50 protein-coding genes, 3 tRNA genes and 1 pseudogene (1 of these 54 running past the window's edge) are annotated in these 56876 nt (G+C 64.9%); 17 read left to right on the forward strand and 37 right to left on the reverse strand.

The features are described 5' to 3' along the window. Positions 1–219, reverse strand: a pseudogene (locus AC1RTA_RS02140) (cell division protein ZapE); the annotation flags it as partial. A gap of 304 nt (positions 220–523) precedes the next feature. Between AC1RTA_RS02140 and AC1RTA_RS02145 the strand changes: the two are divergent. Continuing rightward, on the forward strand, positions 524–967 hold the full coding sequence (locus tag AC1RTA_RS02145; RefSeq protein ID WP_492783837.1) for a hypothetical protein: 444 nt from the start codon (positions 524–526) through the stop codon (positions 965–967). A 179-nt stretch (positions 968–1146) separates the two neighbouring features. Here the strand turns inward: AC1RTA_RS02145 and lpdA are convergent, their stop codons facing one another. The 10 genes from lpdA to AC1RTA_RS02195 all read right to left on the reverse strand — a co-directional run bounded on the left by lpdA (position 1147) and on the right by AC1RTA_RS02195 (position 12596). Beyond that, on the reverse strand, positions 1147–2571 hold the full coding sequence (lpdA, locus tag AC1RTA_RS02150) for a dihydrolipoyl dehydrogenase (RefSeq protein ID WP_014237276.1): 1425 nt from the start codon (positions 2569–2571) through the stop codon (positions 1147–1149). A 92-nt stretch (positions 2572–2663) separates the two neighbouring features. Then, positions 2664–3872, reverse strand: coding sequence for a 2-oxoglutarate dehydrogenase complex dihydrolipoyllysine-residue succinyltransferase (odhB, locus tag AC1RTA_RS02155; RefSeq protein WP_014237275.1), 1209 nt, complete (start codon positions 3870–3872; stop codon positions 2664–2666). Between the two features lie 27 nt (positions 3873–3899). Then, positions 3900–6722 (reverse strand): 2-oxoglutarate dehydrogenase E1 component, encoded by a 2823-nt coding sequence (locus AC1RTA_RS02160; protein WP_014237274.1) that lies wholly within the window; start codon positions 6720–6722, stop codon positions 3900–3902. 113 nt (positions 6723–6835) lie between these two features. Next, positions 6836–8131 (reverse strand): citrate synthase, encoded by a 1296-nt coding sequence (gene gltA, locus AC1RTA_RS02165; RefSeq protein WP_014237273.1) that lies wholly within the window; start codon positions 8129–8131, stop codon positions 6836–6838. A gap of 80 nt (positions 8132–8211) precedes the next feature. Further along, positions 8212–8454 (reverse strand): FAD assembly factor SdhE, encoded by a 243-nt coding sequence (locus AC1RTA_RS02170; RefSeq protein WP_014237272.1) that lies wholly within the window; start codon positions 8452–8454, stop codon positions 8212–8214. Then, complete coding sequence (locus AC1RTA_RS02175) at positions 8454–9173, reverse strand: succinate dehydrogenase iron-sulfur subunit (protein ID WP_014237271.1); 720 nt, start codon at positions 9171–9173, stop codon at positions 8454–8456. Before AC1RTA_RS02175 ends, AC1RTA_RS02170 begins: the two co-directional genes overlap by 1 nt. A gap of 21 nt (positions 9174–9194) precedes the next feature. Continuing rightward, positions 9195–10988 (reverse strand): succinate dehydrogenase flavoprotein subunit, encoded by a 1794-nt coding sequence (gene sdhA, locus AC1RTA_RS02180; protein WP_014237270.1) that lies wholly within the window; start codon positions 10986–10988, stop codon positions 9195–9197. Between the two features lie 3 nt (positions 10989–10991). Next, positions 10992–11339 carry a succinate dehydrogenase, hydrophobic membrane anchor protein gene (gene sdhD, locus AC1RTA_RS02185; protein ID WP_014237269.1) on the reverse strand — a complete coding sequence of 116 codons (348 nt, stop codon included), beginning with the start codon at positions 11337–11339 and terminating at the stop codon, positions 10992–10994. Then, a complete protein-coding gene (gene sdhC, locus AC1RTA_RS02190) occupies positions 11333–11725 on the reverse strand; it encodes a succinate dehydrogenase, cytochrome b556 subunit (protein WP_014237268.1) in 393 nt (130 codons plus the stop codon). The genes sdhD and sdhC overlap by 7 nt, the downstream gene beginning before the upstream one ends. A gap of 130 nt (positions 11726–11855) precedes the next feature. After that, on the reverse strand, positions 11856–12596 hold the full coding sequence (locus AC1RTA_RS02195; RefSeq protein ID WP_014237267.1) for a GntR family transcriptional regulator: 741 nt from the start codon (positions 12594–12596) through the stop codon (positions 11856–11858). A 188-nt stretch (positions 12597–12784) separates the two neighbouring features. Here AC1RTA_RS02195 and AC1RTA_RS02200 point away from each other — a divergent pair, with 188 nt between their 5' ends. From AC1RTA_RS02200 to AC1RTA_RS02210, 3 genes are all read left to right on the forward strand, one after another. Then, positions 12785–13771, forward strand: coding sequence for a malate dehydrogenase (locus AC1RTA_RS02200; RefSeq protein WP_130458329.1), 987 nt, complete (start codon positions 12785–12787; stop codon positions 13769–13771). 69 nt (positions 13772–13840) lie between these two features. Further along, a complete protein-coding gene (locus AC1RTA_RS02205) occupies positions 13841–14848 on the forward strand; it encodes an HpcH/HpaI aldolase/citrate lyase family protein (RefSeq protein ID WP_492783838.1) in 1008 nt (335 codons plus the stop codon). 101 nt (positions 14849–14949) lie between these two features. Continuing rightward, on the forward strand, positions 14950–16110 hold the full coding sequence (locus tag AC1RTA_RS02210) for an NnrS family protein (RefSeq protein WP_492783839.1): 1161 nt from the start codon (positions 14950–14952) through the stop codon (positions 16108–16110). A gap of 37 nt (positions 16111–16147) precedes the next feature. Here AC1RTA_RS02210 and AC1RTA_RS02215 read toward each other — a convergent pair whose 3' ends face one another. From AC1RTA_RS02215 to AC1RTA_RS02225, 3 genes are all read right to left on the reverse strand, one after another. Then, a complete protein-coding gene (locus tag AC1RTA_RS02215; RefSeq protein ID WP_050804298.1) occupies positions 16148–16633 on the reverse strand; it encodes an RNA methyltransferase in 486 nt (161 codons plus the stop codon). Positions 16634–16871: 238 nt separating this feature from the next. After that, the gene (acnB, locus tag AC1RTA_RS02220) at positions 16872–19469 is read right to left on the reverse strand and encodes a bifunctional aconitate hydratase 2/2-methylisocitrate dehydratase (RefSeq protein ID WP_492783840.1); all 2598 of its coding nucleotides are present in this window, start codon (positions 19467–19469) and stop codon (positions 16872–16874) included. A gap of 190 nt (positions 19470–19659) precedes the next feature. Then, on the reverse strand, positions 19660–21831 hold the full coding sequence (locus tag AC1RTA_RS02225; protein ID WP_492783841.1) for an ABC transporter substrate-binding protein: 2172 nt from the start codon (positions 21829–21831) through the stop codon (positions 19660–19662). A gap of 132 nt (positions 21832–21963) precedes the next feature. Between AC1RTA_RS02225 and fabI the strand changes: the two genes are divergently transcribed. Then, positions 21964–22761 (forward strand): enoyl-ACP reductase FabI, encoded by a 798-nt coding sequence (gene fabI, locus AC1RTA_RS02230; protein ID WP_014237260.1) that lies wholly within the window; start codon positions 21964–21966, stop codon positions 22759–22761. Positions 22762–22854: 93 nt separating this feature from the next. Here the strand turns inward: fabI and AC1RTA_RS02235 are convergent, their stop codons facing one another. The 9 genes from AC1RTA_RS02235 to AC1RTA_RS02275 all read right to left on the reverse strand — a co-directional run bounded on the left by AC1RTA_RS02235 (position 22855) and on the right by AC1RTA_RS02275 (position 31480). Then, positions 22855–24747 carry a SurA N-terminal domain-containing protein gene (locus AC1RTA_RS02235; RefSeq protein ID WP_492783842.1) on the reverse strand — a complete coding sequence of 631 codons (1893 nt, stop codon included), beginning with the start codon at positions 24745–24747 and terminating at the stop codon, positions 22855–22857. Positions 24748–24815: 68 nt separating this feature from the next. Beyond that, a tRNA-Asp gene (locus AC1RTA_RS02240) sits at positions 24816–24892 on the reverse strand. 25 nt (positions 24893–24917) lie between these two features. Continuing rightward, a tRNA-Val gene (locus tag AC1RTA_RS02245) sits at positions 24918–24993 on the reverse strand. 28 nt (positions 24994–25021) lie between these two features. After that, positions 25022–25294: an HU family DNA-binding protein gene (locus AC1RTA_RS02250; protein WP_014237258.1), complete on the reverse strand. Its 273-nt coding sequence runs from the start codon at positions 25292–25294 to the stop codon at positions 25022–25024. 161 nt (positions 25295–25455) lie between these two features. Continuing rightward, positions 25456–27873 carry an endopeptidase La gene (lon, locus tag AC1RTA_RS02255; RefSeq protein ID WP_130458322.1) on the reverse strand — a complete coding sequence of 806 codons (2418 nt, stop codon included), beginning with the start codon at positions 27871–27873 and terminating at the stop codon, positions 25456–25458. Positions 27874–27987: 114 nt separating this feature from the next. After that, positions 27988–29262 (reverse strand): ATP-dependent Clp protease ATP-binding subunit ClpX, encoded by a 1275-nt coding sequence (gene clpX / locus AC1RTA_RS02260; protein ID WP_014237256.1) that lies wholly within the window; start codon positions 29260–29262, stop codon positions 27988–27990. 15 nt (positions 29263–29277) lie between these two features. Further along, the gene (clpP, locus tag AC1RTA_RS02265; protein ID WP_014237255.1) at positions 29278–29919 is read right to left on the reverse strand and encodes an ATP-dependent Clp endopeptidase proteolytic subunit ClpP; all 642 of its coding nucleotides are present in this window, start codon (positions 29917–29919) and stop codon (positions 29278–29280) included. 125 nt (positions 29920–30044) lie between these two features. Further along, the gene (tig, locus tag AC1RTA_RS02270; RefSeq protein WP_014237254.1) at positions 30045–31349 is read right to left on the reverse strand and encodes a trigger factor; all 1305 of its coding nucleotides are present in this window, start codon (positions 31347–31349) and stop codon (positions 30045–30047) included. 46 nt (positions 31350–31395) lie between these two features. Next, positions 31396–31480: transfer RNA gene (locus AC1RTA_RS02275), tRNA-Leu, on the reverse strand. Positions 31481–31611: 131 nt separating this feature from the next. Here AC1RTA_RS02275 and hpnC point away from each other — a divergent pair. Genes hpnC through hpnE form a run of 3 tightly spaced genes read left to right on the forward strand, consistent with a single transcriptional unit; the run spans position 31612 to position 34602 of the window. After that, the gene (hpnC, locus tag AC1RTA_RS02280; protein ID WP_492783843.1) at positions 31612–32436 is read left to right on the forward strand and encodes a squalene synthase HpnC; all 825 of its coding nucleotides are present in this window, start codon (positions 31612–31614) and stop codon (positions 32434–32436) included. A 10-nt stretch (positions 32437–32446) separates the two neighbouring features. Then, positions 32447–33280 (forward strand): presqualene diphosphate synthase HpnD, encoded by an 834-nt coding sequence (gene hpnD / locus AC1RTA_RS02285; RefSeq protein WP_492783844.1) that lies wholly within the window; start codon positions 32447–32449, stop codon positions 33278–33280. Next, positions 33265–34602: a hydroxysqualene dehydroxylase HpnE gene (hpnE, locus tag AC1RTA_RS02290; protein ID WP_492783845.1), complete on the forward strand. Its 1338-nt coding sequence runs from the start codon at positions 33265–33267 to the stop codon at positions 34600–34602. The genes hpnD and hpnE overlap by 16 nt, the downstream gene beginning before the upstream one ends. Before the next feature lie 10 nt (positions 34603–34612). On the opposite strand, the gene AC1RTA_RS02295 is transcribed toward hpnE, so the two are convergent. Beyond that, positions 34613–35167, reverse strand: a complete 555-nt coding sequence (locus AC1RTA_RS02295; protein WP_492783846.1) for a class I SAM-dependent methyltransferase — start codon at positions 35165–35167, stop codon at positions 34613–34615. 316 nt (positions 35168–35483) lie between these two features. Between AC1RTA_RS02295 and AC1RTA_RS02300 the strand changes: the two genes are divergently transcribed. Next, positions 35484–38174, forward strand: coding sequence for a bifunctional acetate--CoA ligase family protein/GNAT family N-acetyltransferase (locus tag AC1RTA_RS02300; protein WP_014237249.1), 2691 nt, complete (start codon positions 35484–35486; stop codon positions 38172–38174). Between the two features lie 145 nt (positions 38175–38319). Here the strand turns inward: AC1RTA_RS02300 and AC1RTA_RS02305 are convergent, their stop codons facing one another. Next, a complete protein-coding gene (locus AC1RTA_RS02305; RefSeq protein WP_014237248.1) occupies positions 38320–38511 on the reverse strand; it encodes a DUF3460 family protein in 192 nt (63 codons plus the stop codon). A gap of 320 nt (positions 38512–38831) precedes the next feature. Between AC1RTA_RS02305 and AC1RTA_RS02310 the strand changes: the two genes are divergently transcribed. Then, a complete protein-coding gene (locus AC1RTA_RS02310; RefSeq protein ID WP_130458317.1) occupies positions 38832–40529 on the forward strand; it encodes an AMP-binding protein in 1698 nt (565 codons plus the stop codon). Positions 40530–40599: 70 nt separating this feature from the next. On the opposite strand, the gene AC1RTA_RS02315 is transcribed toward AC1RTA_RS02310, so the two are convergent. Next, a complete protein-coding gene (locus tag AC1RTA_RS02315) occupies positions 40600–40833 on the reverse strand; it encodes a DUF3567 family protein (RefSeq protein ID WP_014237246.1) in 234 nt (77 codons plus the stop codon). Between the two features lie 185 nt (positions 40834–41018). Between AC1RTA_RS02315 and AC1RTA_RS02320 the strand changes: the two genes are divergently transcribed. From AC1RTA_RS02320 to AC1RTA_RS02330, 3 genes are all read left to right on the forward strand, one after another. After that, positions 41019–41591 (forward strand): DNA-3-methyladenine glycosylase I, encoded by a 573-nt coding sequence (locus AC1RTA_RS02320; protein ID WP_492783847.1) that lies wholly within the window; start codon positions 41019–41021, stop codon positions 41589–41591. A 71-nt stretch (positions 41592–41662) separates the two neighbouring features. Next, positions 41663–42211 carry a hypothetical protein gene (locus AC1RTA_RS02325; RefSeq protein WP_492783848.1) on the forward strand — a complete coding sequence of 183 codons (549 nt, stop codon included), beginning with the start codon at positions 41663–41665 and terminating at the stop codon, positions 42209–42211. Positions 42212–42325: 114 nt separating this feature from the next. Next, positions 42326–43198: a D-hexose-6-phosphate mutarotase gene (locus tag AC1RTA_RS02330; RefSeq protein WP_492783849.1), complete on the forward strand. Its 873-nt coding sequence runs from the start codon at positions 42326–42328 to the stop codon at positions 43196–43198. 188 nt (positions 43199–43386) lie between these two features. Here the strand turns inward: AC1RTA_RS02330 and AC1RTA_RS02335 are convergent, their stop codons facing one another. Continuing rightward, positions 43387–44691 (reverse strand): MFS transporter, encoded by a 1305-nt coding sequence (locus AC1RTA_RS02335; RefSeq protein ID WP_492783850.1) that lies wholly within the window; start codon positions 44689–44691, stop codon positions 43387–43389. A gap of 207 nt (positions 44692–44898) precedes the next feature. On the opposite strand from AC1RTA_RS02335, the gene AC1RTA_RS02340 reads away from it, so the two are divergent. Together AC1RTA_RS02340 and AC1RTA_RS02345 are read left to right on the forward strand one after the other, a co-directional pair. Continuing rightward, a complete protein-coding gene (locus AC1RTA_RS02340) occupies positions 44899–45684 on the forward strand; it encodes an AraC family transcriptional regulator (protein WP_492783851.1) in 786 nt (261 codons plus the stop codon). A gap of 125 nt (positions 45685–45809) precedes the next feature. Continuing rightward, positions 45810–46058, forward strand: a complete 249-nt coding sequence (locus AC1RTA_RS02345; protein ID WP_014237240.1) for a DUF2076 domain-containing protein — start codon at positions 45810–45812, stop codon at positions 46056–46058. Between the two features lie 78 nt (positions 46059–46136). On the opposite strand, the gene AC1RTA_RS02350 is transcribed toward AC1RTA_RS02345, so the two are convergent. The 3 genes from AC1RTA_RS02350 to AC1RTA_RS02360 are packed head-to-tail and all read right to left on the reverse strand — an operon-like array spanning position 46137 to position 48598. Further along, positions 46137–46703 carry a flavin reductase family protein gene (locus AC1RTA_RS02350; RefSeq protein WP_130458310.1) on the reverse strand — a complete coding sequence of 189 codons (567 nt, stop codon included), beginning with the start codon at positions 46701–46703 and terminating at the stop codon, positions 46137–46139. Between the two features lie 34 nt (positions 46704–46737). Beyond that, a complete protein-coding gene (locus tag AC1RTA_RS02355; protein WP_492783852.1) occupies positions 46738–47538 on the reverse strand; it encodes a DUF1684 domain-containing protein in 801 nt (266 codons plus the stop codon). Positions 47539–47557: 19 nt separating this feature from the next. Then, on the reverse strand, positions 47558–48598 hold the full coding sequence (locus AC1RTA_RS02360) for a patatin-like phospholipase family protein (RefSeq protein WP_014237236.1): 1041 nt from the start codon (positions 48596–48598) through the stop codon (positions 47558–47560). A gap of 147 nt (positions 48599–48745) precedes the next feature. Here AC1RTA_RS02360 and gpmI point away from each other — a divergent pair, with 147 nt between their 5' ends. Together gpmI and AC1RTA_RS02370 are read left to right on the forward strand one after the other, a co-directional pair. Continuing rightward, positions 48746–50386, forward strand: coding sequence for a 2,3-bisphosphoglycerate-independent phosphoglycerate mutase (gene gpmI / locus AC1RTA_RS02365; protein WP_492783853.1), 1641 nt, complete (start codon positions 48746–48748; stop codon positions 50384–50386). A gap of 113 nt (positions 50387–50499) precedes the next feature. Beyond that, positions 50500–51354, forward strand: coding sequence for an HDOD domain-containing protein (locus tag AC1RTA_RS02370; protein ID WP_492783854.1), 855 nt, complete (start codon positions 50500–50502; stop codon positions 51352–51354). 200 nt (positions 51355–51554) lie between these two features. On the opposite strand, the gene AC1RTA_RS02375 is transcribed toward AC1RTA_RS02370, so the two are convergent. The 7 genes from AC1RTA_RS02375 to AC1RTA_RS02405 form a co-directional block, all read right to left on the reverse strand. Further along, positions 51555–51980, reverse strand: coding sequence for an organic hydroperoxide resistance protein (locus AC1RTA_RS02375; protein WP_492783855.1), 426 nt, complete (start codon positions 51978–51980; stop codon positions 51555–51557). Positions 51981–52152: 172 nt separating this feature from the next. Continuing rightward, positions 52153–52629: a MarR family winged helix-turn-helix transcriptional regulator gene (locus AC1RTA_RS02380; protein WP_492783856.1), complete on the reverse strand. Its 477-nt coding sequence runs from the start codon at positions 52627–52629 to the stop codon at positions 52153–52155. 36 nt (positions 52630–52665) lie between these two features. Next, complete coding sequence (locus tag AC1RTA_RS02385) at positions 52666–53022, reverse strand: DUF3325 domain-containing protein (RefSeq protein WP_014237231.1); 357 nt, start codon at positions 53020–53022, stop codon at positions 52666–52668. Continuing rightward, the gene (locus AC1RTA_RS02390; RefSeq protein ID WP_492783857.1) at positions 53019–54527 is read right to left on the reverse strand and encodes a PepSY-associated TM helix domain-containing protein; all 1509 of its coding nucleotides are present in this window, start codon (positions 54525–54527) and stop codon (positions 53019–53021) included. Before AC1RTA_RS02390 ends, AC1RTA_RS02385 begins: the two co-directional genes overlap by 4 nt. Then, on the reverse strand, positions 54524–54805 hold the full coding sequence (locus AC1RTA_RS02395) for an iron transporter (protein WP_492783858.1): 282 nt from the start codon (positions 54803–54805) through the stop codon (positions 54524–54526). The genes AC1RTA_RS02390 and AC1RTA_RS02395 overlap by 4 nt, the downstream gene beginning before the upstream one ends. A 71-nt stretch (positions 54806–54876) precedes the next feature. After that, positions 54877–55842: an alpha/beta hydrolase gene (locus AC1RTA_RS02400; protein ID WP_492783859.1), complete on the reverse strand. Its 966-nt coding sequence runs from the start codon at positions 55840–55842 to the stop codon at positions 54877–54879. A 61-nt stretch (positions 55843–55903) separates the two neighbouring features. Next, positions 55904–56876, reverse strand: partial view of a TonB-dependent siderophore receptor gene (locus AC1RTA_RS02405; protein WP_492783860.1) — the 3' portion only. 1448 nt of this gene lie beyond the right edge of the window; the window shows 973 of its 2421 coding nt (coding positions 1449–2421); its start codon lies beyond the right edge, outside the window; the stop codon is at positions 55904–55906.

The raw sequence follows: 56876 nt of genomic DNA on the forward strand, positions 1-56876 counted from the left end.
GAAATAGACGCCCCGGGGCACTTCCAGGCGGGAATTGAACATCTTGTAGAGCTTGTTGCGCCGCGCCGCCTTGAAGGCCACCAGCTCGTAATAGAGCTTCTGCAGCCGCTCGGCCGCCGCCTTCTGGGCCGCATCGGCAGTGAATCCGCGGGAGGCCAGCAGGGCCTCATAGGCATCGAGCATACCGCGCTCGGGAACGTTGAGGGTACGGTGAGGCATGGGGAATCCGTCGGGGGCACCGGGGGTGCGATGTTGTTGTGGCGCCTGGGTATGTGAAAGGCCAAACGCTGGAAGTCCTGTATTTTAAAACATCGGCAGGGGACGGCCCAGCGTTAGAAATAGAAGTCCTACTACTGACTAGGAATACCTATCTACGATACTGATCGATCTATGCTCGCTAGCCAGCGAAATTTGAGACAAATGCCAAGTAAATGGATAATCACATCTACTCCTAATTCGACATGGCAATAAACAACACGGTCCCAGATCAACCTCGTTAAGCTACCCCTTATAGCGTTACACCATGGACATCATTCTCAGCAATATCACCAGCATGCATTGGTGGTTCGATATGGTTTTCCCCGTTGCTATCGCCGCGTTATTACCAAAAATATTTCGCTGGCTATCATCACATGCAAAATCGCTAAGTCGTAGCATTCGGGCGAAGCGCCTTCACCGAATTAAGTCTATTCGCCATGACTCGCTATTGATTTCCTATGAAATGAACAGGTCAAGTGCATTCTTTGTAGTCTTTGTACTTTTAGCTATCGGCACAGTTATTACGCTTTTGTTCACCCCGAATCAACAACCGCGTACAGGAAGTGAAGCATCAGTTTTCTGGCTTGCACCCATTCCCATGTTTTGGGCTGAACTCGCATGGTTGCTCAAAGACAGACTTGTTCGAGAAACCCTCAAGTCACGGGCAAAGTTACGGATGGCATCTCGGCATGGGACTACAGGCCATTAGTCCCAAGTTCCGCATGGCCCATAGGAAAAAGATGTTGGCCGGAAATTTCAACCTCCTTCACATCCACCTCTACAGATTCAATATTGCTAGCCAAGTCTTAATCTGAACGGAAAGAAAAAGGCGAGGAACAATCCTCGCCTTTTTTGTCTGCACCGGGCCGCAGCCCGGATGCTTTACGCTTAGAAGTGCAGCGGGCGCTTGTCGCAGGCCAGGGCGGCTTCGTGCACCGCTTCCGACAGGGTCGGGTGGGCGTGGCAGATGCGGGCCAGGTCTTCGGAGGCGCCGCCGAACTCCATGGTCACCACGGCTTCTGCGATCAGTTCGGAGGCATTGGGGCCGATGATGTGCACACCCAGGATGCGGTCGGTCTTGGCGCAGGCCAGCATCTTGACGAAGCCGGTGGGGTCGCCCATGCCCAGGGCCCGGCCGTTGGCCAGGAAGGGGATCTTGCCGGCCTTGTAGGCCACGCCATCAGCCTTGAGCTGCTGTTCGGTCTTGCCGACCCAGGCGATCTCGGGGCTGGTGTAGATGACCCAGGGGATGGTGTCGAAGTTGCAGTGACCGGCCTGGCCGGCCATCAGTTCGGCAACCATGACGGCCTCTTCCATGGCCTTGTGGGCCAGCATGGGGCCGGACACCACGTCGCCCACAGCCCAGACGCCGGGCAGGTTGGTGCGGCAGTGGCCGTCCACTTCGATCTGGCCGCGCTCGTTGAGCTTGAGGCCGATCTTTTCGGCGTTGAGGCCGTCGGTGTTGGGCACACGGCCGACGGAGACGATCAGGCGCTCCGCATCCAGCTTCTGTTCCTTGCCGTCCTTGTCGGTGTAGGCGATGGAGACGCCCTTCTTGCTGACCTTGGTCTCGCCCAGCTTGACGCCCATCTGGATGTTGAGGCCCTGCTTGGTGAACAGCTTGAGGGCTTCCTTGGCCACGTCCTGGTCGGCGGCGGCGAGGAAGTCGGGAGAGGCTTCCAGGATGGTCACTTCGGAACCCAGACGGCGCCACACGGAGCCCATTTCCAGGCCGATGACGCCGGCGCCGATGATGGCCAGCTTCTTGGGCACGGACTGTTGTTCCAGGGCGCCTTCGTTATCCAGCACGATCTTCTGGTCCACGGCGATGCCGGGCAGATGACGGGCCTTGGAGCCGGTGGCGACGATGACCTGCTTGGCCTCGACGACTTCGTCGCCGACCTTGACCTGCCAACCGGCGCCGCCCTGACCGACGAAGGAACCGTGGCCATTGAGCTGGGTGACCTTGTTCTTCTTGAACAGGCCCTTGATGCCGGAGGTGAGCTGGGTCACCACGGCGGTCTTGCGGCCGATCATGGTGGGCACGTCGATCTTGGGTGCGCTCACCTGGATGCCCTGGGCGGCGAAGGCGTGGCCGGCTTCCTCGAACAGGTGGGAGGTGTGCAGCAGGGCCTTGGAGGGAATGCAGCCCACGTTCAGGCAGGTGCCGCCGAGGCGGGGTTCGCCCTTGGGATCGGCGTAGGGATTGGATTCGCAGCAGGCGACGGAGAAGCCCAGCTGGGCGGCGCGGATGGCAGCCACATAGCCGCCGGGGCCGCCGCCGATGACGAGAACGTCGAATTGTTTGGACATGGTCAGAACCTTTCGTTCATGAAAAGAACGCAGAGGGCGAAGGCTGGTGGCCCCGCGGCTCTGCGTTCCTTGGATCAGTCAGTCAATGCGCATTAAACGCCGAGCAGCAGGCGGGCGGGATCTTCCAGGGCTTCCTTCATGGTCACCAGACCCAGCACGGCTTCGCGGCCGTCGATGATGCGGTGGTCGTAGGACATGGCCAGGTAGTTGATGGGGCGCACCACCACTTGACCGTTCTCGACCACGGCGCGGTCCTTGGTGGCATGGATGCCGAGGATCGCGGACTGGGGCGGGTTGATGATGGGGGTGGAGAGCATGGAGCCGAACACACCGCCGTTGGAGATGGAGAAGGTGCCACCGGTCAGTTCTTCGATGGAGATCTTGCCGTCCTTGGCCTTCTGGCCGTATTCGGCAATCTTCTTCTCGATGTCGGCGATGGACATCTGGTCGGCATCACGCAGGATGGGCACCACCAGACCGCGGGGGGAACCCACGGCGATACCGATGTCGATGTAGCCGTGATAAACGATGTCGTTGCCATCCACGGAGGCGTTCAGGATCGGGTACTTCTTCAGGGCAGCCACGGCGGCCTTGACGAAGAAGCCCATGAAGCCCAGACGCACGCCATGTTCCTTCTCGAACTTGTCGCCGTACTGCTTGCGCAGGGCCATGACCGGGGCCATGTTCACTTCGTTGAAGGTGGTGAGGATGGCGTTTTCGTTCTTGGACTGCAGCAGGCGCTCGGCGATGCGGGCGCGCAGGCGGGTCATGGGAACGCGCTGCTCGGGACGGTCACCCAGGGGGATGGACACGGCAGGGGCAGCCACGGCGGGCGCGGCGGCCTTGGCTTGGGCGCCCACGGCGTCTTCCTTGGTGACACGGCCACCACGGCCGGTGCCGGAGACGTCGGCGGCAGCGATGCCCTTCTCGTCCAGGATCTTGCGGGCGGCGGGGCTGGCGGTGCCGGCAGCAGCAGCCGGAGCAGCGGCAGCTGCCACCGGGGCCGGAGCGGCAGCGGCGGGAGCAGCGGCGGCAGCCGGAGCGGCGCCGGCGGCAGCCTTGGCTTCGGTGTCGATCTGGGCGATGACTTCGCCGGAAACCACGGTGTCGCCGTCGCCCTTGATGATCTTGACGATCACGCCGGCATCGGGAGCGGGCAGTTCCAGGACCACCTTGTCGGTTTCGATATCGATGAGGTTCTCATCGCGGCTGACAGCTTCGCCTGCCTTCTTGTGCCAGGACACCAGGGTGGCTTCGGCAACGGATTCGGACAGTTGCGGGACTTTGACGTCGATAATCATGATCTACGTTTCCTTTGTCTCTCGGTTTTAGTTCAGTTTGCCCAGTGCTTCTTCCAGCAGGGCTTTTTGTTGCTCCACGTGCTTGGCCAGGTAACCCACGGCCGGCGCAGCAGCAGCAGGACGGGCCACCACGTGCAGGGTCTGACCCTTCTTCAGGGCGACTTGCAGGCGGTGAGCCTTGGCGTACCAGGCACCCTGGTTCAGGGGCTCTTCCTGGCACCACACCAGTTCCTTGGCGTTGGGGAACTTGGACAGTTCCTCATCGAAGCGCTTGTCGTCGAACGGATACAGCTGCTCGACGCGCAGGATGGCGATGTTCTCCAGTTTGCGTTCCTTGCGGGCGGCCACCAGGTCGTAATAGACCTTGCCGGCGCAGGCGATGACACGGGTGACCTTCTTCGCTTCCAGCTTCTCGGTTTCGCCGATGATGGTCTGGAAGGTGCCGTTGGCCAGCTCGTCCAGGGAGCAGGAAGCGCTGGGGTTGCGCAGCAGGGACTTGGGCGTCATCACCACCAGGGGCTTGCGCTGCTTGCGCACCATCTGGCGACGCAGCAGGTGGAAGATCTGGGCGGCGTTGGAGGGGTAGCAGACTTCCCAGTTGAACTCGGCGGAAAGCTGCATGTAGCGTTCCAGGCGGGCGGAGGAGTGCTCCGGACCCTGGCCTTCGTAGCCGTGGGGCAGCAGCAGGGTCAGACCGCAGGCACGACCCCACTTGGCCTCGCCGGAGCAGAGGAACTGGTCGATCACCACCTGGGCGCCGTTGGCGAAGTCGCCGAACTGGCCTTCCCACACCACCAGCTCATTGGGCTCGGCGGTGGCGTAGCCGTATTCGAAGGCCAGCACGGCCTCTTCGGACAGCACGGAGTCGAAGCTCTGGAAATTGCCCTGGTCTTCCTGCAGGTTGGCCAGGGGGATGTAGGAACCGGCGTCCCACTTTTCCCGGTTCTGGTCGTGCAGCACACCGTGACGGTGGAAGAAGGTGCCGCGACCCACGTCCTCGCCGGAGATGCGCACGCCGTAGCCCTGGGCCAGCAGGGTGGCGTAGGCCAGGTTCTCGGCCATGCCCCAGTCCACCGGCAGCTTGCCCTCACCCATCTGGGCCCGGTCTTCGATGATCTTCTTGACGCGGGAGTGCATGGTGAAGTTTTCGGGAATGGCAGTCAGGCGCTTGGCCAGACGCTGCAGTTCCTTCTTCGGCACCTTGGTGTTGCCGAGCTCGGTGTACTTCTTGTTGGTGTAGGGCGCCCAGTCGTTGGCGTGCTGGCGCTTGTAGTTGGACAGCACGGGGTCGGACAGCAGCTTGCCCTGGTCGAGGGCGGCGCGGAAGTCCTTGATGATCTGGTCGGGACCGTCGGCGGAGAGCACGCCCTGGGCCACCAGCTTGTCCGCGTACAGCTTGCGGGTGCCGGGGTGGGCCTGAATCTTCTTGTACATCAGGGGCTGGGTCACCATCGGCTCGTCCTGCTCGTTGTGGCCGAGCTTACGGAAACAGATGATGTCGATGACCACGTCCTTCTTGAAGGTCTGACGGAATTCCAGGGCCAGCTGGGTGACCAGGGCCACGGCTTCCGGATCATCGCCATTGACGTGGAAGATCGGGGCTTCGACCATCTTGAAGATGTCGGAGCAGTACAGGGAGGAACGGTAGTCCCGGGGATCGGAGGTGGTGAAGCCGATCTGGTTGTTCACCACGACGTGCACCGTGCCGCCGGTGCCGTAGCCGCGGGTCTGGGAGAAGTTCAGCATTTCCTGGTTCACCCCCTGGCCGGCAACGGCGGCATCGCCGTGGATCAGGACGGGCAGGATCTGGGCCTTGGCCGCATCGTCACCGCCGCGACGACGCTGGCGGGCATAGACGGAACCTTCCACCACCGGGTTCACGATTTCCAGGTGGGAGGGGTTGAAGGCCAGGGTCAGGTGCACCGGACCATGGTCGGTGGACACGTCGGAGGAGAAGCCCATGTGGTACTTCACGTCGCCGGAGGACAGATCCTGGGCCTTCTTGCCTTCGAACTCGTCGAACAGCATCTTGGGCGCCTTGCCCAGGGTGTTCACCAGCACGTTGAGGCGGCCGCGGTGGGCCATGCCGATGACGATTTCCTGGACGCCGGTGGCGGCGCCGGTGCGGATCACTTCGTCCATGGCGACGATGAGGGACTCGCCGCCTTCCAGGGAGAAGCGCTTCTGACCCACGTAGCGGGTGTGCAGGTAGCGTTCCAGGGTCTCGGCCACGGTCAGGCGGTCGAGCAGGCGCTTCTTGCGCTCGGGCGTGTAGTTGCCATTGCCGCGGCTGGGTTCCAGGCGTTCCTGCAGCCAGCGCTTCTGGGCAATGTCGCTCATGTACATGTATTCGACGCCGATGGAACCGCAGTAGGTTTCCTTCAGCGCCTCGATGATCTGGCCCAGGGGAGCGCGATCGGCGCCGAACTGGAAGGAGCCGGTATTGAAGGGCTCGTTCAGGTCGGCGGGCGTGAAGCCGTAGAAGGACGGCTCCAGTTCCTGGATTTCGGGGCGTTCCTGGCGCTTGAGCGGGTCCAGATTGGCCCAGCGGTTGCCCAGGAAGCGGTAGGCATTGATCAGCTGCAGGACGGCAACCTGCTTCTTGTCGTCACCTGCGGCCACCACGGTACGCACCGGACCCCGCTTGCCCTGTTCGGCAAAGGCGGCGATCACGGGGAAGTGGGGAACATCGCGGGCAGCGGCACCCGGCTGCTGGGCCAGCTTGTCGAAGTATTCGCGCCATTCGTCGGGAACGGACGCGGGATTGTCGAGGTAGTTCTCGTACAGCTCCTCCACGAACGGGGCATTGCCGCCGAAGAGGTAGGAGGTGCCGAAGTTTTGCATCATCATGGCAATCACCTGTGGTGTGGTTTTATTGTTGGAACGTCTGTCTCTCACTGCAATCGGCGAATTTTCCGCCGACCATTGAAAAAAAGGGCGGCCACGCCGCCCCTTTTCTCGTCTTACTTACGGCTGGCCAGCGGCGCGACGTCGCGCTTGGCGGCGCCGATGTACAGCTGACGCGGACGACCGATCTTGTATTCCGGATCGGTGATCATCTCTTCCCACTGGGTCATCCAGCCCACGGTACGAGCCAGGGCGAAGATGCAGGTGAACATGGAAGTGGGGATACCGAGGGCCTTCTGCACGATGCCGGAGTAGAAGTCCACGTTCGGGTAGAGCTTCTTCTCGACGAAGTACGGATCTTCCAGGGCGATCTTTTCCAGTTCCATGGCCAGCTTGAACAGGCGATCGTTTTCCAGGCCCAGTTCCTTCAGAACGTCGTTGCACACCTGGCGCATCAGCTTGGCGCGGGGGTCGAAGTTCTTGTAAACGCGGTGGCCGAAGCCCATCAGCTTGAAGGAGTCGTTCTTGTCCTTGGCGCGGGCGATGTATTCGCCGACGCGGGAGACGTCGCCGATCTCTTCCAGCATCTGCAGGCAGGCTTCATTGGCGCCGCCGTGGGCAGGGCCCCACAGGCAGGCGATACCGGCGGAGATGCAGGCGAAGGGGTTGGCACCGGAGGAGCCGGCCAGACGCACGGTGGAGGTGGAGGCGTTCTGCTCGTGGTCGGCGTGCAGGGTGAAGATGATGTCCAGGGCGCGGACCAGCACGGGGTTCGGCTTGTAGGTCTCGCAGGGGGTGCCGAACATCATGTGCATGAAGTTGGCGGTGTAGTCCAGGTCGTTGCGCGGGTACATGAACGGCTGACCGGTCGTGTACTTGTAGGCCATGGCAACGATGGTGGGCATCTTGGCGATGATGCGGTTGAAGCTGATGCTGCGATGCTCGGCATCGGAGAAGTCCATGGCTTCATGGTAGAAGGCGGACAGAGCACCGACCACACCGACCATCACGGCCATGGGGTGGGCGTCGCGGCGGAAGCCGCTGAAGAACTTGGCCAGCTGTTCGTGCACCATGGTGTGGTTCTTGATGGTGTCTTCGAAAGCGGTCTTCTGGGAAGCGTTCGGCAGTTCGCCGTTCTTCAGCAGGTAGGCGACTTCCAGGAAGTTGCAGTTTTCGGCCAGTTGCTCGATGGGATAGCCGCGGTACAGCAGCTCGCCCTTGTCGCCATCGATGAAGGTAATCTTGGATTTGCAGCTGGCAGTGGACAGGAAGCCGGAATCGTAGGTGAAGAGACCGGTTTTGCCGCCCAGGGTACGAATGTCAATACAGTCGTTGCCGTGGGTGGGAGACATGATCGGGAAATCGACCGGCCCTTGGCCTTCGATATTGAGAGTAGCCTTGCGTTCGCTCATTTTGCAGCCCCTGTGGTGGTGGTTGTCATCACTACTTTTTTAGCGAAGGACGAGGCGCCATGGTGGCGCCCCTTCCTTACTCAGCACTTACGCAATTTGGCCAGTACGGCAGCCTCATGCGGGTCGGAAAGTTCCTTGCCCCCAACAATCAGGCCAAGGAAATCCCAATCTTCTAATTCCGCCAGCTTTTTGAAGGCTTCGACCTCCGGTTCCGTCAGCTTGTCGAATTCCTGGTCGAGGAATTTGGTCAGCGTCAGGTCCAGCTCCAGGAGGCCGCGGCGGATGCAGCGCCAGCGAAGGCGCTCGTATTCAGCACGATCCATTAAACAGCACGCCGAACCATCATTTCCTTGATCTTGCCGATGGCCTTGGTGGGGTTCAGGCCCTTCGGACAGACATCAACGCAATTCATGATGGTGTGGCAACGGAACAGGCGATACGGGTCTTCCAGGTTGTCCAGACGTTCGTTGGTGGCCTGGTCGCGGGTATCGGCGATGAAGCGGTAAGCAGCCAGCAGGCCGGCCGGACCGACGAACTTGTCGGGGTTCCACCAGAAGGACGGGCAGGAGGTGGAGCAGCAGGCGCAGAGGATGCACTCGTACAGGCCGTTCAGCTCTTCACGCTCTTCCGGAGACTGCAGACGCTCGCGCTCGGGAGGAGGATCGTTGTTGATCAGGTACGGCTTGATGGAGTGGTACTGCTTGAAGAACTGGGTCATGTCCACGATCAGGTCGCGCACCACGGGCAGACCGGGCAGGGGCCGCAGCACGATGGGCTGGGGCAGCTCGTCCACGTCGGTGAGGCAGGCCAGACGGTTCTTGCCATTGACGTTCATGGCGTCGGAACCGCACACGCCTTCGCGGCAGGAGCGGCGGAAAGCCAGGGAATCGTCCTTGACCTTCAGGCGCACCAGGGCATCCAGCAACTTCTTGTCGGACTGTTCCAGTTCGACGGTGATGTCCTGCATGTAAGGTGCGTTGTCCTTATCCGGATCGTAGCGATAGATCTTGAATTGAACGGTACGTTTGGTATTGGCGCTCATTTGCGTAATTCCTTCCTGGCCTTAGTAGGTCCGCTTGGCGAGAGCGATGGACTCGACGTCGGCAGACATCGGCTGCAGGTTCACCGGCTTGTAGTCGAGGCGGTTGCCTTCGGAGTACCACAGGGTGTGCTTGAGCCAGTTCTTGTCGTCGCGGCCGGCCGGGGTCTCGGCGGTATCCAGGGCATCGTCGCGCACGTGGGCGCCGCGGGATTCCTTGCGGGCTTCGGCGGAGATCATGGTGGCCTTGGCCACTTCGATCAGGTTGTCCAGTTCAAGGGCTTCGGTACGGGCGGTGTTCCAGACCTTGGACTTGTCCTTGATCTCGGTGGTCTTGGCCCGTTCGGCGACCTTCTTGATTTCCTCGACGCCAGCCTTGAGCAGGTCGTTGAAGCGGAACACGCCGGCATGCTTTTGCATGGTGCGCTGCATGGCCAGACGGACTTCATGCACGCTCTCGCCGTTCTTCTGGTTGTCCAGACGGGCGATACGGGCCAGGGAAACGTCGGCGGCGTTGGCCGGCAGGGGCTTGTGGGCGCGGGGATTGCCCTTCAGGTCTTCCACCACGGACTCGCCGGAGGACTTGCCGAAGACCAGCAGGTCCAGCAGGGAGTTGGTGCCCAGGCGGTTGGCGCCATGCACTGAAGCGCAGGCGCACTCGCCAGCGGCGTAGAAACCGCCCACGGGAACGGACTTCTCGTCGCCCTTCGGCACAATGACCTGGCCCTTGTAGTTGGTCGGAATACCGCCCATCTGGTAGTGGCAGGTCGGCACCACGGGGATCGGGGCCTTGATGGGATCCACACCGGCAAACTGGATGGAGATTTCACGAATGCCGGGCAGGCGCTTCATGATGGTCTCGGGGGACAGGTGGGTAATGTCCAGCAGCACGTGATCCTTGTCGGGACCGCAGCCGCGGCCTTCATTGATCTCGGTCACCATGGAACGGGACACCACGTCGCGGGAGGCCAGATCCTTCAGGTTGGGGGCATAGCGTTCCATGAAGCGCTCGCCGGAAGCGTTGCGCAGAATGCCGCCTTCGCCGCGCACGCCTTCGGTGATCAGCACACCGGCACCGGCCACGCCGGTGGGGTGGAACTGCCAGAATTCCATGTCTTCCAGGGGGATGCCGGCACGGGCAGCCATACCGACGCCGTCACCGGTGTTGATGAAGGCATTGGTGGAAGAGTAGTAGATGCGACCGGCACCGCCGGTGGCGAAAATGGTGGCCTTGGCGTGGAAGATGTGAACCTCGCCGGTTTCCATTTCCATGGCGGTCACGCCCAGCACGTCGCCGTCTTCGTCACGGATCAGGTCCAGGGCCATCCATTCCACGAAGAACTGGGTGTTGGCCTTGACATTGCGCTGGTACATGGCGTGCAGCATGGCATGACCTGTACGGTCAGCGGCTGCACAGGAGCGGTTCACCGGCTTCTCGCCATAGTTCTGGGAGTGGCCGCCGAAGGGGCGCTGGTAGATCTTGCCGCTGTCCAGACGGTCGAAGGGCATGCCGAAGTGTTCCAGTTCCACGACCACTTCGTTGGCCTTCTTTACCATGAATTCGATGGCGTCCTGGTCACCGAGCCAGTCGGAACCCTTGACGGTGTCGTACATGTGCCAGTGCCAGTTGTCCTCGGTCACATTGCCGAGGGAGGCGGCCACGCCACCCTGGGCGGCAACCGTATGGGAACGGGTGGGGAACACCTTGGACAGCACGGCGGTCTTGAGACCGGCTTCGGAAACTTGCAGTGCGGCGCGCAGACCGGCACCGCCGGCACCCACGATCACCACATCATACTTATGCACGGGGATAGTCATTACTTACAGTCTCCACAGAATCTGAGTGGCCCAGCCGGCGTAGCCGAGCAGGGCGAAAATGGTCAGGACATGCAGCACCAGGCGGATGCCGGTGGGCTTGACGTAGTCCATCCAGATGTCACGCACGCCGATCCAGGCGTGGTAGAACAGGGAGAGGAAAAACAGGAAGGTAATGAACTTCATGAAGCCGTTGGCGAACAGGCCGCGCCAGGCTTCGTAGGTGTTGGGGCCGATAGCGCCGACGGCCGCCAACAGGATGACGGAATAGACGGCCATGATGACGGCCGTGGCGCGCTGGGCAATCCAGTCCTTCAGGCCGTAATGGGCGCCAACAACAATGCGATTTACCATAGCAGGGCAACTCCCAGGATGACGGTCAGCGCGATGCTGACGGCGAAGACGATCTTGCTGGTCAGACGGGCGGATTCGAGATCAACGCCCATGTGCACATCCAGGAACAGGTAGCGGATACCGGCACAGAAGTGGTGACAGAAGGCCCACAGCAGGCCCAGCAGGATGATCTTGACCAGGGGATGGGCTGCGACGGCCTTGAAGGTGGCAAACGACTCGGGCGTCGCCAGGCTGCTTTGGAACAGCCACAGCAGCAGGGGCAGACACAGGAACAGGCCGGCGCCGCTGACACGGTGGAGAATGGAAAGAATACCCGGTAGGGGCAGGCGGATCGTTGTCAGGTCCAGATTTTTCGGACGCTTCTTTTTGATACTGAGTTCTGCCATGAACGTCATCCCTCTTGCTTGTTGCGAAACGGCGACTGAACTGCCACCGCACCCTTATGAAAGTTATAAATTATAGTGTTTTTCGACTTCCCTTTGTTTCCGAATTTCCGTTGCCGCCGACCTCCTTGTCTCAGCCTAGTTCATTCAGATAATGGTGTTTCTGGGTCGAGTAAAAGCCGCGGCGCCACTCGACCGGCTTGTTGCCGTAGGTAAATGCCACCCGCTCCACCAGCAGCAGGGGACTACCTTCCGGCACCCGCAGCAAATCCGCATTGCTCTTGTCTGCAGCCACAGCACGAATGCGCTCTTCGGCGCGGATCATGCGCACGCCGTAACGGGACTCGTACATGCTGTAGAGGGATTGATCGCTGCCCTTGAGGATTTCCAGGGAGAGATCAGGAAAGAGATCGCTGGGCACGTAGATTTCGTCCAGCACCACCGGCTCGGCATCAAAGCTCAACAACCGGCGCACGATGGTGATGGGCTTGCCGACTTCGAGACCGAGAACCCGCGCCACATCCTGGCCGGCCTTGGCACGCCAGCATTCGATGGGTTCGCTGTGGGATTGCTGCAGACCGCCTTCGTTGGGAACGAGGCGCAAAAAACGGAAAAAGGAACGGGGATCGTTGTGGGTGGCGACGAAAGTGCCCTTGCCCTGACGACGCACCAGGAGATTTTCGGCAGCCATCTCGTCGATGGCCTTGCGCACCGTTCCCTGACTCACACCAAAGCGCAACGCCAGCTCGGATTCGCTGGGAATGGCATCGCCGGGACCCCATTCCCCCGCTTCCAGGCTACTCATCATCAACTCCTTGATCTGACGATACAAAGGGCTGAAGGTGGGCGACAGTGACGTAACTTGGCGGGTCATAATCTGGTTATTTCAGCACAAAAAACGTCAATAGTCTATTCTAATACTTACATCTTATATAAGACATAAGTTGCAACATTGACACCCCGGAAACGAGGGCATACTATTTCAAAGCTTGGCGCGGAGAGCCTGCGCCGGCGACGAATTCACGAATTTTGTTCAACGACTGTACTCACAGGAGTCGCACCATGTCCAAAGCCCCCATGCGCGTAGCCGTTACCGGCGCCGCCGGCCAGATCGGCTACAGCCTGCTCTTCCGCATCGCCTCCGGCGAAATGCTCGGCAAAGACCAGCCCGTCATTCTGCAGCTGCTCGATCTGCCGCAAGCCCAGCAGGCCGTCAAGGGCGTGATGATGGAACTGGAAGACTGTGCTTTCCCGCTGCTGGCCGGCATGGTTGCCACCGACGACCCCAACGTCGCCTTCAAGGATGCCGACGTCTGTCTGCTGGTGGGCGCCCGCCCCCGCAGCAAGGGCATGGAGCGTGCCGACCTGCTGACCGCCAACGGAGCCATCTTCACCGTTCAGGGCAAGGCCATCGCTGAAAACGCCAAGGAAGACGTGAAGGTCCTGGTGGTGGGCAACCCCTGCAACACCAACGCCTACATCGCCGCTTCCGCCGCCAAGAAGGTTGGCCGCACCAACCCCCGCAACTACCACGGCATGCTGCGCCTGGACCACAACCGCGCCCTGTCCCAACTGGCTGCCAAGACCGGCCGCGCCGTTTCCTCCTTCAAGCAGATGGTCGTGTGGGGCAACCACTCCCCCACCATGTACGCCGACTACCGTTTCGCCACCTCCAACGGTGACAACGTCAAGGGCCTGGTGAACGATGCCGTGTGGAACAACGACGTCTTCCTGCCCACCGTGGGCAAGCGCGGCGCCGCCATCATCGAAGCCCGGGGCCTGTCCTCCGCCGCTTCCGCCGCCAATGCCGCCATCGACCACGTGCGTGACTGGGTCCTGGGCTCTTCCGAATGGGTCACCATGGGCGTGCCTTCCGACGGCTCCTACGGCATCCCCGAAGGCGTCGTGTACGGCTTCCCCTGCGAGTGCAAGAACGGCGACTACAAGATCATCCAGGGCCTGGAGATCGACGAGTACAGTCGCGGCAAGATGAACGCCACCCTGGCCGAGCTGGAAGAAGAGCGCGCCGCCGTGGCTTCCATGCTGTAAGCAACAGCAAGCCACTTGCTGCAAAGGCCGCGGTAAAATGCCGCGGCCTTTTTCTTTGGAGCTTTGCCCATGACCCTGCGTCATCCCAACGACGTTCTCTTCGCCGGTGAAAAGCCCTTCCCCGTCCTGCCCGTGGTGGACCACTACGCCGGATCGGAAAAGCTCATGAAGAAGGCCCTGCAGCTGCAGCAGGAACTGGCCCATAACAACCAGCCCGTTTTCGACATCACCTGCGACTGCGAGGACGGTGCCCACGCCGGTGCCGAAGCCGAACATGCGGAAATGGCCGCCGGCCTCATCAGCGGCAGCGACAACCGCTTCGGCCGGGTCGGTGCGCGCATCCACGACATCACCCACCCCCACTGGCGCCAGGATCTGGAAATCCTGGTCTACCACGCCGGCCAGCGCCTCGCTTTCCTGACCATTCCCAAGGTTCGCTCCGTCGACGATGCGCGGACCCAGATCGATGCCCTGCGCAGCATCGAGGCCCAGTGCCGGATCAGCCGCCCCATTCCGGTCCACGTGCTGATCGAAACCCACGGCGCCCTCAAGGACGCCTGGGAAATTGCCGCCCTGCCCGGCGTCGAAAGCCTGGACTTCGGCCTCATGGACTTCGTCTCCGGCCACCACGGCGCCATTCCCGGCAGTGCCATGAAGAGCCCCGGCCAGTTCGACCACCCCCTGGTGGCCCGGGCCAAGGCCGACATCGCCGCCGCCGCCCTGGCCAACGGCGTGGTGCCTTCCCACAATGTCACCACCGAAATCAAGGACTCGACCGTGGCGGCCGACGACGCCGGCCGTGCCCGCCGGGAGTTCGGCTATCTGCGCATGTGGAGCATCCACCCCAACCAGATCATGCCCATCGTCGAAGCCATGCGCCCCGACTTTTCCGAAGTGCAGGAAGCCACGGAAATCCTGGAAGCTGCCCAGGACAAGGACTGGGGCCCCATCCAGCATGCCGGCCGACTGCACGACCGGGCTTCCTACCGCTACTACTGGGAACTGCTGCAGCGGGCCCAGGCCACGGGCATGGACATCCCCGCCGGCGCCGCCCGGCGGTTTTTCAGCCAAAGCTGACAGGCATCAAAGCGCATCGACCATCGGGGCTCCTATTCTGGAGCCCCTTTTCATGTCGGGCCGGCCAATTGCCGCCGCCCGGCCCAAGCGGACACACCATCGTGAAATTTGCCGAACACCCGCTGTGGCTGGTGGGCTTTCGCCCCTTCTTCGCCCTCGCCTGCCTGGCCGGCCTGAGCCTGCCCTTGCTGTGGGCCGCCGTCTTTTCCGGCGCCCTCGCCCTGCCCGCCGCCTCCATTACCCCGCTGCAATGGCACGCCCACGAAATGTTCTTCGGCTTCGGCTGGGCCGTCCTCGGCGGCTTCCTGCTCACGGCCACGAAAAACTGGGTCTCGGTACGAGGCCATCACGGCGCTTCCCTGGCCTACCTGGCTGCCGCCTGGCTGCTGGAACGGGTGGTCATGGCCACCGCCGGGTCATGGCCCGACTGGCTGCTCCACCTGGGCTGCAACCTCTTCATCGGCAGCATCATCGTCATGCTGCTGCATACGCTGATCCGCTACCGGGCCCAGGACAGCTATCGGGACAACTACTATTTCCTGCTGGTGCTGCCGGCCTTTCTCGTGGCCAAGCAATTGCTGCTGCAGCCGGAGACCTTTGCCATCGGCGTCGGCATCACCCTGGGCCTGTTCCGCATGGCCTTCCTGGTGATGTTCGAACGGACCCTGACCCAGTTCATGAAAGGCGTGTTCCAGGTCGCCATCCTCCGCCATCCGCTCCTGGATGGCGCCATCAAGGGGCTGGGGCTGCTGCTGGTGCTGCAACCCCTGCTGCCGCCGCTGGCCGGCGCCGTCCTGGCCCTGCTGCTGGCCGCCCTGCTCCTGCTGCGCCTGGCATTCTGGAAGCCCCTGCTGGGTCTCAGCCGCATCGACATCGGCGTCATGTACCTGGGCTATCTGGCCATCACCGCCCAACTGCTGCTGGAGAGCCTGCATTACTTCAGCCCGGTGCCCTGGATCGGCTCCCTGTCGCTCCACGTATTCACCTTCGGCGCCATGGGCCTGGTGATTCCGGCCATGCTGATCCGCATCGCCAAGGGCCATACCGGCCGCAAGGTGGTCTTCGAGGCTGCTGACAAGCTGGCCCTGCGGCTGATGCTGCTGGGTTTTGTCCTGCGCATCGTCATGCCCCAGTTCTTCCCGGCAGCCTATGAACAGTGGATCTATCTGGCCGCCGCTTGTTGGCTGGGCTGTTTCGGCCTGCTCGGCTGGCGCCTGATCCCCTTCCTGCTCGCCCCCCGGGTGGACGGCAAGGTGCATTAGCCTGGAAGGGCGCCATGACGGCCTTCCAGGGTGCCTGCTAGCCGCGGTAGCCGCCGGCCTTCAGCATCCGGTCGTACAGCACCACATTGACCGTCGCTGCCAGGTTCATGCAGCCGTGGGTCGGGATGTAGACGATGTCCTGGCACCAGGAGGTGACGTTCTTCCTCAGGCTGCCATCCTCCGGGCCGAAGATGTAGAAGGCCCGTTCCGGGTGGCGGTACTCGGTCAGGGGTTTGGCCTCCGGCACCAGTTCGATGGCCACCGGCACACAACCCAGTGGGATCACCTGCTGCAGATCGTCCACACCGATCAGGGGCAGTTGCTGGTGCACCTGCTTGGTGTCGGTGCAGAATTCCTTGGCCGTGTCATAGCGCTTGCCGGTGTAGAAAACCGTATTGACGCCATAGCAGCCGGCAGCCCGCATGATGGAGCCCACGTTGCCCGGGCTTTTGGGGTTGTACAGACCGATGCAGGAATAGCCGCTGCAGGTTTTGATGGCCTGCTTCTTGGTGATGATTTCCATTGTTTCCCTTAACACGGCAAAGCCGGCGACCGCCCATGGCGCAGTTGCCCGGGGCCGGAGCATAACCGATCCCGGCCGGCATTCCATAGCAGCCAGCCGTGCCACCGTACCACCGGGGCTGCCAACAGCGGGACCGGCACGCCAAAGGAAAGGCGTCGCTGCAAAAAAAACGGCCCCGCCGAAGCGGGGCCGCATCTCCTCGTGTTGCTTCCTTTGGTTTTGTCTTGCGCCGTACCGCTCAGACGGTAACGGTTTCCGCCACTTCCACGAACTCGGGGATCTGGTCGAAGTTCATGTAGCGGTAGATGTCGGCAGCCTTGGCATTCACCACCTGGATGTATTCCATGTACTCGGCCACAGTCGGGATCTTGCCCAGCAGGGAGCACATGGCGGCCAGTTCGGCGGAGCCCAGGTACACCCGGGTGTCGATACCCAGACGGTTGGGGAAGTTCCGGGTGGAAGTGGACATGGCGGTGGAACCCTTGCGGATCTGGGCCTGGTTGCCCATGCACAGGGAGCAGCCCGGCATTTCCATACGGGCACCGGCCTTGCCGAGGACGCTGTAGTAACCTTCTTCGGTCAGGATCAGGGCGTCCATCTTGGTGGGCGGAGCAATCCACAGGCGGGTCGGGATGTCGGACTTGCCATCCAGCACCTTGCCGGCAGCGCGGAAATGACCGATGTTGGTCATGCAGGAGCCGATGAACACTTCGTCGATCTTGTCGCCGGCGACTTCGGAGAGGACCTTCACGTCATCCGGGTCGTTGGGGCAGGCAACGATGGGTTCCTTGACGTCGGCCAGATCGATCTCGATCACGGCGGCGTACTGGGCATCGGCGTCGGCCTTGAGCAGGGTGCCGTTGGCGATCCACTCTTCCATGGCCTTGATGCGGCGCTTCAGGGTACGGGCGTCCTGGTAGCCTTCGGCGATCATCCACTTCATCAGGGTGATGTTGGAGCGCAGGTACTCGACGATCGGCTCCTTGTTCAGGGCGATGGCGCAAGCAGCGGCGGAACGCTCGGCAGCGGCGTCGGAGAGCTCAAAGGCTTGTTCCACCTTCAGATCGGGCAGACCTTCGATTTCCAGGATGCGACCGGAGAAGACGTTCTTCTTGCCCTTCTTCTCCACGGTCAGCAGGCCCTGCTTGATGGCGTACAGGGGGATGGCGTTGACCAGATCGCGCAGGGTGATGCCGGGCTGCATCTTGCCCTTGAAGCGCACCAGCACGGATTCGGGCATGTCCAGGGGCATCACGCCGGTGGCGGCAGCGAAGGCCACCAGACCGGAACCGGCCGGGAAGGAGATGCCGATGGGGAAACGGGTGTGGGAGTCACCGCCGGTACCCACGGTATCGGGCAGCAGCAGACGGTTCAGCCAGGAGTGGATGACGCCGTCACCAGGACGCAGGGCAACGCCGCCGCGGGTGCTGATGAAGGAAGGCAGTTCGCGGTGCATGCGCACGTCCACCAGCTTGGGATAAGCGGCGGTGTGGCAGAAGGACTGCATCACCAGGTCGGCGGAGAAGCCCAGGCAAGCCAGGTCCTTCAGCTCGTCGCGGGTCATGGGGCCGGTGGTGTCCTGGGAACCCACGGTGGTCATCTTCGGTTCGCAGTAGGTGCCGGGCAGGATGCCCTTGCCTTCCGGCAGACCGCAGGCACGGCCCACCATCTTCTGGGCCAGGGAGTAGCCCTTGCCCGGATCGTTGGGCTGCTGGGGCAGGCGGAACAGGGTGGAAGGAGCCAGGCCCAGGGCTTCGCGGGCCTTGGTGGTCAGGCCGCGACCGATGATCAGGGGGATGCGGCCGCCGGCGCGCACTTCGTCCAGGATCACGGGGGTCTTCAGCTGGGATTCAGCGATGACGGCACCGTTCTTCAGGGCGGTGACCTTGGCGGTGGCCTGGTCGATCTTCAGCTCGATCTCGTCGCCCATGTCCATCCGGCCAACGTCCAGCTCGATGGGCAGAGCGCCGGCATCTTCCATGGTGTTGAAGAAGATGGGGGCAATCTTGGAGCCCAGGCAGACGCCGCCGAAGCGCTTGTTCGGCACGAAGGGGATGTCTTCGCCGGTGAACCACAGCACGGAGTTGGTGGCGGACTTGCGGGAAGAACCGGTACCCACCACGTCGCCCACGTAGGCGATCAGGTTGCCCTTCTTGGCCAGGGCTTCCAGTTGCTTGACGGGACCGCGCTCGCCAGCCTTGTCGGCTTCGATACCCGGACGGGGGTTCTTCAGCATGGCCAGGGCATGCAGGGGGATGTCGGGACGGGACCAGGCATCCGGAGCGGGAGACAGGTCGTCGGTGTTGGTTTCGCCGGTGACCTTGAACACGGTCAGCTTCTGGGAAGCGGGGACTTCGGGACGGGAGGTGAACCACTCGGCATCGGCCCAGGACTGCATCACGGCCTTGGCGTTGGCGTTGCCACCCTTGGCCAGCTCGGCCACGTCGTGGAAGAAGTCGAACACCAGCAGGGTCTTCTTCAGGCCTTCGGCGGCCACGGCGCCGACTTCGGCGTCGCCCAGCAGGTCGATCATGGGCTTGACGTTGTAGCCGCCGAGCATGGTGCCCAGCAGTTCGGTGGCCTTGGCGCGGGAAATCAGGGCACAGGAAAGCTCGCCCTTGGCCACCTTGGCCAGGAACTCGGCCTTGACCTTGGCGGCATCATCAACACCGGCGGGAACACGGTAGGTAATCAGCTCCACCAGGGCCTGCTCCTCGCCCTTGGGCGGGTTTTGCAGCAGGGCGACCAGATCCTTGGTCTGGGCGGCGGACAGAGGCAGGGGGGGGATACCGAGTGCGGCACGCTCGGCGACGTGTTGGCGGTAGGCTTCAAGCACGGCTGGTTCCTCTCGACAGGTGGAATTCAGTGATCTGGGGACAGGGGAGCTGCCCGAAATACGCAACTGCATTCGCAGTCGCCGGAAGCTCCTTAAGTCTTATATATGATATCAGACATCACAGCGGATTTGTGCGACGCCAGAACGCAAAAAAATAGCGCAATACGGGACAAAGGAACAGGGGCGCCGATCAGCGGGCGGACTGCTGCTCCCGGCGACGATGGGCGCGCACCGCCGGCACCAGCAGGCCCGCCAGCGCCAGGAGCAGGAGGGCCAGGGGCCAGCGCACGGGCTGGTTCCATTCCCGCTGCCGGGCCGCCCGGTCGGCGCCATCGACGCGCTGGTACTTGAGGGTGTTGTTGCCCACATCCGTGGGCTTGCGGTTGTAGAGCCAGCGGTGGCCGAGGGTGTAGTTCTTGGGGTGGAAGCCGAAGACCCAGGGGGCATCCTGCTGCACCAGATGCACCATCTGGCGGATGATCTGTTGCCGCTCAGGCCCGTTCTCCATGTTCTTCATGCGCTCGAAGAGGCGGTCGAACTCCGGGTTCATGTAATTGGCGGAGTTCTCCCCCCCGTGCTTGACCCGGGTTTCGCTGCCGTGCAGCAGGAAGAAAAAGTTCTCCGGATCCGGATAGTCCGCATTCCAGCCCAGATAGAACATCTGCACCGCGCCCTTGCGCAGCTTCTCCTGAAAACGGTTCCAGTCGGTGGAACGGACCACCAGCTGGATATCCAGCTTGGCGAACTGGCGGGTCAGCCAGTCCAGCCGCGACTTGTCGCCCATGCCGCCGCCGGTGGTGTCCAGGTTCAGCACCAGGGGCTCGCCGGTGCGGGCGTTGCGCCCGTTGGGCCAGCCGGCCTCGGCCATGAGGCGGCGGGCGCTCTCGATGGACTTGCGCCTGGGAGCGCCGTCCCGCCAGTCGTAGACCACCGGATTGATACCCCCCTGCCCTTCCTCGAAGCCGAAGATGCCGGGCGCCAGGGGGCTCATGGCGGGAATGCCGCGGCCATTCATGAAAATGGAAATGAACTCTTCCTGGTCGATGCCGATGGAAATGGCCTGGCGCAGCTTGCGCCCCCCATCGCCCAGGCCGCCGACCAGGCTGTCCTGCATGTTGAAGCCCATGTAGAAAATGGAAGCCCGGACGCTGGTGAGGAGGCGGATGCCCTTTTCCTGCATTTCCTCGGTGAGCTGCACATCGCCCCCCACATTGAGGCGCACCGCCTGATCGAAACTGTCGGAGGAAATCCCCGAAGCGTCGTAATAGCCCTGGAGGAACTTGTTCCAGTAGGGAATGCTTTCCTTCTCCCGGGTGAACACCACCTTGTCGATGAAAGGCAGCGCCTTGCCGCAATCCGCCAGCAGGCCCTTCTCCCGGTCACCCGGATCGCCTTCACAAGGATAGGTTTCCCCGTGGAAATTGGGATTGCGCTCCAGCACCATGCGGCTGTTGGGATTGTTCTCCGTCAGCATGTAGGGGCCGGTGCCGACCGGATACCAGTCCAGGCTCAGGTTCTTTTCCGCCATGCCGGGCTGGCTGTAGAAGCGGTCCGCCTCCCGCGGCACCGGGGCGAAGAAGGGCATGGCCAGCCAGTAGAGGAACTGGGGATACTTGCCCTTGAGGCGAACCCGCCAGGTATAGCGATCCACCTTCTCCACCCCGGCGAGGGGATAGCGGTCCAGGTCCAGCCAGCCGCCTGCCGGCGCCTTGGCCGCTTCGGCCTGCAGAATCTTGCCCAGCGCGGCCAAGCCTTCGATGCGTTCGGCCATCATGCCGAAGATGGGGGAATGGAGACGGGGATGGGCCAGGCGCTTCATCTGGTAGATGTAATCGTCGGCCGTCAGCTCGCGGCTACCGGTCTCGGCAAAGTCGGCCAGGCGCCGCACGTCCTGCAGCTTGAGGGGATCGAGATCGCCATAAACGGGGGTGCCGTCGGCCTTCAGGGCAAAGGCCGGATGGGGCTGGTAGCGGATGCCGGGTTTGATGCGGATTTCGTACACGCTGCTGGCAATCAGGCTCTCGTCGGCAGTGGCCGGCAATTGACGACCGGCGGCATCGTAATAGCGGGGCACAGGCACGCTCTCGGCCGTGGCGGGAATCAACGTATAGGGACGCTTCAGATAGTGGTACTGGAGCGGCGGCTCGTAGATCTGGCCGGTAAAGACGCTCTCGTCCTCGGCGTAGGACTGGACCGGGTCCAGGTGTTTGGGGCGCTCGGTGAAGGCCGAATAGAGCACGTTGCGACCGGCTTCCGCCACAGGATAGGGGTCGTTCCAGGGGCCTTCACCGCATCCAGCCAGAAGCAGGGGGAGCAGGGAAACCACGAGGGAGACGATCCCGGAAAGAGAGCCTTTGCGCATGGCCCGGAGTTTAGCGGAAGCGCCTGCGAGCGTCATTAAGGAGCCCCCGGCCCTTAACCTCCCGTGACGCACTGCGGTAAAATGCGCCCCGTTTCCGCTATAATCCCGCGGACTTTCAACTTAGGGGCATGTATGGGCTTTCTTGCCGAAAAACGCATCCTGATCACCGGGCTGCTCTCCAAGCATTCCATCGCCTATGGCATCGCCAAGGCTTGCCATCGTGAAGGCGCCCAGCTGGCTTTCACCTACCAGAACGAACGCTTCCAGGAGCGGGTCGCCAAATTTGCCGCCGAGTTCGACAGCACCCTGGTGCTGCCCTGCGACGTCGCCAGCGACGAGGAAATCACCAACCTGTTCGTCGAACTTGGCAAGCACTGGGACAGCCTCGACGGCCTGGTCCACTCCGTTGCCTACGCGCCGTCCGAATCCCTGGAAGGCGACTTTCTCGATGCCATTTCCCGCGATGCCTTCCGCATCGCCCATGACATTTCCTCCTACAGCTTCCCGGCCCTGACCAAGGCCGCCCGCCCCATGCTGAAGAAGGCCAACGGCTCCGTGCTGGCCCTTTCCTACCTGGGCGCCGAACGCACCATGCCCAACTACAACGTGATGGGCCTGGCCAAGGCCAGCCTGGAAGCGGCCGTGCGCTACATGGCCACCAGCCTGGGCCCCGAAGGCATGCGCGCCAACATCATCTCTGCCGGCCCGATCAAGACCCTGGCCGCCTCCGGCATCGGCAGCTTCGGCAAGCTGCTCTCCTACAACTCCCACCACGCCCCCCTGCGCCGCAACGTGACCATCGAGGAAGTGGGTAACGCCGCCGCTTTCCTGCTGTCCGACCTGGCCAGCGGCATCACCGGCGAAGTGCTGTACGTGGACGGCGGTTTCAACACCACCGCCCTGGGCAACGCCGAACCGATGGGCGCCTGACGAGAAAGCCCTTCTCCGGCGGCCCGTCAGCCGCCGCAATAAAAAAGCCGACCGTTTTCACGGTCGGCTTTTTTGTGCCTCGGATAATGCGGATCAACGATCCTTGTTGTCCTCCAGGGCGGCCTTGTTCACTTCGACCTTGTAGCGGGCACGCAGGCCAGCCAGGTAGGCGGCGAAATCTTCCTGGGCCACCAGGGAGGTGTATTCCTTCTGCAGCACCTTGCGCTTGCCTTCATCGAGGGACGAGGGCTGGCTGACCTTCATGATCTTGTACAGCACATAGCCCCCGTTGTTGGGGAACTCCACCCCGGTATAGGCAGGCAGCTTGCCGGCGTCGGTCTTGAAGATGGCCTGCAGGGCGGCGGGCGGCACCTGGCGGCTGCCTTCCATGCGCGACACATTCTTCACCAGGGCCCAGCCCAGCTTGTCCTCGCCGGCCTTCAACTGGGCCAGCTTCTCCTCGCCGGCCTTCTTGGCCAGGGCGTTGCTCTCCTGGATCTTGAGGATTTCCTCAATCTGGCCCTTGACCGTATCGAACGGCTTCAGGCTGGCCGGCTTGTGCTCGACGATACGGGCAGCCACCAGGGTGTTGGGGGCGATTTCAACAGCTTCGGTATTGCGCTTGTTCTTCAGCACATCTTCGCCGAAGAGGGCGGCCAGCGCCTTCTCGTTGCCCAGGACTCCGGCGTTCTGACCGCCGCGACGGGAGAACCAACCTGTCTGCTGCAGCGGCAGCTTGAAGCGGTCCGCCGCCGGCTTGAGGCTGTCGGACTGTTCATAAACCGTGTTGCTGAAGGCCTCAGCCGCTTCGGCAAACTTGCGGGAGGCTGCCTGACGCTTCAGTTCCGCTTCGATCTCCGGCTTCACCTCGTCCAGGGTTTTCAGCTTGCCGCCCTTGATGCCGGTGACCTTGATGATGTGGAAACCGAAATCGGATTGAACCAGGCCGGACAGCTCGCCTTCCTTCTGGCTGAAGACCGCATCCTCGAAAGGCTTGACCATGCTGCCCTTGCCGAAGAAGCCCAGATCGCCGCCCTTGCTGGCAGAACCGGGATCCTTGGATTCGCGCTTGGCGATATCGGCGAACTTGGCAGGATTCTGCTGCACTTCCTTGAGCACGGCTTCGGCCTTGCTCTTGGCCTGGGCCACGTCGCTGCCGCTGGGGATAAGGATGTGGCTGGCGCGGCGCTCTTCGGACTGCTGGTAGCGATCCTTGTGGCCTTCGTACCAGGACTTGATCTCTTCCGGCGTCACGACCAGCTGGGCCAGCAGGGCATCGACCGACAGCTGCACGAACTCGGCCCGCACCTGCTCCGGAATTTCGAAGCTGGCCCGGTTTTCCTCATAGAACTTCTGCATGGCCTCGGCACTGGGCTTGGCCTGAGCCGCAAACTGCTCGGGCACGATACGCAGCTCTGCCACTTGCCGTTCTTCCGCCTGAATGCGCAGCATGGCTTCCGCGGCTGCAGCCGCCACCATGCCCGTATCGCTGACGGAGCCGACCAGCTGCTGCAGCGTCAGATCCTGACGCAACTGGGCTTCGAAACCCGTCTGGGTCAGCCCCTGGGCCTTGAGGGCGGTTTCGTAACGTGCGGCGGAAAACTTGCCGTCTTCCTGCAGGGCGGGAATCTTGCTGATCACATCGCGCAGCAGGTCGTCGCTGGCCATAAGGCGGCGCTTGTTCGCCTCCAGCAGCAGCACCCGCTGATCCACCAGGGAATTGACCACCGCCAGGCGAGCCTCGGGAGACTCCATCAGCGCCGGATTGTAGTTGGGTCCCAGGGCACCCCGGAGCCGCTCCTGCTGGTTGCGCCAGGCCTGCTGATACTGCTGCAGGGTGATGGGCGTGCCACCGACAGTCGCCACATCGCGACTGTCGCCCGCATTGCGGATGTAGGATTCGACCCCCCAGAAAGCGAACGGCAGGGTGATCAATCCGAGAAATACCTGAACGATGCGTTTGTTGTTGCGGACGGCGTCAAACATAAGAAGGCTTCCGTTGTTTGGCTCACTGAAATAAAAAAAGGCGAACTTTCGTTCGCCTTTTTGCTTACTGGCGGAGTGGACGGGACTCGAACCCGCGACCCCCGGCGTGACAGGCCGGTATTCTAACCGACTGAACTACCACTCCTGACTAACTCTGTACGCTCTTTTTCTGGTGGGTGCTGACGGGATCGAACCGCCGACATCCAGCTTGTAAGGCTAGCGCTCTACCAACTGAGCTAAGCACCCGTGCCGTTTGGCTAAGCGCGAAAGACCGTTAGTTTACCGCATCCTTGAGCGCTTTACCAGCGCGGAACTTCGGCACCTTGGCTGCCTTGATCTTGATGGTGGCGCCGGTGCGCGGGTTGCGGCCGGAACGGGCAGCACGCTTGCCAACATAGAAGGTGCCAAAACCCACCAGGGTCACCATGCCGCCCTTCTTCAGGGAAGTCTTGACGGCACCGATGGTGGCATCAAGCGCACGGCCGGCTGCAGCCTTGGAGATATCTGCAGACTTGGCGATTTGATCGATCAGTTCAGATTTGTTCACGTAAGCCCCCTTACATAAAGGTTGTTAACAGGAAAGTCCTGCACGCACTTTTATAACAAGCCGGAAAACCTTGTGTCAAGCGGTTTCTAGCCGATTCGGGGGATATTCTGAGGGGGTGTTGCCATGCCGGAAGAATTGCATCCGGCATGGCAAAAATGGCATCAGTGGGTGATGACGCCGGAATTGGCGGAATCATCCGCCTGGGCGGCGACCGGCGCCGCTGCTTGATCTACAGCCGGCAGGGGCTCGGGCATGCGCTCCAGGGCGTGCTGCAGCACCTGGTCGATCCAGCGCACGGGAACGATCTCGATCTTGCCCTTGATGCTGTCGGGAATCTCGGTCAGGTCCTTGACGTTCTCTTCCGGGATAAGGGCCTTCTGCAGACCGCCACGCACTGCGGCCAGCAGCTTTTCCTTGAGACCGCCGATGGCCAGCACCTCGCCCCGCAGGGTGATTTCACCGGTCATGGCCACGTCGCAACGCACCGGAATGCCGGTCAGCACGGACACCATCGCCGTGCAAATGCCGATACCGGCGGAAGGGCCGTCCTTGGGAATGGCGCCTTCGGGCAGGTGGATGTGGATGTCGGTCTTCTGGTAGAAGTCATCCTTGATGCCGAGGGACTGGGCCCGCTGGCGCACCACGGAAACGGCCGCCTGGATGGACTCCTGCATCACCTCGCCGAGCTTGCCGGTCTTAATGGTATTGCCCTTGCCCGGCAGGGCGGCGGTTTCGATGGTGAGCAGTTCGCCGCCCACTTCGGTCCAGGCCAGACCGGTCACCTGACCCACCTGGTTTTCCTTTTCCGCCATGCCGAAGGTGTAACGGCGCACACCGAGGAACTTGTCCAGATTGCGTGCCGTGACGGCCACCTTGGTCTGGCTCTTCTTCAGCAGCAGGGTCTTCACCACCTTGCGGCAGATCTTGGAGATTTCACGCTCCAGGCTGCGCACACCGGCTTCCCGGGTGTAGTAGCGGATGATGTCGCGCAGGGCGCTTTCAGCCACGGCGATCTCGGTCTTCTTCAGACCGTTGTTCTTCATCTGCTTGGGCAACAGGTAGCGCAGGGCGATGCTGACCTTCTCGTCTTCCGTGTAGCCGGAAAGGCGGATCAGCTCCATCCGGTCCAGCAGCGGGCCGGGGATGTTGAGGGTGTTGGCCGTCGCCACGAACATGACCTCGGACAGGTCGTATTCCACTTCGACATAGTGATCCACGAAGGTGGAGTTCTGCTCCGGGTCCAGCACCTCCAGCAGGGCGGAGGAAGGATCGCCGCGGAAGTCCATGCCCATCTTGTCCACCTCGTCGAGGAGGAACAGGGGGTTCTTCACCGCCACCTTGGTCATGTTCTGCAGGATCTTGCCCGGCATGGAACCGATGTAGGTACGGCGGTGGCCGCGAATCTCGGCCTCGTCCCGCACGCCGCCAAGACTCATACGCACGAACTTGCGGTTGGTGGCCTGGGCGATGGACTGACCGAGGGAGGTCTTGCCCACCCCGGGAGGTCCGACCAGGCACAGGATCGGCGCCTTGAGCTTGTCCACCCGCTGCTGCACGGCGAGATACTCGAGAATGCGTTCCTTGACCTTCTCCAGACCCCAGTGGTCCTTGTCCAGAATCTTCTGGGCTTCGGCCAGGTCCTTGGAGACCCGGGTCTTCTTCTTCCAGGGCAGCCCCACCAGGGTCTCGATGTAGTTGCGCACCACGGTGGCTTCGGCGGACATGGGCGACATCAGCTTGAGCTTCTTCAGTTCGGACTGGGCCTTGGCGACGGCTTCCTTGGTCATGCCGGCGGCCTTGACCTTCTTTTCCATCTCTTCCAGGTCGGCCCACTCTTCGCCTTCGCCCAGCTCCTTCTGGATGGCCTTGACCTGTTCGTTCAGGTAGTACTCGCGCTGGCTCTTTTCCATCTGGCGCTTGACGCGGCCGCGGATGCGCTTCTCCACCTGCAGGATGTCGATCTCGGACTCGAGCTGGGTCAGCAGACGCTCGATGCGCCCCTTGATGTCGAACAGCTCGAGGATTTCCTGCTTCTGTTCGAGCTTGAGCGGCAGATGGGCAGCGATGGTGTCGGCCAGTCGGCCGGCTTCTTCGATGCCGGCAATGGAGGTGAGGATTTCCGGCGGAATCTTCTTGTTCAGTTTGACGTACTGGTCGAACTGGGCAATCACGGCCCGACGCATGGCCTCCACTTCATGGTTGGGGCCGTCTTCGCCGGCGATGGGTGTGGCGGTGGCGAAGAACATGGTCTGCTGGTTGTCCACCGCCGTGATGCGGGCGCGCTGGGTGCCTTCCACCAGCACCTTCACGGTGCCGTCGGGCAGCTTCAGCATCTGCAGGATGTTGGCAACGCAACCGATCTCGTAGAGGTCCTCGGGGGCGGGATCATCCTTGGCAGCGGACTTCTGGGCCACCAGCAGGATGCTCTTGCCGGCCTCCATGGCGGTTTCCAGGGCCTTGATGGACTTCGGGCGCCCCACGAACAGGGGAATGACCATGTGGGGGAAGACCACCACGTCCCGCAGGGGCAGCAAGGGCAGATCCACGGGCTCGGAAGGTAATAGGGTAATGCTGGACATGGTGAGTCCTTATGAAAAGCAATCACCCCTGAAGATAGGGGCGATGGAAGGATTCTTCAAGCCCGGGGAGTCACCAAATTTGGCGACTCCCCGGCTTGCAGGCAATGCGCGGGATCAGTTGGAGCCGGAAACCTTGGGCTGCTCGGCGTAGATGAGGATGGGCTTGGCTTCGCCGGAGATCATGCCTTCGTCGATCACCACCTTGGAGACATTGTCCATGCCCGGAAGTTCATACATGGTTTCCAGGAGCACGCCTTCCAGGATGGAACGCAGGCCCCGGGCGCCGGTCTTGCGCTCCAGCGCGCGACGGGCGATGGCAGTGAGGGCCGCGGGACGCACTTCCAGTTCGGCACCTTCCATGGCGAAGAGCTTCTGGTACTGCTTGATCAGGGCGTTCTTCGGCTCGATCAGGATTTCCACCAGGGCAGCTTCGGACAGTTCGTCCAGGGTGGCGATCACCGGCAGGCGGCCGACGAACTCGGGGATCAGGCCGAACTTGATCAGGTCCTCGGGCTCCACGGTGCGCAGCACTTCACCGACGGCCTTCTTGTCTTCCTTGCTCTTCACTTCGGCGCCGAAACCGATGCCGCCGCGGGTGGAGCGGTTGCGGATGACCTTTTCCAGGCCATCGAAAGCGCCGCCGCAGATGAAGAGGATGTTGGCCGTATCCACCTGGACGAAGTCCTGGTTGGGATGCTTGCGCCCACCCTGGGGCGGCACGCTGGCCACGGTACCTTCGATCAGCTTGAGCAGGGCCTGCTGCACGCCCTCGCCGGAGACGTCCCGGGTAATGGAGGGGTTGTCGGACTTGCGGGAAATCTTGTCGATTTCGTCGATGTAGACGATGCCCTGCTGGGCCTTCTCGACTTCGTAGTCGCACTTCTGCAGCAGCTTCTGGATGATGTTTTCCACGTCCTCGCCGACGTAGCCGGCTTCGGTCAGGGTGGTGGCATCGGCCATGACGAAGGGCACGTTGAGCAGGCGGGCCAGGGTCTGGGCCAGTAGGGTCTTGCCGGAGCCGGTGGGACCGATCAGCAGGATGTTGCTCTTGGCCAGTTCCACGTCATCGGCGCTCTTGCCCTGATGGCGCAGGCGCTTGTAGTGGTTGTACACGGCCACGGAGAGGATTTTCTTCGCCACTTCCTGGCCGATCACGTACTGGTCCAGGATGCTGCAGATTTCCTTCGGTGTCGGCAGGTCGTCCTTGCCGCCCTTGCCGCCGACGTCACCGGCGATCTCGTCGCGGATGATGTCGTTGCACAGCTCGATGCACTCGTCGCAAATGAACACGGACGGTCCGGCGATGAGCTTCTTCACCTCATGCTGGCTCTTGCCGCAGAAGGAGCAATAAAGCAGCTTTTCGGCGCTGCCGCTTTTCTTTTCCGTCATATGTCGTCCCCTGCCTTATTTTGCTTCCTGGGCGTCGGCACGGCTGCTCAGAACCTTGTCGATCAGGCCGTATTCCATGGCTTCGGCTGCAGAAAGGAAGTTGTCGCGATCCGTATCCTTCTCGATACGATCCACGGGCTGGCCGCTGTGCTTGGCCATGATCTCGTTCAACTTGGCACGCAGGGAGAGAATTTCCTTGGCGTGGATTTCGATGTCGGAGGCCTGGCCCTGGAAACCGCCCATCGGCTGGTGAATCATGACACGGGAATTGGGCAGCGCAAAACGCTTGCCCTTGGCCCCGGCGTTGAGCAGGAAAGCGCCCATGGACGCAGCCTGGCCCATGCACAGGGTGGAGACGTCGGGCTTGATGAACTGCATGGTGTCGTAGATGGACAGGCCAGCAGTCACGGAACCACCCGGGGAATTGATGTAGAAGAAGATGTCCTTGTCGGGATTGTCTGCTTCCAGGAACAGCAACTGGGCCACCACCAGGTTGGCGGAGGCGTCGTTCACCGGCCCGACCAGGAACACGATGCGTTCCTTGAGCAGGCGGGAATAAATGTCAAAAGCCCGTTCACCGCGGCCGCTTTGCTCAACCACCATGGGGACCAGCCCCAGGGCTTGGGGATCCCACTGGCTGCCGTTATCGATCTTCATGCGCATCCTCTGTTTTTTGGTTGGGGGAGTCGAAGGTTTGGGACGTTGCGGTGACTTATTATGACGCAGGGGCCGCAAAAACTTGCAGCCCCCACGTTACTTCTTCTGCGGATGCGAAGCGCGTCTTAGGCGCGGCGACCCATCAGTTCGTCGAAGTCGGCGGTCTTGTCGGTAACCTTGGCCCGTTCCAGGACCCAGCTTACCACGTTATCTTCGACCACGACGGCCTCGACCTCGGCCAGACGCTGGGGCTGGGCGTAGTACCACTTCACCACTTCGTCCGGGTTCTCGTAGGACTGGGCAGCCTCTTCCACCATGGCCTTGATCTGCTCGGGCTTGGCGTACAGGTTTTCCACCTTCACCAGCTCGGCCAGCACCAGACCCAGGGTGACGCGGCGCTTGGCCTGCTCGCCGAACCACTCGGGCTTGACCGGCAGGTCCTTGCCCTTGAAGCCGCGGGCTTCCATGTCAGCCTTGGCGGCCTGCATCAGACGCTCCACTTCGCCTTCGATGAGAGCGTTGGGCACGTCGATGGGGTTAGCCTTGAGCAGGGCCTCCATGACCTGGTCCTTGGTCTGGGCCTGGATGCGCTTCTTCACTTCGCGACCCAGATTGGTCTGGATCTCGGCGCGCATCTTTTCCACGTCGCCGTCGGCGATGCCCATCAGCTTGGCGAATTCGGCATCGACCTCGGGCAGCTTGGCACCCTGGACTTCCTTGACGGTGATCTCGAACTGCACGGACTGGCCGGCCAGGTCCTTGGAGAAGTAGTCAGCGGGGAAGGTCATGTCGAAGGTCTTGGACTCGCCAGCCTTGAGGCCTTCCACGTTGTTCTCGAAATCGGCCAACATCATGCCTTCGCCCAGGACGAAGGGGTAATCGGTGGCCTGGCCGCCTTGGAAGGCAACGCCGTCCTTCTTACCCAGGAAATCGATGACCACGCGGTCGCCCTTGGCGGCGGCGCGATCGGCCTTGTCGAAGGTGACGCGCTGCTTGCGCAGGATGTCCAGGGTCTTGTCCACTTCGGCAGCGCCGACTTCGAAGGACAGACGCTCCACATCGGTGGTGGAAACGTCGCCCAGGGTGATTTCGGGATAAACCTCGAAAATGGCGGAGAATTCCAGCTGGGTGTCGCTCTCGGTCTTCTTGGCCTCGATGCGGGGATAGCCGGCCACACGCAGCTTCTGGGCGGTCACGGCTTCGCCGAAGGCCTTATCCACAGCGTCGGCCAGGGCTTCGTGGCGGGCCTGGGCACCGTACTGCTGCTTGACCATGTTGAACGGCACCTTGCCGGGACGGAAGCCGGGCAGCTTGACGCTCTTGCCCATGCGCTTCAGACGCTCGTCCACGTCCTTATCCAGATCGGCGATGGCAACGGCGATATCCAGGCGACGTTCCAGGGCGCTGGAGACTTGGGAATTCTCTTGCATGCGTTTTCCTTAGTGACAACAAGGGCAGCCTAGGCCGCCCGATCCGTGGTGCGAGAGAAGGGACTCGAACCCCCACGCCTTGCGGCGCTGGAACCTAAATCCAGTGCGTCTACCAATTCCGCCACTCTCGCGCAAACGAGCTATTTTACCCGAGTTGCCTCTATACTGTAAGCCTTGCCCCACGCCGCGAATCCGCGGGGGCCGCAACCGCCAGAGACGACGCCGGCCTGGCCCGGCAAGCGTCCGCCACGACCGCATGCCCATGCCCGTCGATCACTACGAAAATTTCCCTGTCGCCTCCATCCTCCTGCCCCGGCACCTGCGCCGCCCGGTGGAAGTCATCTACCGTTTCGCCCGCAGCGCCGACGACATCGCCGACGAGGGCGAAGCCGGCGATGCCGAGCGCCTGCAGGCCCTGGCAACCTACGACGCCGAGCTGGAGCGCATCGAGGCCGGCATCACCCCGGAAACGCCCCTATTCCAGGACCTGGCCCCCATCCTGGTGGCCCACGACCTGCCCCTGCAGCCGTTCCACGACCTGCTCTCGGCCTTCGCCCAGGACGTCACGGTCAAGCGCTACGCCGATTACCCCGCCCTGCTCGACTACTGCCGCCGCTCCGCCAACCCGGTGGGACGCATCATGCTGCACCTGTTCGAAGCCGCCACGCCGGAAAACCTGACCCGCTCGGACGCCATCTGCACCGCCCTGCAGCTGATCAATTTCTGGCAGGACGTGGCCGTGGACTGGGAGAAGCAGCGGGTCTACCTGCCCCAGGAGGACCTGCTGCGCTTCGGCCTCGACGAAAAAGCCATCGCCGCCGGACAGGTCGACGAGGCCTGGTGCGCCCTCATGGATTTCCAGGTGCAGCGGGCCCGCCAGCTGATGCTGGACGGCGCCCCCCTGGCCCTGGACCTGCCCGGCCGTTTCGGCTGGGAAATCCGCCTGACGGTGGAAGGGGGCCTACGCATCCTGGAAAAAATCGGGCAGGTAGGGGGCGACGTTTTCCGCCGGCGCCCCCGTCTCGGCGGCGGCGACTGGTTGCTCCTGGCCTGCCGTGCCGCCCTCTTCCGCCACGGATGCCGCTAGAATCCCGCCCATGAATCCCCACGACTACTGCCAGCAGAAGGCAGCCGCCAGCGGCTCCTCCTTCACCATCAGCTTCACCCTCCTGCCCCGGGAGAAGAAGCAGGCCATGACCGCCCTCTACGCTTTCTGCCGGGAGGTGGACGACGTGGTGGACGAAGTCGAGGACCCCCAGGTGGCGGCCATCAAGCTGGCCTGGTGGCGCCAGGAGGTGGAACGGCTCTACGACGGCACGCCCCAGCACCCGGTGGCCCAGGCCCTGGCCGAGGTGATCAAGACCATTCCCCTGGACAAGGAACTGCTGCTGGAAATCATCGACGGCATGGAAATGGACCTGACCCAGGCCCGCTACGCCGACTTCAAATCCCTGCAGCTCTACTGCTACCGCGTCGCCAGCGTGGTGGGCCTGCTCTCCGCCGAAATCTTCGGCATGACAGAAAGAGCCACGCGCAAGTACGCCCACGACCTGGGCATGGCCTTTCAGCTCACCAACATCATCCGCGACGTGGGCGAGGATGCCCGCCGCGGCCGCATCTACCTGCCCATGGACGAACTGCAGCGCTTCAACGTGCCGGCGGCGGACATCCTCAACAGCCGCCCGACGGAAGCCTTCGCCGCCCTCATCCAGTTCCAGATCGAACGGGCCCGTGGCTTTTACGAGCAGGCCTTCGCCGCCCTGCCGGCGGCGGACCGCCGCCAGCAGAAGCCGGGGCTGGTGATGGCCGCCATCTACCGCAGCCTGCTGGAAGAAATCGCCGCCGAGCCCGGGCTGGTCCTCACCCACCGCATTTCCATCCCGCCCGGACGCAAGGCCTGGCTGGCGCTCAAGGCGTGGATCAAGGGCTGACGCCGTCCGGCACCGGGGCACCGGCCCGGGTCGCCATTGTCGGCGCCGGCTGGGCCGGCCTGGCCTGCGCCGTGGCCCTGGTCCGCCAGGGCATCCCCGTCAGCGTCTTCGAATCGGCGCGCCAGCCGGGCGGTCGCGCCCGCCTGGTCCAGGTCGAAGGCCTGGCCCTGGACAACGGCCCCCACCTGCTCATCGGTGCCTACGGCGCCACCCTGGAACTGATGGGCCAGATCGGCAGCGCCGGGCACCTGCGCCGGACGCCCCTGGCCCTGCTGACGCCGCCCCACTTCAGCCTGCGCCTGCCGCGCCTGCCCGCCCCCCTGCACCTGGCCTGGGGCCTGCTCACGGCCAAAGGCGTCGGCCTGGGCGAGAAGTTCGCCGCCGCCCGCTTCATGCAAGCCCTCAAGGCCAGCGCCTACCGGCTCCCCGCCGACTGCAGCGTCAGCGAACTGCTGCAACGGCACCGCCAGGGCCCCCGGCTGACCCGTTTCCTGTGGGAACCCCTGTGCCTGGCCGCCCTCAACACCCCGGCCGCCACCGCCTCAGCCCAGGTCTTCGCCAACGTCCTGCGCGATAGCCTGGGTGGCCCGGGAGGCGCGACGGACATGCTTTTGCCGACCACCCACCTGGGGGGCCTCGTCCCTGAACCCGCTACGGCCTGGCTGGCTGAAAATGGCCAGCCGGTGCGCCTCTCCAGCCGGGTACGCCGCATTTCGGCCAGCGGCGCGGGTTGGCGACTGGAGTGGGAAAACGAAGGACAGACGGGCAGCGCCGAATTCAGCCAGGTGGTGCTGGCCACCGCCCCCCAGCACGGCGCCGCCCTGCTGCCGCCGGCACCGGCCCTGGACGCCCTGCGCCGGCAACTGGCCGCCTTCGCCTACGAGCCCATCGCCACGGTGTATCTGCAGTACGACGCAGACGTAACCCTGCCCTTCCCCCTGCTGGGCCTGGCCGGGCCCACCGGCCAATGGGTCTTCGACCGGGGCCCTCTCGACGGCCACCGGGGCCTGCTGGCCTGCGTCCTCAGCGCCCACGGTCCCTGGGAAGCGCTGGCCCCCGAGGCCCTGGCCCAGTCCCTGCACCGGGAGCTGGAAAGCGCCCTCGGCCGCCCCCTGGCGCCACCCCGCTGGCAGCGCACCATCCGGGAGGCCCGGGCCACCTTCGCCTGCCGGCCCGATCTGGAGCGCCCCGCCAACGCCACGCCCCTGCCCGGCCTGTGGCTGGCCGGCGACTACACCGCCGGCGACTATCCGGCCACCCTGGAAGGGGCCGTGCGCAGCGGCCATACGGCCGCCCGCCTGATCGCCGCCAACCTGGCTTAAGCACCCCGCCTCAGGACCGGCCGGGAAGCCGGGGCAAGTCGCACCGCACCGCACACAGGCGCTGCACCATGGCCGCTTTCGGTGCCTCCACCTCTCCCGCCTCGTAGGCAACCACCTGCAGCCCCTGCTGCCGGCAGACCTCCAGCAATTCCCCCGGCTGCAGCAGGAAATCCGGCCGGCTCGGCTTGCCGAAACGCTCGTTGCCCGCCATGAAGGTCTCGTAGAGCAGCACACCCCGGGGCGCCAGGGCTGCCGTCAGCAGGGGCCACAGGGGCCGGTGCAGATAGTTGGTGACGACGATGCCGTCAAAGCGGCGTCCGGCCAGGGGCCAGGGACCACCTTCCAGGTCCGCCGCCAGGGCTTCGATGCCCGGCAGCCCCGTCAGGGCGGCAATGGCCTCAGCATCCCGATCCACGGCCGTCACCGCCAGGCCCCGGGCCGCCAGCCAACGGGCATGGCGGCCACTGCCGCAGGCCAGATCCAGCACGCTGCTGCCGTCGGGCAGGAGGTGGGCAAAGCGGGTGATCCAGGAGGATGACGGCAGGACGGAAACAGGGGCGGACATGGGAGCTCCGGACGAAGGCTGGGCAAAAGCCGGGAGCAAGGGCTCCGGCCAAATATGGTGCAATGCAACATGGCGTACGGGTGAAACAGGGCACGGCCGAATCAACCCCGGCAAGCGGCCGGAAATCGGCCCGACAGGCAGACTATAGGTTTAATTGTCACTTTCCTGACCTGGATCAAACGGCAACCGGGGACTGCGGTTTTCCCCATGAGACACCTTCTGACTTTTGTGCTAGATTTTTGCGTCGCACAATATCAAACTGGAACTCGAATCAGCACCGGCCAAGCCGGGCTGGTCCAAAGCTCGGGGACAAGTCATGCACGAAGAAGAACACTACCTTACCAGCCTGTTCGAACCCAAGTCCGTCGCCGTCATCGGTGCCTCGGACCGGGAAAACTCCGTCGGCAACATCATCTACCGCAACATCGTGGCCGCCGGCTACAAGGGCCGCCTCTACCCGATCAACCCCAAGCACGACACCGTGCAGGGCGTGCAGGCCTACAAGTCCATCGAGGAAATCGGCGCCCGCGTGGACCTGGCCGTGATCGCCACCCAGGCCCGCACCGTGCCGGCCATCATCGAGCAATGCGGCCGCAGCGGCGTCAAGAACGTGGTGGTCATCACCGCCGGCTTCGCCGAGGCCGGCCACTCCGGTGCCGCTCTCGAACGCAAGATGGTGGAAATTGCCCGCAGCTACGGCGTGCGCATCCTGGGCCCCAACTGTCTCGGCCTGATCCGCCCGGTGCAGGGCCTCAACGCCACCTTCGCCAACATCTCCGCCAACCCGGGCAACCTGGCCCTGGTCTCCCAGTCCGGCGCCCTGTGCACCGCCATTCTCGACTGGGCCAAGGTCAATGACGTGGGCTTCTCCTCCGTCATTTCCACCGGCGGCTCCGCCGACATCGATTTCGGCGAGATTCTCGACTACTTGGTTTACGACAACCGCACCCACTACATCCTCATGTACGTGGAAGGCATCCGCAACGCCCGCCGCTTCATGAGCGCCATGCGTTCGGCCGCCCGCATCAAGCCCATCCTGCTGCTCAAGGCCGGCCGTTACGAATCCGGTTCCGTCGCCGCCCAGGTGCACTCGGGCATGGCCCTGGGCTCCGACGCGGTGTTCGACGCCGCCCTGAAGCGGGCCGGCGTGGTGCGGGTGCGCAACATCGGTCAGCTGTTCTACGCCGCCAAGGGCCTGGCCTCCAAGTTCCGCCCCGACGGCAACAAGCTGCTGATCATCACCAACGGCGGCGGCCCCGGCGCCATGGCCGCCGACCGGGCCGCCGAGCTGGGCATTCCCCTGGCCGACCTGTCCCAGTCCACCATCGCCTCCCTCAATGCGGTGCTGCCGCCCACCTGGTCCCACGCCAACCCCATCGACATCGTCGGCGATGCCACCCCGGAACGCTACCGGGACGCCATCCTGGCCGGCACCCAGGACCCGGAGGTGGACGGCATCCTGGTGATGCTGACGCCCCAGGCCATGACCCAGCCCGAGGAAGTGGCCAAGGCCGTGATCACCGCCAGCGAGACCTGTACCAAGCCCATCGTCGGCTGCTGGATGGGCGAACAGCAGACCTACCCGGCGCGCAAGATGCTGACCGAAGCCGGCATCCCCGCCTTCCGCATGCCGGAAACGGCGGTGGACCTGTTCTCCCATCTGTCCACCTACTACCGCAACCAGAAGCTGCTGCTGCAGACGCCGGAACCCATCTCCCGCCAGGCCAAGACCGCCACCGAAGGCGCCAAGATGCTGATCGAAGCGGTGCTGTCGGAACGGCGCAAGGTGCTCTCCGAAATGGAATCCAAGTCCGTGCTGCGGGCCTTCAAGATTCCGGTGGCCCAGACCATGGTGGCCCGCACTCCCACCGAGGCCCTGCTGCTGGCCGAGCAGATCGGCTTCCCGGTGGTGATGAAGGTGGATTCCCCCGACCTGCCGCGCAAGTCCGAAGTGGGCGGCGTGCGCCTCAACATCATCTCCGCCGCCGCCGTGCGCAATGCCTACCACGACATTCTCGACACCGTGGGCCGCAACGCCCCCAGCGCCCGCATCAACGGCGTTTCCATCGAGCCCTTCGTGGCCCGTCCCAACGGCCGGGAACTGAAGGTGGGCGTGATCCGGGACCGGGTCTTCGGCCCCGTCATCACCTTCGGCGTCGGCGGTGCCGAGTGCGAGGTCTTCAACGACACCGCCGTGGCCCTGCCGCCCATGAACAGCTACCTGGTGGAAGACCTGATCCGTTCCACCCGGGCCGCCAAGATCCTGGGCGACTACCGCAACATGCCCGCCGCCAACATGGAGGCCCTGGAGGACGTGCTGCTGCGCATCTCCCAGATGGTGTGCGAACTGCCCTGGCTGCAGGAGCTGGACCTCAACCCCCTGATCGTCGATGAAAACGGCGCCATCGCCGCCGATGCCCGCATCGTCATCGACTTCGCCCCCTCATCCGGTGACCGCTATTCCCACATGGCCATCCACCCCTACCCGGCCCACCTGGTGGAGGACTGGGTCCTGCCCGACGGCCAGGTGGTGGTGATCCGCCCCATCCGTCCGGAAGATGCGGAAATGGAGAAGGAATTCGTCGCCCACCTGTCCGACGAATCCAAGTACTTCCGTTTCATGGACACCCTGCGGGAGCTGACCCAGTCCATGCTGGTGCGCTTCACCCAGATCGACTACGACCGGGAAATGGCCTTTGTCGCCGTCACCGAGGAGGACGGCAAGGAAGTCCAGGTGGGCGTCTCCCGCTTCGTCTCCAACCCGGACGGCGAAACGGTGGAATTCGCCCTGGCCGTGGCCGACGGCTGGCAGAAGCGCGGCGTCGGCCGCAAGCTGATGAGCGCCATCATCGAGTGCGCCCGGGCCAAGGGCTACCGGGCCGTGGTGGGCGACGTGCTGGCCCTCAACTCCAAGATGTTCAAGCTGATGACCAGCCTGGGCTTCACCATCCACCCCCACCCCGAAGATCCGGCCGTGAAGCGCGTCATCAAGCCCCTCACCGACTGATCCGCACGGCGCCCCTCAAAAGGGGGCGGGGTCCGGGCCGGACCGCCACCAGGGACGGCCCCGGAAATCCCTGCCCTCGCCAACAAAGCAAAAGGGCCAGGCATCATGCCTGGCCCTTTTGCTTGGTATGGTTGCCGTAACCGGCTTACTTGCTGTTCACATCGTAGGGGTAGGACTTCTGGGCCACCTTGGCGGCCTTGAAGCCTTCCTGCTCTTCCTGGGGCAGTTCCTTGTCCCACCAGATGGCCCGGCCCTTGCGCTGGTCTTCCACCCACTCCGGGTTCTTAGCCAGCATTTCGCGCATGAATTTGGTGTGATCGGATTCGTACAGGGCCATGCCAGGGACTCCCAATGATTGGAGGGTTGAACGCAAGGCCCGGATTATAGCCCAACTCCCCGGAAATTCTGCTGCCGCCCCCGTGGGCCCGCCCCGCCTTGACACTGGCGATTTCATTACGTTAACGTCAACGTCAATAAACAATATAAAACGCGTTACGCGATCCGGGCAGGGGGGAGTCGGGCCGTCGTCGGCCGCTTCTCGATCTCAGGACCACCTGACCACACAGGCCGGTCCGTTCTCCCTGTTCTGTCGCGGGTTGTACCGGAGCAATCCGGCGTTGCCTTTTCACACTGAACGACAAAACAGAGGAGAACAAGTTGTCTGCTACTGAAGCCTTTCTCAAGGCCCGCGACTTCCTGCTGGCCCACCGCACCGACTACACCACCGCCTACAACGGCTTCCAGTGGCCCCAGCTGACCGAGTTCAACTGGGCCCTGGACCACTTCGACGTCATGGCCAAGGGTAACGACAAGCCCGCCCTGTGGATCGTTGAGGAAGACGGCACCGAGCACAAGATTTCCTTCGCCCAGATGTCCGCCCGTTCCAACCAGGTGGCCAACTGGCTCAAGGCCCAGGGCGTCAAGCGGGGCGACCGCATCCTGATGATGCTGGGCAATGAAGTGCCCCTGTGGGAAACCATGCTCGGCTGTATCAAGCTGGGCGCCGTGCTGATTCCCGCCACCACCCTGCTCACCCCCGAAGACCTGCGCGACCGCCTGGACCGGGGCCAGGTCAAGCACGTCATCATCGGCGCGGCCCACACCGACAAGTTCACCGACCTGGCCGGCGACTACACCCGCATCTGCGTCGGCGGCGAACCCGCCGGCTGGAAGTCCTTCAAGGACAGCCACACCACCTCCGCCGAGTACACCCCGGATGCCGCCACCAAGGTTTCCGACCCCCTGCTGCTGTATTTCACCTCCGGCACCACCTCCAAGCCCAAGCTGGTGCTGCACACCCACCAGAGCTACCCGGTGGGCCACCTGTCCACCATGTACTGGATCGGCCTGCAGCCCGGCGACATCCACCTCAACATTTCCTCCCCGGGCTGGGCCAAGCACGCCTGGAGCTGCTTCTTCGCCCCCTGGAATGCCGGCGCCTGCATCTTCCTCTACAACTACAGCCGCTTCTCCGCCAAGTCCATGCTCAATGTGCTGGAGAAGTACCAGGTCACCACCATGTGCGCTCCCCCCACCGTGTGGCGCATGATGATCCAGGAAGACCTGGCCGCCTATAAGGGCCGCCTGAAGATCCGCGAACTGATCGGTGCCGGCGAACCCCTCAACCCGGAAATCATCGAGCAGCTGCAGAACGCCTGGAACATCACCATCCGCGACGGCTTCGGCCAGACCGAAACCACCGCCGAGATCGGCAACACCCCGGGCCAGCCTCTCAAGCCCGGTTCCATGGGCCGCCCCCTGCCGGGCTACCAGGTGGTGCTGGTGGATAGCGAAGGCAACGAGGCCGCCGAGGGCGAGATTTCCCTCAAGCTCAACCCGCGCCCCCTGGGCCTGATGGTGGGCTACTCCGGCGACGCCGAGAAGACCGCCGAAGTGATGCGCGACGGCGTCTATCACACCGGCGACGTGGCCACCAAGGACGAGGACGGCTACATCACCTACGTGGGCCGGGCGGACGACGTGTTCAAGGCCTCCGACTACCGCATCTCCCCCTTCGAGCTGGAATCCGTGCTGATCGAGCACCCGGCCGTGGCCGAGGCGGCGGTGGTGCCCTCCCCCGATCCGGTGCGCCTGGCCGTGCCCAAGGCCTACGTCATCCTGCGCAACGGCGAGAAGCCGTCCAAGGAACTGGCCAAGGACATCTTCGCCTTCCTGCGCGCCAACCTGGCTCCCTACAAGCGCATCCGCCGCCTGGAGTTCTCCGATCTGCCCAAGACCATCTCCGGCAAGATCCGGCGCGTCGAGCTGCGGGCCAACGAGGCCAAGCGTCGCAATGCCAACGAGAAGGGCGAGTGGGAATTCTTCGAGGAAGACTTCCCCGACCTGAAGGGCTGAGCCCCCGGGCTAGGGCAAAAAAAACGGCGGACCCGCGGGTCCGCCGTTTTTCATTCAGGACTGTTCCGGTCTACTGGAACACGATGGGCTGGGCGGCACCGGCGCAATAGTCGGCGAGAAAGTCGTCCACGGTTTCCGTGTCCGTCCCTTCGCCCACCACTTCCCGGATGGCCCGGTGGAACTGCTCCGCCCGCACGCCCTGAATGAACAGGGAGCGGTTCCCGGTCTTGTCTACCAACTCGAAACCGTACTGGGCCGGGTAGGCCAGAACCGAATACTCGTCGCTGCTGTAGAACGTGTCCATGATCGGGTCCTCTCGTGTTAAAACGAAGGGCGGCCATTCATCCTTTCCGCGTCTTCATCTCCCACATGGGAGTGCCACCCGCCGTTTTCAAGAGTATGAACCTTCCCGGGGCGAAAAAGTGCCCCGCCCCGGTGTTTTCCCCAGGTCGGGGCGTTACACTGCCGGCTCATTCCGAGGAGCCGACCATGCCCTGCCGCTGCGCCTGGGTCAGCGATGACCCGCTCTACCAGCATTACCACGACACCGAGTGGGGCGTGCCCCTGCGGGACCCCGCCCGGCTCTTCGAATTCCTCCTGCTGGAAGGGGCCCAGGCCGGTCTCTCCTGGATCACCGTCCTGAAAAAGCGGGAAACCTACCGCCTCGCCTTCGACCAGTTCGATCCCCACCGCATGGCGGCCTACGACGAGGCCAAGGTGGCCAGCCTGCTGGCGGACCCGGGCATCGTGCGCAACCGGCTCAAGGTGGCCGCCTTCATCCAGAACGCCCGGGCCTGGCTGCAGCTGTGCGAGGAAGAAGGCGATGCCGCCGCCTACCTGTGGCAGTTCGTCGGCGGCGCGCCGCGGCAGAACCGCTGGGCCAGCATCGCCGAGGCGCCGACCCGCACCGCCGAATCGGACGCCATGAGCAAGGCCCTGGCCAAGCGCGGTTTCAAGTTCGTCGGCTCCACCATCTGCTATGCCTTCATGCAGGCCACGGGCATGGTGAACGACCACACCACCGACTGTTTCCGCCACGCCGAAGTGGCGGCCACGACCTAGGCCCGGCGGTCACGCCGCTGTCATGTGGGGGTGCTAAAAAAGGAAGCCCCCCCACCCAGGAGACAGCCGCCATGTACGACCTGCAACCCGCCACCGCCGCCCTGCACCAGGGCTCCCTCAACGCCTTCTCCAGCATCGCCGGCCTGCTGCTCGATTCCGGCCACCGCACCCTGGACATCTGCAGCGCCGCCCGCCAGGACCTGCTCGAATCCCTGCAGGCGGACGATGGCGCCCTGCCCCGCCTGGACGCCGGCAAGACCGGCGACACCCTGCACCGCCACTCCCTGGCCCTGACCCAGGAAAGTCTGGGCGCCCTGATGGCCCTGCAGGAAGAGGCCATCCGCTTTTTCGAAGGGCACAGCCACGGCCTCAGCGCCTTCGTCGCCCACAGCATCGAAAAGGCCGGCAAGGGCCTGCCGGCGGAAATCCTGCCGGCGGTGAACCTGTTCCAGCAGAGCGTCACCCAGCTGGACCACACCCTGGGCCACCTGGCCGCCAATGCCTCCCACACCGCCGCCCAGGCAGCCACCCAGATCGAGGCCAGCCTGGCCGAGGAAAGTGCCGCGAACGAAGACAACGGCAGCAAGCCCCGCAGCGCCGCCCGCCGCAAGGGCGCCTGAAACACCGCACCGGGCGCCGCCAGCAGCCGCGCCCGGCGCCCCGCTACAGGCCGCCGGGCGGAGCCGCCGCCGCCCGGCTACAATAGCGCCCCGCCCTTTCTCCCAGCGCTCCCCATGTCGGCATCCCAGAAACTCGGCAACACCACCTTCCACGGCCTCGACGCCGTCCGCCTCACCCTGCCCGACGGCAGCACCGCCGTCATCAGCGCCTTCGGCGCCCAGGCCCTGTCCTGGGTCCCCGCCGGCGGCGGCGAGCGCCTCTATCTCAGCCCCCAGGCCAACTTCGGCGGCAGCGTCCCCATCCGTGGCGGCGTGCCGGTCATCTTTCCCCAGTTCAGCGAGCGCGGCCCCCTGCCCAAGCACGGCTTCGCCCGCACCGCCACCTGGACCCTGGAAGAGTGGCGCGAACAGCCGGAAGCGGAAGAAGGCGGCTTCGCCTGCGCCGTCTACAGCCTCACGGCCGACGACGCCAGCCGGGCCCTGTGGCCCCACGACTTCCGCGCCGAGCTGACCGTGGCACTGACCCGCGACCGCCTGGACATCGAACTGGAAGTGGAGAATCCGGGCAGCGAACCCCTGGAATTCACCGGCGGCCTGCACACCTATCTGCGCGTCAAGGAAGTGGAGAACGTCACCCTCACCGGCCTCCACGGCAGCCGCCGCCAGCTTCCCGGCAGCCAGGAGACCAAGGTCGAGACCGGCCCGGAACTTATGGTGGATGACGAGGTGGATCAGGTCTATCTGGACGTGCCCCGCCCCCTGCTGCTGAAGGACGGACGCCAGGCCCTGGCCATCGCCAGCGAGGGCTTTCCCGACGTGGTGGTGTGGAACCCCTGGGAACACCGCTGCGCCAGTCTCAAGGACATGCCGGCCAACGGTTTCCGCCACATGCTGTGCGTCGAGGCCGTGGCCGTGGGCAAACCGGTGGTGGTGGCCCCCGGCGCCTCCTGGTGGGGCCGCCAGACCCTGGTGACCCTGGACGCCTGACCCCGAAAACAGGCAGGGCGGAGAGGCAATATCCACGGGAATCTCCGCCTGCACTACCCTGAAATAGCCGTCCCTCCTGCCTTTCCGGCCAGGTCCCTGAACCGGACCTGGCCAGCCACCCGACAGCCCGCACCTCCCGCTGGTCTCTGTGCTCTCTGTGCCCTCTGTGGCCCGGATTTTCGGCCTTTTCAAACCTGGCGCTGCCCTACCCCCAAGGCCGTCAGCACGGCGATGGACTGAAGGATGGCCACCCCCACCAGCACGCTGGCGAAATGGCCGGCATCGAGCATGGGTCCGAACAGCAGGGGCGACAGGGCCAGCCCCGTATCCAGCCCCGAATAGACGAAACCGTAGACCCGGCCGAAAGCCTGCTGGCCGAAACGGGCCGCCGCCGCCCGGCGCACCAGCAGGTCCCGGGAAGGACCGGCCAGGCCGTTGCAGAAGCCGATGCAGGCCATCAGCAGCGGCACCAGGGCACCAGGCACGGCACCGCTGGCCAACAGCAGGGCCAGCAGGGCCGCCGTGGACAGGATCAGGGCGATACGCCGGTCGTGGGCCATGGCCTTGCCTGCGAGAAAGCCGCCCAGGGCCATGCCGCCGGCCCCGCCCAGGAGAAAGGCGGTGATGGCGCTGGCCGCCAGGCCCACGGAAAGGCCATAGACCTGCTGCAGCACCGGCGAGCCGAAATTCTGGAAGGCGCCGAAGGCGGTGGTGGTGAACAGGAAGAAGCCAAAGCACAGCCACACCGGGCCGCAGCCAAGGAAGGCGAAGGGGGAGCCGGGAGCCCCGTCGTGCCGGCTTGCCCCATGGGGCGGATCGGCCAGCAGATGGCGGAAGCAGACCAGCAGGCCGAGGGCCAGCAGGGCCACCGCGCCGGCGCCCAGGGCGGCGCCGCGCCAGCCGGCCAGGGCCGCGATGCCGGTGAGGAAGGCCGGCGCCGCCGCCCAGCCCAGGTTGCCGGAGAGGCCGTGGATGGAGAAGGCATGGCCCAGGCGGGCCGCGGAAACATGGCGGTTGAGCAGGGTGAAGTCCGCCGGATGGAACACCGCATTGCCCAGCCCCGCCAGGCCGGCGGCCAGGAACAGGCCGGCATAGCTGTGGGCCAGGGCCAAAGCCACGCCGGCGGCCGCCAGGCAGGAGACGCCGAAGAACAGCACCCGCCGCGCCCCCAGCCGGTCCACGGCGAAGCCGGCCAGGGCCTGGCCGATGCCGGAAACGACGAAGAAGAGGGTCATGGTGGCCCCCACCTGGGTGAAGCTGAGGCCGAACTCCTGCATCAGCCAGGGAAAGAGGGGCGCCAGCAGGAGATGGAAGAAATGGGAGACGCCGTGGGCAAAACCCACCACGCTGATGGTGGCGTATTCGCGCCGGCGCTGCAGCCTGGCGGCCTCGCCCGCTTCAGTACCGGCAGGGGCGGCAGTCGTGTCGGTGACGGCGGCAGCGAGCGCCACAGGTTCGGGGGATGCCACGGCGGCGTTGCTATCGGTACCCATGGGCCCGGCTCCTGATGATGGAAAACAGGCTGGCATCCTAACCCTCCCGGCCACTGGCAGAAATACGGCAGACGGACAATAATTATCGCAATCCGGCCAGCCGTACCGCTGACCGTACCGTCCCGGACCGGCCCCAGCGCCAACCCGCTCCGCCCCGATTCCAGCCGGCAGATGCCGCCCCCAACCCGCTCTCTCCGGAAGACGCTCATGCCTGCCACCCAGCCGCGCCTGCCCTACGATCCCTGGCCCCGCCGGCCCCCCAGCGCCGCTGAGCCGGTCACGGTGAACCTGCGCAAGGCGCCGGCCGACGTGGAAATCCCCAGGCACAGCCACGACTGGGCCCAGCTGGCCTACCCCATCGCCGGCACCATCCGCCTGGCCACCGCCGACATGGCCTGGATCGTGCCGCCCCTGCGGGCCATCTGGATTCCGCCCCAGGTGGCCCACACCGTGGTCATGCTGGGCCAGGTGGAACTGCGCACCCTCTACGTGGATGCGGCGGCGGCCCCCCTGCCCCTGGATTCCTGCCGGGTGGTGGAGATATCCGACGTCATGCGGGCCCTGAGCGAGGCCCTGGCCGCCAGCCCGGCCCCCGCCGAACCCCGGCGCGGCCTGATGACGGCCCTGCTGGTGGAGGAGATGCGCCAGGCCAAGCCCCTCTCCCTGGGCCTGCCCCTGCCCCGGGACCGGCGCCTGATGGCCCTCTGCCAGGCCCTGCTCGACCAGCCCGCGACGGACCTCAGCCTGGAGGCCTGGGCCGCCCGGGTCGGCGCCAGCAGCCGCACCCTGGCCCGCCTCTTCCAGAAGGAGCTGGCCATGCCCTTCGGCGCCTGGCGCCAGCAGCTGCGCCTGTCCCGGGCCGCCGCCCTGGTGGCCCAGGGCCGCAGCCTGGGGGCGGTGGCGGCGGAACTGGGCTACGCCAGCCCCAGCGCCTTTTCCGCCATGTTCAAGCGGGCTTTCGGCCAGTCGCCGCGGCAGTTTTTCCGCCAGTAGCTGCGGCTCCTGTTACACACTGTATCAACCTGGATCAAATGCCTGGCCTAAACTTGTTGCATTGCAACATTCAACAGGCGCAGAATCGACCTCATCCCGAAGCCGTATCGCCTGAGGAGCCAGCCATGAACGCCATTGAACGCCAACAACTGACCTCCCTCCTGCAGCGACTGAGCCATGTGCAGTCGCAGCAAACCGAGGTGGAAATCGAATCCGTCATCCGCGAGGCCTGCGCCGGCCAGCCCGAGGTGGCCCGCCTCCTGGCCCAGCAGGTCCTGGGCCTGGGCAACACCGCCCACGCCCCCTGCTTCCACTGCGCCCCGCCCGAAGGCAGCTACGCCTTCGAAGCCGCCGGCATCCCCCACCAGCACTGAGCCGGAGCCGCCCCCAGCGGCGGCTCTTCGCCCCGTCGCTTCCCTTCTCCCGGCCCCGCCCAGGGGCCGCGCCGGGCCTTAGGCCGGCACCTCCAGGCTGTCGCCGGTGAGGAAGAACTGCCCGCCCGCCACGTAATGCAGGGTGCGCAGTTCTTCCGCCGCGAACAGCCAGCGGCCGTCCCGGAAGGCCCGGTCGTCAGCCCAGGCCGCCACCACCTCGGCCAGGAACAGGTCGTAGGCCTGCTGGTTGTGCTGGTTGTGCTCTTCCGGCAGCACCCGGCATTCCAGCCAAGCGGCACAGCCCTCCACCAGGGGCGCCCCCACCTTTTCCGCCGGCGCCGTGGCCAGCCCCAGGCGGGCGAACTTGTCCCCGTCGCGGCCGCTGCAAGAACCCACGGCCACCACCGCCCCGGCCAGAGCCTTGCCGGGAATGCCCAGCACGAATTCACCGGAGCCTTCCACCAGGCCCCGGGTATGGGCGCCCTTGTCGATCACCACCGCCACCTTGGGCGGCGAAAAATCCAGGGGCATGGCCCAGGAGGCCGCCATGACGTTGCGGCGTCCCTGGTGGGCGCTGCTGACCAGGGTCACGGGGCCGTGGTTGAGCAGCTTGTAGGCCTGGGACAGGGGAACGGCGACACGCATCTTTTTCTCTCCAAGCAGGATGGGTACGGGAGCCTCAGTGGCCGCCCCGGTATTGCAGTTCGCCGGCCTCGACGGCAAAGCCCAGCCAGTTCTCCGGCGGCGGCAGGGGGCAGGTGGCGAAGGGGGTGAAGGCGCAGGGCGGGTTGTAGGCCCGGTTGAAGTCCAGCAGCACCTTGCCGTCCTGAGGCGGCGGGCAGCGCAGGAAACGGCCAGCGCCGTAGGTCAGGCGGCCGCTGCCGGCATCGCGGAAAACGAAGAAGACGCCCTCCTCCCCCGTTTCCATGGGCAGCAGGGCCACCGTCTGCCCGGCGTGCTCGAACACCGCCCGGTGCCGCACCGTCACCGCCTTCAGTTCGCCGGTCACCGTCGGCACTTCCATGGTGACGGGCTCGGCCAGGGTTTCCCAGGCGGCCTCGATGGACCAGGCCGGCGCATAGGGCAGGCACTCCAGCCCGGCGAAGGGCCGCTTCGCCTGCCACTCCAGATCCCGCAGGCGCACCGCCAGGCGGCCTTCCCGCTCGATGATGAAAAACTGGTAGGCGCCGCTGCGCACCGGCGTCGGCTCCCCCTGGGCGTCGGTCTGCAGGGCCTGGAGCCCGCCGCCGGCGGGCTCCCAGGTGATGCTGGTGCCCTGCCAGCGCAACAAGCCCAGGCGCTCCGGACCGTCGGGCAGGCGCACCAGGCAGTCGGCGCCGGCACCCACGGCGTTGTCGCCGGGTTCCAGCCAGATGAGGCCGATCAAGCCGGGCCAGCCTTGCGGCGCATCCAGTTCGGCCAGGCGGCGCTGGCACCAGCGCTGGTACCGGGCCGCCGGGGAAGCATCAATATCGCTCATGGAATTCTCGCAAAAAGGGTTAGAGGCGGAAGCGCCGGGCCAAATCGAAGGAGTTGCGTACCCCGATGTCGCCGCTGTGGGCCCGGAGCCAGTCTTCGGCGGCGGCGTAGCCCAGGTCGTGGAGCTTTAGCAGGAAGGGCCAGTCGGCCGCCACCTTGGTTTCGGAGCCGAACTGGTGCAGCAGGTCGGCCGCCTCGATGAGATGGAAATGGGTCTGCAGGATGCGTTTTTCCAGCCCCCCCGCCTCCAGGCCCAGGCGCTCGGAGAAGTCGATGACGTTGGCGAAGAGCAGCATTTCCCGCAGCACACTGGTGTTGAAGGCCAGTTCCATGGCCCGAGCGCGGATTTCCTCCACCGTGGTCGGCACCTCGCCGTAGGTGGGCGGCGCTAGCAGCACCAGCAGGATTTCCGGGCTGTCGCATTCGTAGAACAGGGGGAACACCGCCGGGTTGGCAGAATAGCCGCCGTCCCAGTAGGGCTCGCCGTCGATCTCCACGGCGTGGTGGATCATGGGCAGGCAGGCCGAGGCCAGGGCCGCCTCCACGCTCAGCTCGGCGTTGCGGAACAGGCGCAGCTTGCCGGTGTTGGCGTTGGTGGCGGCGAGGAACAGGCGCACCGGGCTGTGCCGGCGCAGGCCCTCGAAATCCACCCGCTCCTTGAGCAGCTGGCGCAGGGGATTGAAGTTGAGGGGATTCAACTGGTAGGGCGAAAGATACTGGGTCCAGTTGAGCATCATGCGGGTTGCCGGCATCAGGGCCAGGCCTTCGCCGCCCTGCACCGGCATGGAGAGATCCAGGGGCACGCTGTCGGCGATGGCCTGCCAGAACTCTTCCAGGGCCAGGCGGGCCCACTGGGGGCCTCCCTTCATCAGGCCGTCGGCCAGCACCAGGGCATTCATGGCGCCGGCGCTGGTGCCGCTGATGCCGTCGAAGCCGTAGCGCCCGTCCGCCAGCAGGCAGTCGAGCACACCCCAGCTGTAGGCGCCGTGGGCGCCGCCGCCCTGGAGCGCCAGATTGAGGGCCAAACCCGTGCTGCCTGCTGCCGTCTGCTGAACTGCCATGACTGCTCCTCGGATTGACTGATGGGTTCCCGGCTAGGATACTTCGCCCGGCGCCGCGGCGGCGCATCTTGCCGCTTTTTGACGGGCGCCCTCGGCGGGGCCGCAGCCTTGCCGACCTTTCCCGAATCGCTCTGCCAGGATTTCCCCATGCTGCAAAAGCTCTCCTCCTTCCCCGGCGTGCCCGGTCCCGTGGTCATCATCGTCATGGACGGCTACGGCCTGCCCAAGACCGACGTCGGCAGCGCCATCGCCGCCGCCAGGAAGCCCACCCTGGACAAGCTCTTCGCCACTTGCCCGAACATCCGCCTGAAGGCCCACGGCACCGCCGTCGGTATGCCGTCGGACGACGACATGGGCAATTCCGAAGTGGGCCACAACGCCATCGGCGCCGGCCAGGTGTACGCCCAGGGCGCCGCCCTGGTGGCGGGCGCCATCGCCGACGGCAGCATCTGGCAGGGCCAGGCCTGGCAGGAGATCGTCGCCGGGGCCAAGGCCGGTCGTGGTGTGCTGCACTTCATCGGCCTCTTCTCCGACGGCAACGTGCACAGCCACATCGACCACCTCAAGGCCATGGTGGTCCAGGCCAAGGCCGAAGGCGTCAAGACGGTGCGCATCCACGCCCTGCTGGACGGCCGCGACGTACCCGAGACCAGCGCCCTGGAATACGTGGAGCCCTTCGAGGCTTTCCTGGCGGAGATTTCCGACCCATCCTTCGACGCCCGCATCGCCTCCGGCGGCGGCCGCCAGGTCATCACCATGGACCGCTACGAGGCCAACTGGGCCCTGGTGGAAGCCGGCTGGAAGACCCACGTGCTGGGCCAGGGCGAGCAGTTCGCCAGCACCGCGGAAGCGGTCAAGGCCCTGCGCCAGCGCCATCCCGGCACCATTGACCAGGACCTGCCGCCTTTCGTCATCGGCGCCAATGGCCAGCCCGTCGGCACCATCGAGGACGGCGACGCCGTGGTCTTCTACAACTTCCGCGGCGACCGGGCCATCGAAATCACCCGGGCCTTCGAGGAAGCGGATTTCGACAAGTTCGACCGCATCCGCACGCCCAAGGTCACCTACGCCGGCATGCTGCAGTACGACGGCGACCTGCAGCTGCCCAAGCGCTTCCTGGTGGCCCCGCCGGCCATCAAGGACACCATGGGCGAGTGGTTCGCCAAGAGCGGCGTGACCCAGTTCGCCTGCTCCGAAACCCAGAAATTCGGCCACGTCACCTACTTCTGGAACGGCAACCGCTCCGGCAAGTTCGAGGGCGAGACCTACCAGGAAGTGCCCAGCGACGTGGTGCCCTTCGAGCAGCGGCCCTGGATGAAATCCGCCGAGATCGCCGACGCCATGATCGCCGCCCTGAAGAGCGGCCAGTACAAGACCCTGCGCTGCAACTTCGCCAACGGCGACATGGTGGGCCACACCGGCAACTTCCGCGCCGCCACCCTCTCCGTCGAGGCGGTGGACCTGGCCCTGGAGCGCATCCTGCCGGTGGTCGACGCCATGGGCGGGGTGGCCCTGATCACCGCCGACCACGGCAACGCCGACGAGATGTTCGAGCTGGACAAGAAGACCAAGCAGCCCCAGCTCAATGCGGACGGCTCCTTCAAGGCCAAGACCGCCCACACCCTCAACCCGGTGCCGCTGATCCTTTACGACAACGTCAGCGGCGGCAAGCTGGGCCTGCAGCAGACGGAAAGCGCCGGCCTCTCCAACATCGCCGCCACCGTGGCCAACCTGCTGGGCTACGAAAAGCACGCCAAGTGGGACGAGAGCCTGCTGCAAATCCGCTGATCCCACGGCATCGGCGCAACAAGGAAACGGCGGCCCCAGGGCCGCCGTTTTGCATTGGCCCTTCTTGACGCAGCGGCTGGACGCCCCGTGGCACAGGGGTATGATGCTGGGCCATGGACAAGCTCGAAGTCTTCAACACCCTGGCGGCCGGGGTCGGCCACGGCGAACTCGCCTTTCCCACCAGCGCCCAGGTGGCCATCAAGGTGCGGCAGGCCCTGGACGATCCGGAGTGCCACATCGAAGCCGCCGCCCATCTGGTGCAGGCCGAGCCCCTGCTGGCGGCCCGGGTGGTGGCCATGGCCAACTCGGTCACCTACAACCGTGCCGGCAATCCCGTCACCGACGTGCGCACCGCCGTCGCCCGCCTGGGCTTTCGCACCGTGCGCGCCCTGGCCATGGCCCTCATCACCCGCCAGCTGTCCGGCAGCCCCAGCGATCCCGCCTTGCAGGCCATGGCCGCCCAACTGTGGCAACACACGGCCCATGTGGCCGCCCTGGCCCACGTCATCGCCCGCCGGGTGACCAAGGTGGATGGGGAAACGGCCATGTTCGCCGGCATCGTGCACGAGGTCGGCGGCTTCTACCTGCTGTCCCAGGCCAAGCGCCAGCCCGGCCTGCTGGACGGAGATTTCGACGCCTGGATGGAAGGCGGCGAAATGATCCTGGGCCGGGCCGTGCTGCAGGTGCTGGAAGTGCCGGCGCCGGTACTGGAAGCCATCGAGGCCTATTGGGACGGCTTCCTCGCCATCCCGCCCCACTCCCTCGGCGACACCCTGCTGCTGGCCGAGGAACTGTGCCCCGTGCCCTCGCCCCTGCACCGCTTCAACAGCCGCGGTGCAGCCACGGGCGATGCCGACATGGGTGGCAGCGGCAATCTGGACATGGTGCTGGGGGAGGAAACCCTGAGCGGCATCCTGGCCGAAGCGGCGGAAGAAGTGGGCTCCCTCACCGGCGCCCTGCAGTTCTGACGCCTTTCCAGCCGCCGGCAAGATAGCAGCCCACCCCTGGAAGCCGCATGCGGCGGACTTCCCAGCCATGCCATGCCGGAGATCGCCTATCCGCGAGCCTCTCCAGCCGCCCTCCCCATCCAAGCGGCCATGAAAAAGCCGCCGACGGCCAGGCCGCGGCGGCTGCTTTGCTGCGGCGGCAACGCCGCCCCGCGAGACCCTCAGACCAGGGTCAGGGTGACGTCGATATTGCCCCGGGTGGCGTTGGAATAGGGGCAAACCTGGTGGGCCTTGGCCACCAGTTCCTCGGCCACCTGCCGCTCCAGGCCCGGCAGGGCGATGCGCAGTTCCACCTCGATGCCGAAACCGGCGGGGATGACGCCGATGCCCACCAGGCCCTCGATGCTGGCCTGGGCCGGGAAGGCGATTTTGTCCCGGGCGGCGACGAACTTCATGGCGCCCATGAAGCAGGCCGAATAGCCGGCGGCAAACAGCTGCTCCGGATTGGTGCCGGCACCGCCGGCCCCGCCCAGTTCCTTGGGCGTGCTCAGGGACACCTCCAGATGGCCGTCGGCGCCGACGGCACGGCCGTCACGGCCGCCGGTGACTTGGGCCTGAGCCCGGTACAGCACTTTTTCGATCGACATGGTCTTTCTCCTAGAAAAGTGGGAACTGCCTGCGACGACTTCGGAACGGTCCGGGCGCATCGCCGCCCATGAAAATTATCAACTATCGCTATTTAATCGCGCGCTATATATTTGCCGGAAGAAAAGGGCCGCGAGGCCCTCTTGTGCCGGCGCTTCACGCCACGGCCTGCCTTCAGCCGTAGGCCTGCAGCCGCCGGCGCAGGTCGTCCAGTTCGCCCTTGAGCCGGCCCAGCTCGTCGGTGGAACAGGCGGCAGCGCAGAGCATGGCGGCGGGCACGGCCTCGGCCTGGCGGCGCAGATCCCGCCCCGCCAGGCTCAGGCTCACCACCACCTGGCGCTCGTCGCTGGCGGCCCGGCTGCGGCTGAGCAGGCCCGCCGTCTCCAGGCGCTTCAAGAGGGGCGTCAGGGTGGCCGAATCCAGGCCCAGGGGCTCGCCGATCTCGGACACGGTGAGGCCGTCCCGCTCCCACAGCACCAGCATCACCAGGTACTGGGGATAGGTCAGGCCCAGGGGGCCCAGCACCTTGCGATAGACCTTCTGCATGGCCAGGGTGGTGGCATACAGGCTGAAGCAGAACTGGTTCTGCAGCAGCAGGGAGGCCGGGCTTGGCGGGGTGGCGTTGTTGGGCTTGTCATCCATGGCGCCCATATTAAATAGTTCGCTATTTAATTGCAAGCACTTTTATTAACCCCCGGACGCCAGGCTCCCCAGCCAGGCCAGCACCGTCAGCACGGCCAGGGCGCCGCCCCGGGTGCACCAGGGCGGCCGCCAGGCCAGCAGGAACACCAGGCCGGTGGCCGCAGCGGAGAGCAGGCCGATCCACAGCACCACGCCCTGGGCCGCGCCCCAGCCCGCAAGGCAGGGCGCCAGGGCCAGCAGGCAGCCGCTCCAGCCGGCCAGGCGCAGGACCCGGCCCCGTCCCGGCGTCAGGGGATGGTGGTAACGCTGCCGGTAGTGGCGGGCCATGCCCAGGCACAGGCCCAGCATGCCCAGATAGGCCAGGCCGAGACTGGCGGCGGCGTGCAACCAGGAAATGTTCATGCTGCCTCCTTGGCCGCTGCGGCGGCAAAACGGCGGCTCACCCGCCATCCCAGATAGACCAGGGCCAGGCCGCCGACGAGGGCGGTCAGATCCACCCCCAGGCGCATGGCATCCAGCAGTCCCGGGGCGCCGGCCACGTCGCACAGGGGCAGCAGGGCCCAGGCCAGGCCGGCGGCGTAGAGCTGCCCGCGCCAGGCCGCGCCGGGGGCACGCAGGCCGGCATGGACCAGGGTCAGGGCCCACACGGCGAAGAAGGCGCCGATCTCCCAGGCCGCCCGCTCCGCCAGGTCCGCCGGCAGCAGCCGGTTGGCCCAGAGGAAGGCGGCGCTGGCCAGCATCACCCCGGCCACGGTGGCCACGTTGAGGCTTTCGATGGCGCCATAGACCCGGGCCGTGGCGGCCCCGAATTCATGGCCGGGACGCTTGCGCCGCTTGATGGTGAACAGCACCAGCCCCACCGCCATCATGGCGGTGCCGGCCAGGCCGGAGAGAAAATACAGCCACTGGGCCGGATAGCCGCCGAAATGGACCAGGTGCAACCCCACCTGGGTGCGGAAGGCGTAGGCCACCGGGTTCCACTCGGTCTGCCGCCCCAGTTCCCAGCCGCTCACCGCGGCGAAGGTGATGTGGTCGGCCACGGCGCCGAGGCGGTCGTCCAGGTGGCGCATGAACTGCACCGTGGCCTCCCGGTCACCGGGGGCGCGGATGCCGATCCAGCCCACATGGCCGGCGCCCAGGACCGTCTCCGCCTCCTGCAGCAGGGGCGCCAGGGACGGCAGGGGCGCCGCCACGCCCGCCGGCCGGCGCTCGAAGCTGCGCACCACGTCGGCCCGGGGGCCGCCGGCCTTGCCGTCGTAGAAATGGTAGGTGGCGGCGGGCAGGTAGCTGTCCACCAGGATCACCACGCCGGTATAGGTGATGAGCAGGAGAAAGGGCAGGCCGAGGACGCCGAGGACGTTGTGGGCGTCCAGCCAGCTGCGCTGGGCCGAGGACTGGGGGCGGAAGGTGAAGAAGTCCTGGAATATCTTCTTGTGCACCACGATGCCGTTGATCAGGGCCGCCAGCATCACCAGCCCCACCAGGCAGACGATGGCCCTCCCCACCTTGCCCGCATCCAGTTCGGCGTGGAAGTGGGTGAAGAAATGGCCCCCTTCCGTGGCCCGCACCGGCAGCACCTCGCCGCTTACCGGATGCAGGACTTCCTCCCGGGTCTGCTCCCGGTTGCCCCAGACGATGCCCACCGCCGGCTGGCGGGACGAGGGCATCTGCACGCGCCAGATGGGCGCCCCCTCCCCCACCTGACGCAGGCGCGCCTCGGCCACCGCCAGGGCCCGGGCCGGCTCGGCCGGGGCATGGCGGATTTCCGGGCGCATCCAGTGGCTGATCTCCGGCTCGAACACGGCCAGGGTGCCGGTGAAGAAAATGGGCACCAGCAGCCAGCCGAAGAGGAGACCGCTCCAGGTGTGCAGCCAGGACATGGACTGGGTGAACGTGGGGGCCTTCATGACAAGACCTTTCCCAGCAAGCCGAGACCAGCCAGCAGGGTCGCCAGGGCCAGCAGCCAGCCCCAGGCCCGGGCGGCGCTGGAGGCGGCAAAGGCCCACAGCAGGGCCAGCAGCAGCGGAACGGGCAGGATCTGGCCCATGAGGAACCACAGGCTGACCCGGGCCAGGGGCAGCCACACCCCCAGGGCGAAGACCAGGGCCCAGGCGGCCGCGTAGCCCCCCAGGCCGGCCGCCAGGACGCGGCTCAGGACCTGGGTCCAGGATTGGTAGATACGCATGGCAATGCATCCGAAAAGGGGCCAGGGGCCCCGGTTGGCGAAGGAAAGGGCGAACACGGCAATGGGCGGCCTCAGGGCGCCATGGCCTCGGGATCGCCGAGGAAGGCCAGGGCCCGGGTCAGGGAGGGCAGGATCACCGAGCCGTGGTTCTCCCCGGCCAGCACCTCGTAACGCACCGGCCCGGCCAGGCGGGCGCCGCCGGCCAGCCACAGGCCCATCTCCCGGGCGTCGGTGACCATGGGCCGGCTGGCCAGGAGGCGGGCCCGGGGCGAATCCGGGTTGTCGCTGGGCGGATCGTCCTCCCGGGCGCCGACGGTGATCAGCACCTGGGCCTGGCGGCGGGCGCCGGCGGCCAGTTGCTCCCGCTCCAGACGCAGGTAGCGGTCGCCGTACCAGACCGAGGGACTGGCGGCGACGTAGGTGTGGAAGGCCTGGGGCCGGGTGAACAGCACGTGCAGGGCGAACAGGCCGCCGTAGGAATGGCCGAACAGGCCCTGGCGCGCCGGATCCACCGGGAACTCGGCGGCGATGAGGGGCTTCAGCTCCTCCTCGATGAAGGCCAGGAAGCGGTCGGCACCGCCCTGCCGTTCGCCGCCCCGCTCGGACTTGGGCCGGCCGGGCGGCAGCGGCGGCGTGTAGTCGTCGGCCCGGGCCGTCACCGCCTCGTCGGCGGAACCCGGATAGCCGATGGCCACCACCAGGGTGGGCGGCACGCCGGTGACGGCGGCACGCTCGGCCATGCGCCGGGCCACCACCGACAGGGTGGGAAAGGCCGTATTGCCGTCCAGGGCGTAGAGCACCGGGAAGCCGGCGGCAGGGGCGGCCCCGGCCGGCTTGGCGACGAAAATCCGGTAGGTACGGCCGGTATGGCGGGAGGTCACGTCCCGCTGCAGGGACTGGGGCAGTTCCACCGGATGCCAGGCGGTCTCGTCGCGAGCCAGGGCCGGGCTGCCGCCCAGGGGCAGCAGGGGCGCCAGCAGCAGGCCCAGGAGGAGACCGCGGCCCAGGCGCAGGGACAACAAGCTCAAAGATTGCATGGATGCCTCGAAAAAAAGAGCCCCCGGCCGTTGCCACGGCCCGGGGGCGGGAGGAACGGACTCAGAAGTCCACCGAGGCCGACAGGCTGACGCTGCGGGGCGCGCCGATGGTGGCCATGGAATAGCTGTCGGAGAAGCTGCCGGAGAAGTAGTTCTTGTCGAAGACGTTGTTCACGTTGGCGCGGAACACCACCTTCTGCTCGGCCACCCGGGTCGTGTAGCGGGCGCCCAGGTCCAGGATGGTCCAGGCCGGCAGCTGGTGGGTGTTGGCTGCGTTCAGGTAGAACTTGCCGTTGTAGGTCAGGCGGCCGGTCAGGGTCAGGCCGTTCACCCAGGGCGTATCCCATTCGGAGCCCAGGGTGGCCTGCCACTCGGGTACGCCGATGGCGGTGTTGCCGTCATAGGTGCCGTTCTGGGTGCGGGTCAGCTCCGCCTTGGTGTAGGTGGCTCCGCCCAGCAGGCGCACATTGCGGCTCACCTCGCCGAAGGTGTTCCACTCGATGCCGCGGTGGCGGCGTTCCTGGCCGTCGGTGTAGGCATTGCCCACCTTCATCATGCCCGGCTTGGTCAGCTCGAAAAGGGAGACGGTGTTGGCGAACTTGCCCGCTTCCCACTTCACCCCCACTTCCTTCTGCTCGGTCTTGTAGGGGGCGAAGGTATGGCCGTAGTTGGTGGCGGTGACGTCGGTGACCGTGTCGCCCTTGCTCAGGCCTTCGATGTAGTTGCCGTAGAGGGACACCGGCGCCGCCCAGGGCTTCACCACCAGGCCGACGGAGGGCGTCACGGCGCTCTTGTCATAGCTGGAAGTCTGCACCCCGGTGGTGCCGTCGAAGTTGCGGGTGCGCACCCGCTGGTCCCGCAGGCCCAGGGTCAGCAGCACCTTCTCGTCGAGAAAGGAGAGGGTGTCGGCAATGGCCAGGCTGGTCAGGGTGGTTTCGCCGGTCTTGCGCGCGCTGCCGGGCAAGGTGCCGACGTTGGCCGCCGCCGGGTTGTAGATGTTGGAGGCAAAGCTGGTGCCGGACTTGGTCAGGGAA

It is taken from the genome of Azospira sp. MPR-E4, assembly GCF_058809645.1.

Coding starts and splice junctions, on each gene's coding strand:
- AC1RTA_RS02145 (WP_492783837.1), top strand. CDS start 524: ATGGACATCATTCTCAGCAATATCACCAGCATGCATTGGTGGTTCGAT.
- lpdA (WP_014237276.1), bottom strand. CDS start 2,571: ATGTCCAAACAATTCGACGTTCTCGTCATCGGCGGCGGCCCCGGCGGC.
- odhB (WP_014237275.1), bottom strand. CDS start 3,872: ATGATTATCGACGTCAAAGTCCCGCAACTGTCCGAATCCGTTGCCGAA.
- AC1RTA_RS02160 (WP_014237274.1), bottom strand. CDS start 6,722: ATGATGATGCAAAACTTCGGCACCTCCTACCTCTTCGGCGGCAATGCC.
- gltA (WP_014237273.1), bottom strand. CDS start 8,131: ATGAGCGAACGCAAGGCTACTCTCAATATCGAAGGCCAAGGGCCGGTC.
- AC1RTA_RS02170 (WP_014237272.1), bottom strand. CDS start 8,454: ATGGATCGTGCTGAATACGAGCGCCTTCGCTGGCGCTGCATCCGCCGC.
- AC1RTA_RS02175 (WP_014237271.1), bottom strand. CDS start 9,173: ATGAGCGCCAATACCAAACGTACCGTTCAATTCAAGATCTATCGCTAC.
- sdhA (WP_014237270.1), bottom strand. CDS start 10,988: ATGACTATCCCCGTGCATAAGTATGATGTGGTGATCGTGGGTGCCGGC.
- sdhD (WP_014237269.1), bottom strand. CDS start 11,339: ATGGTAAATCGCATTGTTGTTGGCGCCCATTACGGCCTGAAGGACTGG.
- sdhC (WP_014237268.1), bottom strand. CDS start 11,725: ATGGCAGAACTCAGTATCAAAAAGAAGCGTCCGAAAAATCTGGACCTG.
- AC1RTA_RS02195 (WP_014237267.1), bottom strand. CDS start 12,596: ATGACCCGCCAAGTTACGTCACTGTCGCCCACCTTCAGCCCTTTGTAT.
- AC1RTA_RS02200 (WP_130458329.1), top strand. CDS start 12,785: ATGTCCAAAGCCCCCATGCGCGTAGCCGTTACCGGCGCCGCCGGCCAG.
- AC1RTA_RS02205 (WP_492783838.1), top strand. CDS start 13,841: ATGACCCTGCGTCATCCCAACGACGTTCTCTTCGCCGGTGAAAAGCCC.
- AC1RTA_RS02215 (WP_050804298.1), bottom strand. CDS start 16,633: ATGGAAATCATCACCAAGAAGCAGGCCATCAAAACCTGCAGCGGCTAT.
- AC1RTA_RS02225 (WP_492783841.1), bottom strand. CDS start 21,831: ATGCGCAAAGGCTCTCTTTCCGGGATCGTCTCCCTCGTGGTTTCCCTG.
- fabI (WP_014237260.1), top strand. CDS start 21,964: ATGGGCTTTCTTGCCGAAAAACGCATCCTGATCACCGGGCTGCTCTCC.
- AC1RTA_RS02235 (WP_492783842.1), bottom strand. CDS start 24,747: ATGTTTGACGCCGTCCGCAACAACAAACGCATCGTTCAGGTATTTCTC.
- lon (WP_130458322.1), bottom strand. CDS start 27,873: ATGTCCAGCATTACCCTATTACCTTCCGAGCCCGTGGATCTGCCCTTG.
- clpX (WP_014237256.1), bottom strand. CDS start 29,262: ATGACGGAAAAGAAAAGCGGCAGCGCCGAAAAGCTGCTTTATTGCTCC.
- clpP (WP_014237255.1), bottom strand. CDS start 29,919: ATGAAGATCGATAACGGCAGCCAGTGGGATCCCCAAGCCCTGGGGCTG.
- tig (WP_014237254.1), bottom strand. CDS start 31,349: ATGCAAGAGAATTCCCAAGTCTCCAGCGCCCTGGAACGTCGCCTGGAT.
- hpnC (WP_492783843.1), top strand. CDS start 31,612: ATGCCCGTCGATCACTACGAAAATTTCCCTGTCGCCTCCATCCTCCTG.
- hpnD (WP_492783844.1), top strand. CDS start 32,447: ATGAATCCCCACGACTACTGCCAGCAGAAGGCAGCCGCCAGCGGCTCC.
- AC1RTA_RS02295 (WP_492783846.1), bottom strand. CDS start 35,167: ATGTCCGCCCCTGTTTCCGTCCTGCCGTCATCCTCCTGGATCACCCGC.
- AC1RTA_RS02300 (WP_014237249.1), top strand. CDS start 35,484: ATGCACGAAGAAGAACACTACCTTACCAGCCTGTTCGAACCCAAGTCC.
- AC1RTA_RS02305 (WP_014237248.1), bottom strand. CDS start 38,511: ATGGCCCTGTACGAATCCGATCACACCAAATTCATGCGCGAAATGCTG.
- AC1RTA_RS02315 (WP_014237246.1), bottom strand. CDS start 40,833: ATGGACACGTTCTACAGCAGCGACGAGTATTCGGTTCTGGCCTACCCG.
- AC1RTA_RS02320 (WP_492783847.1), top strand. CDS start 41,019: ATGCCCTGCCGCTGCGCCTGGGTCAGCGATGACCCGCTCTACCAGCAT.
- AC1RTA_RS02325 (WP_492783848.1), top strand. CDS start 41,663: ATGTACGACCTGCAACCCGCCACCGCCGCCCTGCACCAGGGCTCCCTC.
- AC1RTA_RS02330 (WP_492783849.1), top strand. CDS start 42,326: ATGTCGGCATCCCAGAAACTCGGCAACACCACCTTCCACGGCCTCGAC.
- AC1RTA_RS02335 (WP_492783850.1), bottom strand. CDS start 44,691: ATGGGTACCGATAGCAACGCCGCCGTGGCATCCCCCGAACCTGTGGCG.
- AC1RTA_RS02340 (WP_492783851.1), top strand. CDS start 44,899: ATGCCTGCCACCCAGCCGCGCCTGCCCTACGATCCCTGGCCCCGCCGG.
- AC1RTA_RS02345 (WP_014237240.1), top strand. CDS start 45,810: ATGAACGCCATTGAACGCCAACAACTGACCTCCCTCCTGCAGCGACTG.
- AC1RTA_RS02350 (WP_130458310.1), bottom strand. CDS start 46,703: ATGCGTGTCGCCGTTCCCCTGTCCCAGGCCTACAAGCTGCTCAACCAC.
- AC1RTA_RS02355 (WP_492783852.1), bottom strand. CDS start 47,538: ATGAGCGATATTGATGCTTCCCCGGCGGCCCGGTACCAGCGCTGGTGC.
- AC1RTA_RS02360 (WP_014237236.1), bottom strand. CDS start 48,598: ATGGCAGTTCAGCAGACGGCAGCAGGCAGCACGGGTTTGGCCCTCAAT.
- gpmI (WP_492783853.1), top strand. CDS start 48,746: ATGCTGCAAAAGCTCTCCTCCTTCCCCGGCGTGCCCGGTCCCGTGGTC.
- AC1RTA_RS02370 (WP_492783854.1), top strand. CDS start 50,500: ATGGACAAGCTCGAAGTCTTCAACACCCTGGCGGCCGGGGTCGGCCAC.
- AC1RTA_RS02375 (WP_492783855.1), bottom strand. CDS start 51,980: ATGTCGATCGAAAAAGTGCTGTACCGGGCTCAGGCCCAAGTCACCGGC.
- AC1RTA_RS02380 (WP_492783856.1), bottom strand. CDS start 52,629: ATGGGCGCCATGGATGACAAGCCCAACAACGCCACCCCGCCAAGCCCG.
- AC1RTA_RS02385 (WP_014237231.1), bottom strand. CDS start 53,022: ATGAACATTTCCTGGTTGCACGCCGCCGCCAGTCTCGGCCTGGCCTAT.
- AC1RTA_RS02390 (WP_492783857.1), bottom strand. CDS start 54,527: ATGAAGGCCCCCACGTTCACCCAGTCCATGTCCTGGCTGCACACCTGG.
- AC1RTA_RS02395 (WP_492783858.1), bottom strand. CDS start 54,805: ATGCGTATCTACCAATCCTGGACCCAGGTCCTGAGCCGCGTCCTGGCG.
- AC1RTA_RS02400 (WP_492783859.1), bottom strand. CDS start 55,842: ATGCAATCTTTGAGCTTGTTGTCCCTGCGCCTGGGCCGCGGTCTCCTC.